This window comes from Amycolatopsis sp. PSD-21 (assembly GCF_055561455.1).
Genome location: NZ_CM145712.1, coordinates 8,255,910 through 8,311,408, shown reverse-complemented (window position 1 = coordinate 8,311,408; position 55,499 = coordinate 8,255,910). Strand labels below are relative to the sequence as shown.

General features: G+C 68.8%; 54 protein-coding genes and 1 pseudogene (2 of these 55 cut by a window edge). 23 read left to right on the top strand and 32 right to left on the bottom strand.

Translation table 11 applies throughout. From position 1 onward, the window contains the following. Both ACZ1DY_RS39005 and ACZ1DY_RS39000 read right to left on the bottom strand, forming a co-directional pair. Window positions 1-52 carry the start of a hypothetical protein gene (locus ACZ1DY_RS39005; RefSeq protein WP_465482639.1) on the bottom strand. It extends 194 nt beyond the left edge of the window, so the window shows 52 of its 246 coding nt (coding positions 1-52); its start codon is at window positions 50-52; its stop codon lies beyond the left edge, outside the window. A 325-nt stretch (window positions 53-377) separates the two neighbouring features. Beyond that, entirely contained in the window at window positions 378-569 is a 192-nt protein-coding gene (locus tag ACZ1DY_RS39000; protein ID WP_465482638.1) for a helix-turn-helix domain-containing protein, read from the bottom strand. Window positions 570-2,028: 1,459 nt separating this feature from the next. Between ACZ1DY_RS39000 and ACZ1DY_RS38995 the strand changes: the two genes are divergently transcribed. Continuing rightward, entirely contained in the window at window positions 2,029-2,250 is a 222-nt protein-coding gene (locus ACZ1DY_RS38995; protein WP_465482637.1) for a hypothetical protein, read from the top strand. Window positions 2,251-2,834: 584 nt separating this feature from the next. On the opposite strand, the gene ACZ1DY_RS38990 is transcribed toward ACZ1DY_RS38995, so the two are convergent. Beyond that, window positions 2,835-3,311 carry a hypothetical protein gene (locus ACZ1DY_RS38990; RefSeq protein WP_465485838.1) on the bottom strand — a complete coding sequence of 159 codons (477 nt, stop codon included), beginning with the start codon at window positions 3,309-3,311 and terminating at the stop codon, window positions 2,835-2,837. A 31-nt stretch (window positions 3,312-3,342) separates the two neighbouring features. On the opposite strand from ACZ1DY_RS38990, the pseudogene ACZ1DY_RS38985 reads away from it, so the two are divergent. Then, window positions 3,343-4,344, top strand: a pseudogene (locus ACZ1DY_RS38985) (amidohydrolase); the annotation flags it as partial. Window positions 4,345-4,411: 67 nt separating this feature from the next. Further along, on the top strand, window positions 4,412-4,984 hold the full coding sequence (locus ACZ1DY_RS38980; protein WP_257484103.1) for a hypothetical protein: 573 nt from the start codon (window positions 4,412-4,414) through the stop codon (window positions 4,982-4,984). A 422-nt stretch (window positions 4,985-5,406) separates the two neighbouring features. Here ACZ1DY_RS38980 and ACZ1DY_RS38975 read toward each other — a convergent pair whose 3' ends face one another. Continuing rightward, a complete protein-coding gene (locus ACZ1DY_RS38975) occupies window positions 5,407-6,552 on the bottom strand; it encodes an acyl-CoA dehydrogenase family protein (RefSeq protein ID WP_457959660.1) in 1,146 nt (381 codons plus the stop codon). A gap of 98 nt (window positions 6,553-6,650) precedes the next feature. Between ACZ1DY_RS38975 and ACZ1DY_RS38970 the strand changes: the two genes are divergently transcribed. From ACZ1DY_RS38970 to ACZ1DY_RS38955, 4 genes are all read left to right on the top strand, one after another. After that, window positions 6,651-7,241, top strand: coding sequence for a TetR/AcrR family transcriptional regulator (locus ACZ1DY_RS38970; protein ID WP_126730536.1), 591 nt, complete (start codon window positions 6,651-6,653; stop codon window positions 7,239-7,241). A 43-nt stretch (window positions 7,242-7,284) separates the two neighbouring features. Then, entirely contained in the window at window positions 7,285-8,226 is a 942-nt protein-coding gene (locus ACZ1DY_RS38965; protein ID WP_465482636.1) for a carbohydrate kinase family protein, read from the top strand. Window positions 8,227-8,418: 192 nt separating this feature from the next. Beyond that, a complete protein-coding gene (locus tag ACZ1DY_RS38960) occupies window positions 8,419-9,735 on the top strand; it encodes a citrate synthase (protein WP_465482635.1) in 1,317 nt (438 codons plus the stop codon). Window positions 9,736-9,837: 102 nt separating this feature from the next. Continuing rightward, window positions 9,838-11,187: a cryptochrome/photolyase family protein gene (locus ACZ1DY_RS38955; RefSeq protein WP_465482634.1), complete on the top strand. Its 1,350-nt coding sequence runs from the start codon at window positions 9,838-9,840 to the stop codon at window positions 11,185-11,187. 64 nt (window positions 11,188-11,251) lie between these two features. Here ACZ1DY_RS38955 and ACZ1DY_RS38950 read toward each other — a convergent pair whose 3' ends face one another. The 7 genes from ACZ1DY_RS38950 to ACZ1DY_RS38920 form a co-directional block, all read right to left on the bottom strand. Beyond that, on the bottom strand, window positions 11,252-12,442 hold the full coding sequence (locus ACZ1DY_RS38950) for an ABC transporter permease (RefSeq protein ID WP_126730541.1): 1,191 nt from the start codon (window positions 12,440-12,442) through the stop codon (window positions 11,252-11,254). Continuing rightward, window positions 12,439-13,365 (bottom strand): ABC transporter ATP-binding protein, encoded by a 927-nt coding sequence (locus tag ACZ1DY_RS38945; RefSeq protein WP_126730542.1) that lies wholly within the window; start codon window positions 13,363-13,365, stop codon window positions 12,439-12,441. The genes ACZ1DY_RS38950 and ACZ1DY_RS38945 overlap by 4 nt, the downstream gene beginning before the upstream one ends. Beyond that, window positions 13,362-13,592 (bottom strand): hypothetical protein, encoded by a 231-nt coding sequence (locus ACZ1DY_RS38940; protein WP_126730544.1) that lies wholly within the window; start codon window positions 13,590-13,592, stop codon window positions 13,362-13,364. The genes ACZ1DY_RS38945 and ACZ1DY_RS38940 overlap by 4 nt, the downstream gene beginning before the upstream one ends. Then, complete coding sequence (locus tag ACZ1DY_RS38935; protein WP_257484109.1) at window positions 13,589-14,134, bottom strand: hypothetical protein; 546 nt, start codon at window positions 14,132-14,134, stop codon at window positions 13,589-13,591. The genes ACZ1DY_RS38940 and ACZ1DY_RS38935 overlap by 4 nt, the downstream gene beginning before the upstream one ends. Then, window positions 14,131-14,400, bottom strand: a complete 270-nt coding sequence (locus ACZ1DY_RS38930; protein ID WP_126730549.1) for a helix-turn-helix transcriptional regulator — start codon at window positions 14,398-14,400, stop codon at window positions 14,131-14,133. The genes ACZ1DY_RS38935 and ACZ1DY_RS38930 overlap by 4 nt, the downstream gene beginning before the upstream one ends. Window positions 14,401-14,481: 81 nt before the next feature. Beyond that, window positions 14,482-16,020 (bottom strand): glycerol-3-phosphate dehydrogenase/oxidase, encoded by a 1,539-nt coding sequence (locus ACZ1DY_RS38925; protein ID WP_465482633.1) that lies wholly within the window; start codon window positions 16,018-16,020, stop codon window positions 14,482-14,484. After that, a complete protein-coding gene (locus ACZ1DY_RS38920) occupies window positions 16,017-16,580 on the bottom strand; it encodes a TetR/AcrR family transcriptional regulator (RefSeq protein WP_126730682.1) in 564 nt (187 codons plus the stop codon). The genes ACZ1DY_RS38925 and ACZ1DY_RS38920 overlap by 4 nt, the downstream gene beginning before the upstream one ends. Window positions 16,581-16,677: 97 nt before the next feature. On the opposite strand from ACZ1DY_RS38920, the gene ACZ1DY_RS38915 reads away from it, so the two are divergent. Then, on the top strand, window positions 16,678-18,297 hold the full coding sequence (locus ACZ1DY_RS38915; RefSeq protein ID WP_465482632.1) for an FAD-binding oxidoreductase: 1,620 nt from the start codon (window positions 16,678-16,680) through the stop codon (window positions 18,295-18,297). Here the strand turns inward: ACZ1DY_RS38915 and ACZ1DY_RS38910 are convergent. From ACZ1DY_RS38910 to ACZ1DY_RS38895, 4 genes are all read right to left on the bottom strand, one after another. Further along, complete coding sequence (locus ACZ1DY_RS38910; protein WP_126730553.1) at window positions 18,275-18,922, bottom strand: gamma-glutamylcyclotransferase family protein; 648 nt, start codon at window positions 18,920-18,922, stop codon at window positions 18,275-18,277. The genes ACZ1DY_RS38915 and ACZ1DY_RS38910 overlap by 23 nt on opposite strands. Then, window positions 18,916-20,010 (bottom strand): S-(hydroxymethyl)mycothiol dehydrogenase, encoded by a 1,095-nt coding sequence (locus ACZ1DY_RS38905; RefSeq protein ID WP_465482631.1) that lies wholly within the window; start codon window positions 20,008-20,010, stop codon window positions 18,916-18,918. The genes ACZ1DY_RS38910 and ACZ1DY_RS38905 overlap by 7 nt, the downstream gene beginning before the upstream one ends. 80 nt (window positions 20,011-20,090) lie before the next feature. After that, window positions 20,091-21,356: a peptidase C39 family protein gene (locus ACZ1DY_RS38900; RefSeq protein WP_465482630.1), complete on the bottom strand. Its 1,266-nt coding sequence runs from the start codon at window positions 21,354-21,356 to the stop codon at window positions 20,091-20,093. Between the two features lie 230 nt (window positions 21,357-21,586). Next, window positions 21,587-23,308: a TIGR03767 family metallophosphoesterase gene (locus ACZ1DY_RS38895; RefSeq protein ID WP_465482629.1), complete on the bottom strand. Its 1,722-nt coding sequence runs from the start codon at window positions 23,306-23,308 to the stop codon at window positions 21,587-21,589. A 176-nt stretch (window positions 23,309-23,484) separates the two neighbouring features. Between ACZ1DY_RS38895 and ACZ1DY_RS38890 the strand changes: the two genes are divergently transcribed. Continuing rightward, on the top strand, window positions 23,485-23,919 hold the full coding sequence (locus ACZ1DY_RS38890) for a hypothetical protein (RefSeq protein WP_465482628.1): 435 nt from the start codon (window positions 23,485-23,487) through the stop codon (window positions 23,917-23,919). Between the two features lie 49 nt (window positions 23,920-23,968). Here the strand turns inward: ACZ1DY_RS38890 and ACZ1DY_RS38885 are convergent, their stop codons facing one another. Continuing rightward, window positions 23,969-25,231 (bottom strand): ABC transporter substrate-binding protein, encoded by a 1,263-nt coding sequence (locus ACZ1DY_RS38885; RefSeq protein ID WP_465482627.1) that lies wholly within the window; start codon window positions 25,229-25,231, stop codon window positions 23,969-23,971. 100 nt (window positions 25,232-25,331) lie between these two features. After that, window positions 25,332-26,969, bottom strand: coding sequence for a long-chain fatty acid--CoA ligase (locus ACZ1DY_RS38880; protein WP_465482626.1), 1,638 nt, complete (start codon window positions 26,967-26,969; stop codon window positions 25,332-25,334). 451 nt (window positions 26,970-27,420) lie between these two features. On the opposite strand from ACZ1DY_RS38880, the gene mihF reads away from it, so the two are divergent. Together mihF and ACZ1DY_RS38870 are read left to right on the top strand one after the other, a co-directional pair. Further along, the gene (gene mihF, locus ACZ1DY_RS38875) at window positions 27,421-27,732 is read left to right on the top strand and encodes an integration host factor, actinobacterial type (protein WP_005155963.1); all 312 of its coding nucleotides are present in this window, start codon (window positions 27,421-27,423) and stop codon (window positions 27,730-27,732) included. A 107-nt stretch (window positions 27,733-27,839) separates the two neighbouring features. Further along, a complete protein-coding gene (locus tag ACZ1DY_RS38870) occupies window positions 27,840-28,988 on the top strand; it encodes an isochorismate synthase (RefSeq protein ID WP_465482625.1) in 1,149 nt (382 codons plus the stop codon). Here the strand turns inward: ACZ1DY_RS38870 and ACZ1DY_RS38865 are convergent. Together ACZ1DY_RS38865 and ACZ1DY_RS38860 are read right to left on the bottom strand one after the other, a co-directional pair. Further along, window positions 28,985-29,674 (bottom strand): 4'-phosphopantetheinyl transferase family protein, encoded by a 690-nt coding sequence (locus ACZ1DY_RS38865; RefSeq protein ID WP_465482624.1) that lies wholly within the window; start codon window positions 29,672-29,674, stop codon window positions 28,985-28,987. The genes ACZ1DY_RS38870 and ACZ1DY_RS38865 overlap by 4 nt on opposite strands. After that, on the bottom strand, window positions 29,671-31,011 hold the full coding sequence (locus ACZ1DY_RS38860) for a cation:dicarboxylate symporter family transporter (RefSeq protein WP_465482623.1): 1,341 nt from the start codon (window positions 31,009-31,011) through the stop codon (window positions 29,671-29,673). Before ACZ1DY_RS38860 ends, ACZ1DY_RS38865 begins: the two co-directional genes overlap by 4 nt. Before the next feature lie 137 nt (window positions 31,012-31,148). Here ACZ1DY_RS38860 and ACZ1DY_RS38855 point away from each other — a divergent pair, with 137 nt between their 5' ends. Then, a complete protein-coding gene (locus ACZ1DY_RS38855; protein ID WP_126730569.1) occupies window positions 31,149-32,318 on the top strand; it encodes an acyl-CoA dehydrogenase family protein in 1,170 nt (389 codons plus the stop codon). A gap of 71 nt (window positions 32,319-32,389) precedes the next feature. On the opposite strand, the gene ACZ1DY_RS38850 is transcribed toward ACZ1DY_RS38855, so the two are convergent. From ACZ1DY_RS38850 to ACZ1DY_RS38835, 4 genes are read right to left on the bottom strand one after another with little or no spacing between them, the layout of a single operon-like run. After that, window positions 32,390-32,719: a hypothetical protein gene (locus tag ACZ1DY_RS38850; protein WP_126730571.1), complete on the bottom strand. Its 330-nt coding sequence runs from the start codon at window positions 32,717-32,719 to the stop codon at window positions 32,390-32,392. Between the two features lie 58 nt (window positions 32,720-32,777). Continuing rightward, a complete protein-coding gene (locus ACZ1DY_RS38845) occupies window positions 32,778-33,413 on the bottom strand; it encodes a TetR/AcrR family transcriptional regulator (RefSeq protein ID WP_465482622.1) in 636 nt (211 codons plus the stop codon). Between the two features lie 35 nt (window positions 33,414-33,448). Further along, entirely contained in the window at window positions 33,449-34,999 is a 1,551-nt protein-coding gene (locus ACZ1DY_RS38840) for an ATP-dependent acyl-CoA ligase (protein WP_465482621.1), read from the bottom strand. Next, a complete protein-coding gene (locus tag ACZ1DY_RS38835) occupies window positions 34,996-35,739 on the bottom strand; it encodes an enoyl-CoA hydratase/isomerase family protein (RefSeq protein ID WP_257484121.1) in 744 nt (247 codons plus the stop codon). The genes ACZ1DY_RS38840 and ACZ1DY_RS38835 overlap by 4 nt, the downstream gene beginning before the upstream one ends. Window positions 35,740-35,786: 47 nt before the next feature. Between ACZ1DY_RS38835 and ACZ1DY_RS38830 the strand changes: the two genes are divergently transcribed. From ACZ1DY_RS38830 to ACZ1DY_RS38795, 8 genes are all read left to right on the top strand, one after another. Beyond that, window positions 35,787-37,376 carry an amidohydrolase gene (locus tag ACZ1DY_RS38830; protein WP_126730577.1) on the top strand — a complete coding sequence of 530 codons (1,590 nt, stop codon included), beginning with the start codon at window positions 35,787-35,789 and terminating at the stop codon, window positions 37,374-37,376. A gap of 5 nt (window positions 37,377-37,381) precedes the next feature. After that, complete coding sequence (locus ACZ1DY_RS38825) at window positions 37,382-37,831, top strand: GNAT family N-acetyltransferase (RefSeq protein ID WP_192743703.1); 450 nt, start codon at window positions 37,382-37,384, stop codon at window positions 37,829-37,831. A 35-nt stretch (window positions 37,832-37,866) separates the two neighbouring features. After that, window positions 37,867-38,550: a metal-dependent transcriptional regulator gene (locus ACZ1DY_RS38820; protein WP_034308648.1), complete on the top strand. Its 684-nt coding sequence runs from the start codon at window positions 37,867-37,869 to the stop codon at window positions 38,548-38,550. A 187-nt stretch (window positions 38,551-38,737) separates the two neighbouring features. Continuing rightward, entirely contained in the window at window positions 38,738-39,118 is a 381-nt protein-coding gene (locus tag ACZ1DY_RS38815; RefSeq protein WP_126730687.1) for a transcriptional regulator, read from the top strand. A 9-nt stretch (window positions 39,119-39,127) separates the two neighbouring features. After that, a complete protein-coding gene (locus tag ACZ1DY_RS38810; protein WP_465482620.1) occupies window positions 39,128-40,186 on the top strand; it encodes an alcohol dehydrogenase catalytic domain-containing protein in 1,059 nt (352 codons plus the stop codon). Window positions 40,187-40,281: 95 nt separating this feature from the next. Beyond that, window positions 40,282-40,410, top strand: coding sequence for a hypothetical protein (locus ACZ1DY_RS38805; protein WP_257484124.1), 129 nt, complete (start codon window positions 40,282-40,284; stop codon window positions 40,408-40,410). Continuing rightward, complete coding sequence (locus ACZ1DY_RS38800; protein WP_126730582.1) at window positions 40,398-41,018, top strand: alpha-ketoglutarate-dependent dioxygenase AlkB family protein; 621 nt, start codon at window positions 40,398-40,400, stop codon at window positions 41,016-41,018. The genes ACZ1DY_RS38805 and ACZ1DY_RS38800 overlap by 13 nt, the downstream gene beginning before the upstream one ends. Before the next feature lie 137 nt (window positions 41,019-41,155). Continuing rightward, a complete protein-coding gene (locus ACZ1DY_RS38795; RefSeq protein WP_465482619.1) occupies window positions 41,156-42,412 on the top strand; it encodes an HNH endonuclease signature motif containing protein in 1,257 nt (418 codons plus the stop codon). Window positions 42,413-42,635: 223 nt separating this feature from the next. Here ACZ1DY_RS38795 and ACZ1DY_RS38790 read toward each other — a convergent pair whose 3' ends face one another. The 5 genes from ACZ1DY_RS38790 to ACZ1DY_RS38770 are packed head-to-tail and all read right to left on the bottom strand — an operon-like array spanning window position 42,636 to window position 46,918. Continuing rightward, window positions 42,636-43,493, bottom strand: coding sequence for a 5-oxoprolinase subunit C family protein (locus tag ACZ1DY_RS38790; RefSeq protein WP_465482618.1), 858 nt, complete (start codon window positions 43,491-43,493; stop codon window positions 42,636-42,638). Then, window positions 43,490-44,095: a 5-oxoprolinase subunit B family protein gene (locus tag ACZ1DY_RS38785; protein WP_465485769.1), complete on the bottom strand. Its 606-nt coding sequence runs from the start codon at window positions 44,093-44,095 to the stop codon at window positions 43,490-43,492. Before ACZ1DY_RS38785 ends, ACZ1DY_RS38790 begins: the two co-directional genes overlap by 4 nt. Continuing rightward, window positions 44,095-44,853: a LamB/YcsF family protein gene (locus tag ACZ1DY_RS38780; protein ID WP_465482617.1), complete on the bottom strand. Its 759-nt coding sequence runs from the start codon at window positions 44,851-44,853 to the stop codon at window positions 44,095-44,097. Before ACZ1DY_RS38780 ends, ACZ1DY_RS38785 begins: the two co-directional genes overlap by 1 nt. Beyond that, window positions 44,853-45,647, bottom strand: coding sequence for a putative hydro-lyase (locus ACZ1DY_RS38775; protein ID WP_034305879.1), 795 nt, complete (start codon window positions 45,645-45,647; stop codon window positions 44,853-44,855). Before ACZ1DY_RS38775 ends, ACZ1DY_RS38780 begins: the two co-directional genes overlap by 1 nt. 26 nt (window positions 45,648-45,673) lie before the next feature. Continuing rightward, window positions 45,674-46,918: an MFS transporter gene (locus ACZ1DY_RS38770; protein WP_126730590.1), complete on the bottom strand. Its 1,245-nt coding sequence runs from the start codon at window positions 46,916-46,918 to the stop codon at window positions 45,674-45,676. Window positions 46,919-47,100: 182 nt separating this feature from the next. On the opposite strand from ACZ1DY_RS38770, the gene ACZ1DY_RS38765 reads away from it, so the two are divergent. Then, window positions 47,101-47,748, top strand: a complete 648-nt coding sequence (locus ACZ1DY_RS38765) for a GntR family transcriptional regulator (RefSeq protein ID WP_257489878.1) — start codon at window positions 47,101-47,103, stop codon at window positions 47,746-47,748. A 156-nt stretch (window positions 47,749-47,904) separates the two neighbouring features. Here the strand turns inward: ACZ1DY_RS38765 and ACZ1DY_RS38760 are convergent, their stop codons facing one another. Continuing rightward, a complete protein-coding gene (locus ACZ1DY_RS38760) occupies window positions 47,905-49,131 on the bottom strand; it encodes a family 16 glycosylhydrolase (RefSeq protein ID WP_465482616.1) in 1,227 nt (408 codons plus the stop codon). A 109-nt stretch (window positions 49,132-49,240) separates the two neighbouring features. Continuing rightward, window positions 49,241-50,485, bottom strand: a complete 1,245-nt coding sequence (locus ACZ1DY_RS38755; RefSeq protein ID WP_465485768.1) for an ROK family protein — start codon at window positions 50,483-50,485, stop codon at window positions 49,241-49,243. 86 nt (window positions 50,486-50,571) lie between these two features. Between ACZ1DY_RS38755 and ACZ1DY_RS38750 the strand changes: the two genes are divergently transcribed. Continuing rightward, on the top strand, window positions 50,572-51,960 hold the full coding sequence (locus ACZ1DY_RS38750) for a GH1 family beta-glucosidase (RefSeq protein WP_465482615.1): 1,389 nt from the start codon (window positions 50,572-50,574) through the stop codon (window positions 51,958-51,960). A gap of 112 nt (window positions 51,961-52,072) precedes the next feature. After that, on the top strand, window positions 52,073-52,786 hold the full coding sequence (locus ACZ1DY_RS38745) for a DUF2306 domain-containing protein (RefSeq protein ID WP_465482614.1): 714 nt from the start codon (window positions 52,073-52,075) through the stop codon (window positions 52,784-52,786). Here the strand turns inward: ACZ1DY_RS38745 and ACZ1DY_RS38740 are convergent. Both ACZ1DY_RS38740 and ACZ1DY_RS38735 read right to left on the bottom strand, forming a co-directional pair. Further along, window positions 52,758-53,900 carry an acyl-CoA dehydrogenase family protein gene (locus tag ACZ1DY_RS38740; protein WP_465482613.1) on the bottom strand — a complete coding sequence of 381 codons (1,143 nt, stop codon included), beginning with the start codon at window positions 53,898-53,900 and terminating at the stop codon, window positions 52,758-52,760. The genes ACZ1DY_RS38745 and ACZ1DY_RS38740 overlap by 29 nt on opposite strands. Beyond that, window positions 53,897-55,499, bottom strand: the 3' portion of a protein-coding gene (locus ACZ1DY_RS38735; RefSeq protein ID WP_465482612.1) for a bifunctional salicylyl-CoA 5-hydroxylase/oxidoreductase. It continues 749 nt past the right edge of the window; only the last 1,603 of its 2,352 coding nucleotides appear in the window; its start codon lies beyond the right edge, outside the window — the gene reads right to left on this strand; the stop codon is at window positions 53,897-53,899. The genes ACZ1DY_RS38740 and ACZ1DY_RS38735 overlap by 4 nt, the downstream gene beginning before the upstream one ends.

Sequence of the window (55,499 nt, the reverse complement as noted above, 5' to 3'; positions counted from 1 at the left end):
CGAGGTACTGAGCCGCCTTGCTGGCAAGCTTCGCGGTCTCGAACGTGTTCATTCCTTGTGTCCCTTCAGCTTCACGCCCTCAGGGAGGGCCTTACGTGTCACAGCGAAGACCTGGTGTCGGCTCCGGTCACACGCGCCGCAGCAAACCCAGTTGAGGACCTTTTCGGCCTCCTGCTTGGAATCCACCAGGACGGCCGACGCGTAGCGGCACCAGTGGACAACCATCAGACGGCCCTTCCGGCCGTCTACGCGGCACACAGACGGGATAGCGCAGCCAACCCAGGCGGCTGGGCTCCGGTGCTTCTTCGGGCAGCGACAGGGCAACTGAGCCACCGTGTCCGGTGCGCTCACCCACTTGTGCGGGTCGTACTCGTTCATCAGTAGCCCACCAGTTCCGAGATCTCGACGTTCAGGACGCGGGCTACGCGGGGGATCTTGTCCAGCGTCGGCACGTTGCGTCCGGCCCGCCAGTTGGACAGGGTCCGGATCGATACGCCCAGCCGGGCCGCGTACTGCTCCAGAGTTTCGGCACCCTGACCGTTGCGGATAGCCGTAGCGAACTTGGACATGGTTCATCTCCACTTCTTGGCAATTGCTTGCCGGTAGTTGGGCAAAAGAAAGAACCGCCCGGAAGGCGGCTCAAACAGAGAGGCAAGGAGTTGCCCTCACCTATAGCACTGAATCGTGAATTTTCCCTGGTCGGCGGTCTTCCCGCCGCTAGAGCCCAGAATAGGTGTGGGTGTCGGACCCTGCACGGGACCTAGGCTCAGGAGGTGGCAACCCATTGCCCCTCGTATAAAGCACCGAACCCTGAATTTTCCCAGGTCAGCCGATTGTGTATCAGGGTCTGTATCAGGCTGGACGGGTTCGGCAACTACTTGCCTCTACCTATAGCACCGGATCATGTCATTTCTCAGGAACGGGGCTTTTCTCTCAGCTTTCTTAACTGAGTGCAGCCGAATCGTTCCGGAGAGAATCAAGGCGGTGGTGAGCCTGCCGGAGCCGGAGAGGCAGCGTCGGCGAATACGCGGGCAGCAACCGCCGGGCCTCTGCCACGGCTGAACCGGCGGCTGTATCGCCCAAGGCGCTCAGGGCGAACGCGCGGTGAGCCACGTAGTACCCGGGGGTACGCCAGGAACCCGGAGGCACCGTGGCCGCCAAGGTGTCAGCCGTCCGGAGAGCGCCTAGCGCGTCTGAGCGTTGTCCGTCCTGGGCAAGGAATTCAGCGCGTTGGTAGTGCAGATACGCGCGTAGGCCAACGGAAACCCGGGTGTCCCGTGCCGCTGCTGCTGTCTGATCAGCCGCCGTCGCCAGGTCTCCGCGCCGCTGGGATCGGTACGCCTGAAAGGAAAGCGCTGTAGCGAGCCGCTGAGGGTGGTCCCCTTCGAGCGCGAACACGCAAGCCTGGTCAAGGTGTGCACGTGCCTGGGCTCCGTTGCCGACGTTGAGCGTCAGCCAGCCTAGGTAGGTCTCCACATTGGCCATGAGGTCCAGTCCGGCCCTCCGGGTCTCACCGCGTGCCGCACTCGTCAGCCGGGCCGCAAGGGCACGCTGAGCCTGGACTGTCGGGAGCACGTCAGCCGGTCCGGCGGAGGCTTCGAGCCGACGCACGGAGGTCAGCACACCCGCTATCGCTTTGAGGGAGCCATAATCGGGCCTCAGAGGCTCTGAGACGGCCGTAGAAGCCTTGGCGGGCAAGAACCCTAGCTCTTCCTCCGTGCGTCCGAGTATGGCGCTGAGAGCGGCACGGATGGCCTGTCCCGGTTTGCGGACTGCTCCGCGTTCGATCCGGCCCAGGTGTCGAGCGTCGAACGCTGAGAGCCGGTGTTCCCGTTTGGAGATGAGATCCCGGACCAGACGGGCAAGCTCCTCACGGCTCATCGCGGTACCGGGGTGGGTACGCGATGGCGTGGCTTCACGGGCCTGCCGGAGTCGGTCATTGGGCACAGGCACATGGTACGACTCTTCCCCGGACTTCCCCCGCCGATGGACTGCCTTCCCCGGGGTGCTCCTGCCGACGCTCAGAGCATGGCGCAGAGGATCAAGACCCGACCGAACTTCCCGGAGGACCGGGACGGGGCCCTTGCCGGGCAGAGGGTGACGCTGGTCCGCGACGGCCGTCAGGAAGACGGCACGGTGATGACGTACCAACACTATGTGCCGTCGTACACGGTGCCTGTTCGGCTCGATAGCGGGGTGTGGACGGCCGCCACCGCCGAAGAGGTGGAGCCGCACGCACAGACGGCCTGAGACACGACGAAGGCCCCCGCCCGGTTGGACAGGGGCCTTCAGTGCGCCTAGGGCTACTCGGTGGCCGGTGCGGTCGACTGGGCCGTGGACGTTGCCGACGCCGGGGGAACCGTCGTGGACGTCGTTGGCTCATCCGTTCGGGTGATTGTCACCGGAGGCAGGGTCACAACCCGGGTGACTTCGATCCGCTGAGCGGGGAGCACCTGGGCCGGAGCCCCCGCCGTCCGAACCACGGTCACCGGGACGGACAGGGTGGAGACGGCCGTAGTGGTCGTCTGGGGCAGACGAGAGATGGCGGTACCGGTGTCGTCCGTCAGGACAGCCGCCGGAGAAGCCGGAGCCGGGGCGGTGTGGTTCCCGGAAAGGAAGATCAGGCCACCGGCGAAAGCGACGGAAGCACCGGCCAGGATGAACGCGTTACGGTTCCGCATTTCAGTTCTCCACTCCGGCCCGAAGGCCATTCGCTATCAACATCGCGTCGTACGCCAATTCGCCGTCAAGGCTCAAGAACACGGGCTCTCCGGTCTCTACCTCTTCAACCACGTAAAGGGCAGAAGCCCAGGAGGTGAGTCGGTACGCGCCGATCACTTGGCCCACCCCCGGAGCTGTCTGGCCTGCTGAAGCTCTGCCGGGGTGCAGCCGTAGCCACGCTTCGTGAGGTACGGGGAGTAGTCCTCCCAGCCAGTCAGAACGGCTCCGCAATCGGCAATGATTTCGTCTTCCGGGGTGTATTCGTCGTCACCCGCGCGGAATTGCCAGACGTGCGTCAGTTCGTGAGCAACCGTGGACTTCACGTAGCGGCATTCCATGAGGGTGGAAAACGCCACGGTCTCCGGTTCCGCCACGCCATAGTTGGACGCGTCGCCGGATAGCTCCTCCATTTCGGACGGGCCCACCAGGCGGAGCCACGCACGGTGTTCACCCAGCTCCTGAGCGGCTTGGGCCACCAGGGCGGCACGGTCACAGTCGGCCGACGCTGTACCGGTCACAGCCTTGGCCTGGGGGATGGTGCAAGAGATGATCAACAGGGCCCCGACCAGGGCACCTATCCATCGGGTCATCGCTCCTCCGTTTGGTTACGGAAGGCCACCCGGTGAGGGCTGGTCCGGGAACGACACCAACGAGATGACCGACCCCAACGGCGCGCGGTTCCGCGCGATCGACGGGATCGACCCGTACGAGCCCGGCTTCGACGACGCGCTCGCGGGCGGCGTCACCAGCGTCGTCATCAAACCCGGCTCCGGGAACCCCATCGGCGGGCAGACGATCGGCGTCAAGACCTGGGGCCGGACCGTGCTCGACATGATCTTCGCCGAGGGCGTCAGCGTGAAGAGCGCGCTCGGCGAAAACCCGAAGCGGGTCTATGGCGAGAAGAAGCAAACTCCGTCGACCAGGCTCGGCGTCGCGTCGACCATCCGCGACGCGTTCACCGCCGCGCGCAACTACGCCGCCCAGCGCGAGCACGCCGCCGGTGAGGGCAAGCCGTTCGACGTCGACCTGACCAAGGAGACGCTAGCCAAGGTCCTCGACGGCGAGCTGTACTGGGACCAGCACGTCCACCGCGCCGACGACATGGTGACCGCGATCCGGCTGGCCGACGAGTTCGGCTACAAGCTGGTGATCAACCACGGCACCGAAGGGCACCTGATCGCGGACCTGCTCGCCGAGCGGGACGTGCCGGTGATCCTCGGCCCGCTGTTCACCACCAAGTCCAAAGTGGAGCTGCGCAACCGCACCCTGCGCGCGCCCGGCATCCTCGCCAGGGCGGGCGTGCGGATCGCGATCACCACGGACCACCCCGTCGTGCCGATCAACTTCCTGGTGTACCAGGCCGCGCTGTCGGTGAAGGACGGTCTCGACCCGGAGACGGCGCTGAAGGCGCTGACCGTCAACCCCGCCGCGATGCTGGACCTCGACGACCAGGTCGGCTCGCTGAAGCCCGGCCTCGACGCCGACGTGGTCATCTGGTCGGGTGACCCGCTGGACGTGATGAACCGCGCCATGCGCGTGTTCGTGCGCGGGCGCGAGGTCTACCACTTCGACGAGGCGACCGGCGTCGGCGTCACCGAGGAGCGGCGCTACCGCGAAGGCTGACCCCGGCCTTGTCAGGGTGAGCGGCCTGTGCTCTCATGTGTTACACACTGGGGAGGATGTGTAACACATGAAGCGCTGGGTCTTCGTTCTCGTCGTCGGTCTCGGTTTCCTGGTCGTCACCTTGCTGTTCGCCCGCGAGGATCCGGACGTCATCAAATGCGGTGGCCGGATCATGGGCCCCGGTGACGTCTGCGAAAGCACCAAGGGTGGCCGCACCGTCGACGAGGACACCTACGACGAGATGAAGGCCGCCGCCGAGTCCAGGGCCGAGACGTTCCGCGACCACGGGCTCTGGATGGCAGGGGTCGGGGTGGCCCTGACCGGCTTGGGGGCGACGATGCTGATCCGCGGGAAACGGCGCAAGGCCCGGCAGGGCGGGCAGTGGGCGGCGCGGCCGGGCTTGCCGCAGCAGCAGGGTTTTCCGCAGCAGCAGGGTTTTCCGCAATCGCAGGGGTTCCCGCAATCGCCGGGATTTCCGCGGCAGGGCCATCCGCAGACTCACGGCGCTCAGTTCCCGCAGCCCCAGTGGCAGCCCGTGCCGGGGCAGCAGCCTCATCCGCCGCAGGGCGGATGGCCGCAGCAGGCGCCGCCCGGTCCGCCGCCACAGCAGTTCGGCCCGCCGGGGCACGGAGGCTCGTGAGGTACCTACTGGCTCCGGGGCGCTGTTGATCCCGGGGCCGGTCGGGAAGACCGGGGAGTGTCGCGAAAGCCACTTTCGAGACGTCTGATGTCCCGAAAGTGGCTTTCGCGACATGCTCGCCAGGACGGTGCCGCGCCCGGCCACGACCGACGTTGCGAAAGCCACTTTCGCAACGTTGAAGGTTGCGAAAGTGGCTTTCGCAACCCCTGCCAAGCCCGGCACCCAGCAGCACAGGCGAGCTCCGGAAACGCAACCCGTCCCCGCGGTAGGTGCACAAGACACCCTTCGCCCTAACCGTCCTTGCCACTCACGAGAGCAGCCTGCCGAGATCCAGCTTCACCGGAAACGGCTCGTCGGCACGGAATTCACCGGTCATGGCAGCGTCCCACGATCACTACTGGTGATCGTGTTAGCGCGGAGTGTCAGCCTTTCCGCAGTTCCCGCGCGATCACCATGCGCTGGATCTGGTTCGTGCCCTCGAAGATCTGCGGCACCTTCGCCTCCCGCATGTACCGCTCCACCGGGAAGTCCTTCGTGTACCCGGCGCCGCCGAGCACCTGCACGGCGTCGGTGGTCACCTTCATCGCGCCGTCGGTCGCGACGAGCTTCGCGATCGACGCCTGCCGCTGGAACGGCAGCCCGCGGTCGCGGCGGCGGGCGGCGTCGAGGTACATCGCGCGCGAGGTCTCGACCGTCGCGGCCATGTCGGCCAGCAGGAATTCCAGGCCCTGGAACTCGATGATCGGCCGCCCGAACTGCGTGCGGCCCTTCGCGTACTCGAGTGCCTCGTCCAGCGCGGCCTGCGCGAGCCCGACGGCGCAGGCGGCGATGCCCAGCCGTCCGGAGCTGAGCGACGACAGCGCGATCTTCAGCCCCTGGCCCTCTTCGCCGATCCGCCGGTCGGCGTCGACGGCGGCGTCCTCGAACATCAGCTGTGCCGTGGTCGACCCGGTGAGGCCCATCTTCCGCTCGGGCGGCGCGGCCGACAGGCCCGGCGTCGCCGCGTCGACGAGCAGGCAGGAGATGCCCTGTCCGCCGTCGTCGCTGGTGCGCACCATGGTCGTGTAGAAGTCGGCCTCACCCGCGTGGGTGATCCACGCCTTCGTACCGTTCACGACGTACTGGTCGCCGTCGAGCCGCGCGCGAGTGGACAACGCGGCCGCGTCGGAGCCGGCGTGGGTCTCCGAGAGCGCGTACGCGCCCAGCAGGCCGCCTTCCAGCATCGCGGGCAGCCAGCGGTCACGCTGCTCGTCGGTGCCGTGGTGTGCCAGCGCGAAGCAGGACATCGTGTGCACGGAGAGCCCGACGCCGACCGACATCCACGCGGCCGCGATCTCCTCCAGGACCTGCAGGTAGACCTCGTACGGCAGCTCGCCGCCGCCCCAGCGTTCCGAGTACGGCAGGCCGAGCAGGCCTGCCTGCCCGAGCAGCCGGAACTGCTCGCGCGGGAAGTGCGCGGTCTCCTCGTACTTGCTGGCGATCGGGGCGAGTTCCTCGCGCGCGATCTCCTTGGCCAGGTCGATCAGATCCTGGGCCTCGGTGCTGGGCAGCAGACGGTCCGCCGGCATGGCTCCTCCGAGCTGTACTAAAAACAGTACTGTGGGCTGATTGAGCGTACAGTAGACGGCGCTGGGGGTACATCGTTCGCGTAGGGGATAGTGATCCGATGACCTCGCGCCGCCAGCCCACCGCGCGTCAGAGAGCACTGCTCTCGGAGCTTGAAGCACTCTTTCTCGCCGAAGGGTTTTCCCAGTTCACGCTGGACGACCTGGCCGCCAGGCTCCGCTGCTCGAAGTCGACCCTCTACGCGCTCGCGCCCAGCAAGGAGCAGCTCGCGGTCAAGGTCGTGACCCACTTTTTCAAGGGCGCCGCCGAGTTGCTGGAGGAGCGGATCGCCGGGATCGACGACGCCCGCAAGATCCTCGGGGAGTACCTCGCCGGGATCTCCGAGTACCTGAATCGCGCTTCGGCCGCGTTCATGACCGACATCGCCGAATTCGCGCCGGCGCGGGACGCGTATCAGCTCAACAGCCGTGCCGCGGCCGGGCGGATCCGGTCGTTCATCGATCGCGGCGTCACCGACGGTGTTTTCCGCGAGGTGCACGCGCGGCTGATCGCGGAAATGGCGGGACTGATCATCGAGGGAATCCAGACCGGCGTGATCGGTCAGCGCACCGGCGTGACCGACGCCGAAGCGTTCACCGCGCTTTCGGAACTCCTCCTTGGGGGGATAGCGACAAAAAATGTCCTGAACTGACAATTCTGGTGATCCGGCCACCGCCTCGGCTAGCATCGCGCCCGTGATCGTCGTAGGTGGAGAGGCGCTGGTCGACCTCGTTCCCGGTGCACCATTGGATTCCACTGTGGACGGTGGGTTGCGCGCGCTCCTGCCCCGGATGGGTGGTGGTCCCTACAACGTCGCGCTCGCCGCCGGGCGGCTCGGCGTCCCGACGGGCTTCCTCTCACGCGTCTCCGAAGACCGCTTCGGCGTCGCGCTGGTGGACCGGCTGCACGCCTCCGGCGTCGACACCGCCTTGCTGCAGCGGGGAAACGAGCCGACGACACTCGCCGTCGTCGCGCTCGACGAGAAGGGTTCCGCGCGGTACACGTTCTACACCGAGGGCACCGCGGACAGGCTGGTCTCCGACCCCGGCCCGCTGCCGGAGGATGTGACGGCGCTCTCGCTCGGCACCCTCGGCATGGTCCTGGAGCCGGGCGCGAGCACGTACGAAACCGTGTTGCGCCGCGAATCCGCCCGCGGCGTCCTGACCGTGCTCGATCCGAACATCCGTGCGGCGCTGATCGCCGATCCGGCGGCGTACCGCGCGCGGTTCCAGTCCTGGCTGCCGCATGTCCGCCTGCTCAAGATCTCCGACGACGACACGGAATGGCTCGCCGAGGGCGCCGACCCGGTCGACGCGGCAAAGGTCTGGACCTCTTGCGGAGTCGATGCCGTCGTGCTCACCCGGGGCGCCCGGGGACTGTCCGTCATCACACGAGCGGGCGAAATCGCCCAGGTCCCGTCACGCCGGGTCGACGTCGTCGACACCATCGGCGCCGGCGACACCGTGCAGGGCGCCCTGCTGGCGTGGCTGTACTCGAACGGCGTGCGTGACTTGTCCACTCTCGACGCCGGCGGCTGGCGGACGGCGCTCGAATTCGCGGCGAAAGCGGCGTCGATCACCGTCTCGCGGAGCGGGGCGGAACCGCCGACGGCGGACGATATGGCATCCGCCGTGTGAACCTGGTCCCAAAGGGGCTGTTGTGAGCAACTCACCCGCTGCGCGTTGACCCCATTCTCGACTAGCGTAGAGGGGAATTCATACCCCAGCGGGGCGGTGTGCAGCGAGGCCGTGGGTCACGCGCGTGAAAGAGGGCGTACCTGTGGAACCTACAGGCGCCGCCGGCCCGTGCTGAACGTGAGAGGGACTTACATGTCCGACGCGACGACGGCTGCGGGGCAGTCCGGCGAGACCGCGACGCTGCGCCTGCCCAACGGCGAGCACGAGTTCAAGGTGATCCACCCGGTCGAGGGCGCGCCTGGGATCGAGCTGGGGAAGCTGCTGGCGACGACCGGGTACATCACCCACGACCCGGGGTTCGTGAACACCGGTGCCGCGTCGTCGGCCATCACCTACATCGACGGTGACGCCGGCATCCTGCGCTACCGCGGGTACCCGATCGAGCAGCTGGCCGAGAAGTCGACCTTCATCGAGGTCTCGTACCTGCTCATCTACGGCGAGCTGCCGACCCAGGCGCAGCTGGAGGAGTTCACCGGGAAGATCCAGCGGCACACCCTGCTGCACGAGGACCTCAAGGCCTTCTTCAGCGGCTTCCCGCGCGACGCGCACCCGATGCCGGTGCTCTCCAGCGCCGTATCCGCGCTGTCGACCTTCTACCAGGACTCGCTCAACCCGTTCGACGAAGCGAACGTGGAGCTGTCCACCATCCGCCTGCTGGCCAAGGTCCCGACCCTGGCCGCGTACGCGTACAAGAAGTCCGTCGGCCAGCCGCTGCTGTACCCGGACAACTCGCTCGGCCTGGTCGAGAACTTCCTGCGGATGACCTTCGGCTTCCCGGCCGAGCCCTACGAGGTCGACCCGGACGTCGCCAAGGCGCTCGACCTGCTGTTCATCCTGCACGCCGACCACGAGCAGAACTGCTCGACCTCGACCGTGCGTCTCGTCGGCTCCTCCGAGGCGAACCTGTTCGCCTCGATCTCGGCCGGGATCAACGCCCTGTTCGGCCCGCTGCACGGTGGCGCCAACAGCGCGGTCCTGGACATGCTCGAGGGCATCCAGGCCGAGGGCGGCGACGTCGCGAACTTCGTCACCCGCGTGAAGAACAAGGAAAAGGGTGTCCGCCTGATGGGCTTCGGACACCGGGTCTACAAGAACTATGACCCGCGCGCGAAGATCATCAAGAACACCGCGGACGAGATCCTCTCCAAGCTCAAGGGCGGCGACCAGCTGCTCGACATCGCGAAGAAGCTGGAAGAGACCGCGCTCTCGGACGACTACTTCATCGAGCGGAAGCTGTACCCGAACGTCGACTTCTACACCGGTCTGATCTACCGGGCGCTCGGCTTCCCGACGAAGTACTTCACCGTGCTGTTCGCGCTCGGCCGCCTGCCGGGCTGGATCGCGCACTGGCGCGAGATGATCCAGGACCCGGCCACCAAGATCGGCCGCCCGCGGCAGGTCTACACCGGCTACGCGTCGCGGGACTACGCGCCCATCTCGGAGCGCTGATCCCCCTCCCGCAAACGCCATAAAAGGTCCTTTCCTCGCGAAATCCGCGAGGAAAGGACCTTTGGCGTGCGGGGCCGGGGAAGCGCGCTTAGGGTTTCCCGAGTGACCAGAGAAGCCCCGGTAGTGCTGTGGTTCCGCCGCGACCTCCGCCTCGGCGACCACGCCGCCCTGCTGGAGGCTTCGAAGCACAGCAAGCACGTCCTCGCGCTGTACGTCCTCGACGACGCGCTCCTCAAGCCTTCCGGTGCCCCGCGCGTCGCGTTCCTGCACGGCTGCCTGAAGGCGCTGGATGATCAGCTCGGCGGACGGCTGATGCTCGTCAAGGGTGACCCGGCCACGGAGGTCGTCAAGGCCGCTCGCGAGGTCGGCGCCGCGACCGTGCACGTCAGCGCCGACACCGGCCCGTACGGCCGCCGCCGCGACGACGAGGTCAAGAAGGCGTTGGCGGAGCACGACATCGCCTGGGTCGAGACAGGCTCCTCGTACGCGATCACCCCCGGCCGCATCACCAAGCCGGACGGCGACCCCTATCGCGTCTTCACCCCGTTCTACCGTGCGTGGGTGCGCCACGGCTGGCCGCGCCCCGCCGACACCGGGAAGTCCATTGTGGACTGGGTGGAGCCACCGCGATCGGTCAAGCTCCCGAAATCCCCTTCGCTCAAAGGGATGGAGCTGCCCGAGCCCGGCGAGAAGGCGGCGTTGGAGCGCTGGCACGAGTTCCTGGACGACGGCCTGGAAACCTACGACGAGGATCGTGACCGGCCGGATCGTCCCGGCACGACAAGGCTTTCGCCGTATCTGCGCTGGGGTTGCGTCCACCCGCGCACCCTGCTGGCCGACCTCGCCGGCAACGAGGGATCCGGCGCCAAGGCGCTGCGCGGCGAGTTCGCCTGGCGCGAGTTCCACGCCGACGTCCTATGGCACCGGCCCGAAACCGCGCGGAAGAACTACGATTCCCGGTTCGACGCCATGGAATACGAGAGCGACGACGACGCTTTCCGGCGGTGGTGCGAGGGACGTACCGGGTTCCCGATCGTCGACGCCGGCATGCGGCAGCTGCTCGCCGAGGGCTGGATGCACAACCGCGTCCGGATGATCGTGGCGAGTTTCCTGGTCAAGGATCTGCATCTGCCGTGGTGGCTCGGCGCACGGCATTTCATGAGACATCTGGTCGACGGCGATCTCGCGTCGAACCAGCTGAACTGGCAGTGGGTCGCGGGCAGCGGCACCGACGCCGCGCCGTACTTCCGGATCTTCAACCCGACCACGCAGGGGGAGAAGTTCGATCCTTCCGGCGACTACGTCCGCCGTTACGTCCCCGAACTCCGCTCCGTGCGAGGCAAAGCCGTGCACAAGCCCGTCGACGTGCCCGGCTACCCCGCGCCCATGGTCGACCACGCCCACGAACGTCAGGTCGCCCTCGAGCGCTACGGCGCGATCAAAGGAACCTGAACGCGCGTGAAGGCCCCCTTCCCTCGGCTCAGCCGAGGGAAGGGGGCCTTCACGCGCGAACGGGTCAGCCCTTCAGGGCTTCCGAAAGCTTGATCCTGCTGCCGACCCGCAGCACGCTGTTCTGGTAGATCCGCGCGCCCAGCCAGGTGAACAGGGCGATGGCGCCCACGCTCAGGCCCAGCGACAGCACGATCTCCCACGTCTCGACGGTCCCGGCGGCGATCCGCGCGGGCATCAGCACCGGGGAAAGCAGCGGCACCAGGGAGAGCACCTTCGTGCCCGTGCCCTCCGGTGACTGGGCCAGCAGGTTGAACCCGACGACGAAGCCGAGGATCAGCACGATGTTGACCGGGCCGATCACGGACTGGGTGTCCTCCTGCCGGGAGACCAGTGAACCCATCGCGCCGTAGACGGTGGCGTACAACAGGAATCCGAGCAGGTACCACACGACACCCCACAGCAGGGCGCCCGTCGCGACCCCGGACAGCGTCAGCACGTTGGTCGCCGAAGCGACTATCAACCCGGCGCCGCCGATGATCACCAGCTGCGTCAGCCCGACCAGGCCGAGCCCGATCACCTTGCCCAGCAACAGATGCCACGGCCGGACCGTGGACAGCAGGATCTCCACCACCCGGCTGGACTTCTCTTCGACCACGCCCTGCGCGACCAGCGTCCCGTAGGTCACGATGCTCATGTACAGCAGCACCGCCACGATCAGCCCGATCACCGTCCGCTGTGCCTTCTCGGGGTCCGGCGGTTTGATCGAGTCGACCTCGACCTGGGTCTGGTGAACCGTGCGCATCACCTCGTCCGGCGACTTCTGGGCCTCGGACAGGATGCCGTTCAGCACTTCCTGCTGGGACACGCCGTTCAACAGGGAACGCAGCTTCGTGTCCAATTCGGACTTGACGAGCACCTTCAGCTCGGTGGCGTTGCCGGACAGCAGCGCGTCCAGGTCGCCGTTCTCGACCTGCGCCCGGCCCTGCGCCGGATCGGCGACCGTGACGGTCTCGATCTTTTCGCCGATGGCCTCGCCCGCGGTCTTCAGCTGCTGCGCGATCCCGGCGGTCTGGCCGGTGAGCCCGACCTTGCTCTTGTCCTCGTTGCTGATCAGCGTGGACTGCAGCAGGACGTACCCCATCAGCATGACCAGCAGCACGGCGGTGCCGATCACGAAGGACCTGGTGCGCAGCCGGGTGTTCAGCTCGCGTTTGGCGATCAGCCAGACCGCGCGCCACGAAGATACGGTGTTCATGCGGAAACTCCCTGTGCCGCCGGCTTCTCGGCGACCGCGTCGCGGAAGAGCTCGGTCAGCGAACGCCTGCGTTTGGTGAACTCCGTGACCGGGCCGGTGGCCAGCGCCGCGGCGAGCACGGCCTGGTCGTCGGCTCCGGCCTCGAGTTCGAGGATCGTCGTCGGTCCGTTCTGCTCGACCGCCCGGACACCGGGAACGGACGAAGCCCAGCCGGGCGAGGCGGCGGGCGCGGTGACGACGAGACCGTTGCCCGCGCCGGCGGTCAGCTCCGCGACGGTACCGGAGGCGACCATCCGTCCACTTCGGATGATGCCGACGCGGTCGCACAGCCGCTCGACCAGATCCAGCTGGTGACTGGAGAACACCACCGGCACCCCGGTCGCGGCCTTCTCGCGCAGCACTCCGCTCATCACGTCCACGGCCAGCGGGTCGAGGCCGGAGAACGGCTCGTCGAGCACCAGCACCTTGGGGTCGTGCACCAGCGCCGCGGCGAGCTGCACACGCTGCTGGTTGCCGAGGCTCAGCTTCTGGACCTCGTCCTTGCGCCGTTCGGTCAGCCCGAGGCGGGCGATCCAGTTCTCGGCGCTGCGGTGGGCGTCGTTGGCCGACATCCCGTGCAGTTCGGCGAGGTAGACCAGCTGCTCCAGCACCTTCATCTTCGGGTACAGCCCGCGTTCCTCCGGCATGTACCCGATGTGCGTGCGGGTCTCGTGGGTGATCGGGGCGCCGTCGTAGCGCACCTGGCCGGAGTCGGCCGCGAGCACTCCGAGCACGATCCGCATCGTGGTGGTCTTGCCCGCGCCGTTGCTGCCGACGAACCCGAACAGCTCACCGGGCTGGACCTCGAAGCTCACCTCGTCCAGCGCGACCTTCGCGCCGTACCGCTTGGAGATCCGATCGATCTCCAGCTTCCCCTCGCTCATTTCCACTTCCCCTCTTCGAAATACCGCACCAGCGCCGTGAATCCCCGATGGACGCCGGAAACCGTGCGGTTGCGCTGGATCAGCCCGTCCAGCTTGACGTTGCTCACCACCGAAGTGGCCCGGTACACCAGGGCCGCCCGGCCCGCGCCGGCGAGGACCCCACCCGCCACCAGCACGACGGCGACCACGCCGATGGACAACCTGTACCGTTTCTTGTCCCCGGTCATACCGGAGGCACCCCCTCGAAGTCGGTGTAGTCCTCGGGGTCGTCGTCCGGCAACGACCAGCCGAGCATGACGACGGGCACCGTGGTGCCGGCGACCAGCAGCGCACAGGCCATCATCGCGCCACCGCCCTTGGGGCCGGGGACCAGGAGGCCGTACACCACCGCGAACAGCATCATCGCCACCAGGATCTGGTAGCTGACGTAGGTGACGCGGTGACGCATCTCCCGCTCGCGCTCGTCGAGCCGCATCGAGAAACCGCCGCTCATCTTGCCGGTGAGGATGCGAAGCAGGTACTGCGCGCCGCCCGCCACGACGCCTCCGCCGAGCCAGCCTACGAGGAAGGCTCCCGTCTGACCTGTCTGGTAGAAGACGGCGCCGCCGATCAGCATCAGATCGCCCGCCAGCACCAGCACGGTCAACGTCCGCCGCCGCTTCCTCGTGCGCCAGGCCGGAAGCCTCAGCGCTCGCTTGCGTTCCAGTTCGTCCAGCCGTTCCTGCTGGCGCTCCCAGTACGCCACGAGCCGGCCTCGCCCTTCACTCATGCTCCCCCCTCCCGGTAGACCTGAGTGGACAGTGGCGTGAACGGTTCGCGGCTGAACACGGCCTCGACCGGGAGGTCGAACACCGCGCAGATGCGGAACGCCAGGTCCAGGCTCGGATAGTGGTCCCCCCGTTCGAGCGCGCCGATGGTCTGCGGGTTGACCTCGACGGCCGCCGCGAGGGCGGCCCTGCTCAGTCCGCGCTCGGCCCGGAGCACGGGAAGCCGGTTGTAGATCGGCAGCTCTTTGCCGCGCCTTACCGGGCTCATAGAACATACTGTTGCAAAAACCCAACGACGCGTCAAGCTGAGGGCATGACTCACCGCATTCAGCGGACTAAATGCGGAAGGTCAGGCGAGGCCGGCGAGCGATTTGTCGACAAGTTCCTGGACGCGGCCGCGGGCGGCCTCGGCGTCCGCGGCGACCAGGCCGAGCCGGGTGCGGCGCTCCAAGACGTCCTCGACGTCGAGGGCGCCCTCGTGCCGCACGGCCCAGACGACTTCCGCCGCGCTGATCTCGGCGCCGTCGAACAGGGGCAGGCCCAGTTCCGGATCGACCTCGCCGAGGGCGGCGACTCGCGGCGCTTCGGTGCCGTACTTCGAGACCAGCCGCGGCGACGCGTCCACAGTGGACAAACGGTGGCGTGGTGTCGCGCCGAGCAGCGGGAGCCGGGACGTGGTCGACGGCCCGGCGAGGAGCCCGGACCGTTTCAGCGCCGCGTCGACGGCGTCCTCGGCCATCTTGCGGTACGTCGTCAGCTTGCCGCCCACGACGGTGAGCACACCGTCGGCGCCGGTCACCACCGCGTGTTTGCGCGAGAGATCCGCGCTGCGTCCGCCGCCCTCGACCAGCGGCCGCAGCCCGGCGAACGATCCCGCGACGTCGTCCCGCGTCAGCGGGCGGGTGAACGCCGTCGACGCCACTTCGAGCAGGAAGTCCACATCGGACTCCGGTACGGACGGCACGCGCGGGACCGGGCCGTCGGTCGGCTCGTCGGTGACGCCGACGAACACCCGGCCGTCCGGTTGCGGCAGCAGGAAGACGAAGCGGTTGTTCTCGCCGGGCACGGGCACGTTGACCGACGTCGCGCCGATCGGCGCCGCCCCGGCGGCCAGAATGAGATGCGAACCGCGGGAAGGCCGCAGCCGCACCGATTCCGCCAGTTCGCCCGCCCAGACGCCGGTCGCGTTGATCACCTGGCGGGCGTGGATCTCGACCTCCTGCCCGGTGAGCCTGTCCCTGGCCAGCACCGATTCCGCGTCGAGCCGGAGCGCTTCGACCTTCGTCAGGATCTTCGCGCCGCGCGCCGCCGCCGTGCGTGCCAGGTTCACGACCAGGCGCGCGTCGTCGGTCAGTGCGCCGTCGTAGGCCAGCAGCGCTCCGCGCAGGCCTTGCGGGGACAGGCCGGGTGCGAGCGCCAGCGCCTCCGCGGCCGGGATCGACCTCGGCCGCGGCAGCACCGACGCCGGTGTGCCCGCCGCGCGGCGGAGGCCGTCGCCGGCGAGGAGGCCGGTCATGATGAACGCCTGCTGGCCACGGGAGGTCTCGCGGTACAAGGGGAACAGCTGCGGGAGCGCCCTGGTGAGATGCGGGGCCGTGCGGGTCATCAGGATGCCGCGTTCGACGGCGCTTTCGTGCGCCAGTGCCAGATCGCCCTTGGCCAGGTACCGGAGGCCGCCGTGGACGAGCTTGCTGGACCAGCGTGACGTCCCGTACGCCAGGTCGTACGCCTCGATCAGGGCCACCGAGAGCCCGCGCGCGGCCGCGTCCAGCGCGATCCCGGCGCCGGTGACACCGCCGCCGACCACCACCAGATCGACCCGCTCACCGCCGGCCAGCGCCGTGAGTTCCCGGTCGCGCCGCAGGGCGTTGAGCGAGCCCGGCGTCACGGCCGCAACGCCGCGTCGAGTACGTGGGCGAATTCCGCCATCAGCTCCTTCTCGTTCACGTCCGCGGTGGCGGGGCGGTAGGAGAACGCGAAGGACTGGATGAGCAGCAGCAGGGTGCGCGCCTGCGAAGGCAGGTCGCCCTCGCGGATCGAGCCGTCTTCGTGGCCGGACTTCAGCAGGTGCAGGATCACGCCTTCGGCGAACCGCTGTGTCTTTCCGAACCGCTCGACGATGTAGGGCAGGACGAGTTCGGAGTCGAGGTCCAGCAGGGTGCGGAACAACGGGTCGCCCGAAAGCGCGGCGACGGCGGCGGACGAACTCTGGACGAGCTTCTCGCGGAAGTTGGCGGGCTCGACCTCCGGCTCGGCGGCGCTCTGCAGCAGGCCGCCGAATTCACGGGTCATGAGGGTCGCGAGCACGCTGCGCACATCCGGGAACCGGCGGTAGACGGTCATCCGGCTGACCTTCGCGGTGCGGGCGATCTCGGCGAGGGTGGTCCGCCTCACGCCGACCGCGAGCACGCACTTCTTCGCGGCGTCGAGCAGAACGTCGTCGGACACGCGCGTCGAGGCCTGGCGGGATCGGGTGTCCGCCAGCGCCGAAACGCCTGTTTCCGCAGGTGAGTGACGTTTTACGTCCATGTGTAACACTGTAGTCGTGACGGAGCTTATTGACCACCGGTTAAGACGATCCTGGACGCCCGAAGGCGGTGACGCGGCCCACCTTCCGGCGAAGGCCTTGAGGTGGCTCGTCCAGCGTATCGGTCCGCTGGGCTCCGCGGCGCCCCTCGCGCCCGATTCGGCCCTGTCCGTTCCCGATTCGGCGCTGAGCGAACAGCCGAAACGAGACCTCGAAGAACTCGTCGGCGCCGAGCATGTCCTGCTGTCGCCGGGGGAGCGGCTCGCCAGGGCGGGCGGTCTGTCCTATCTGGACCTGGTACGGCGGCGCGGGTTCGGTGATTTTCCGGTACCGGACGCCGTCGTCCTGCCGGAGAATCCCGCCGAAGTCCAGTCGTTGTTGGAGATCTGTGCCCGGCACGACGTCGGTGTCGTCCCGTTCGGCGGCGGGACGTCGGTGGTCGGCGGGGTCGCGGCGCTGCGCGGGGACAAGAGCGCGGTGATCGCGCTCGACCTCACCCGGCTCGGTGACCTCGTCTCCGTCGACCCGGTGTCCCGGATCGCGGTCCTGCAGGCGGGCCTCACCGGGCCGGAGGCGGACCGGCTGCTCGCCGGGCACGGCTTCACCCTCGGTCACGTGCCCCAGTCCTACGAACGGGCCACCATCGGCGGTTTCGCCGCGACCCGGTCCGCCGGTCAGGCGTCGTCGGGCTACGGACGCTTCGAGGACATGGTCAAGGGTGTCCGGCTAGCGACCCCGCACGGGGAATGGAAACTCGGCGTCGCGCCGGCGTCCGCCGCGGGACCCGACCTGAGGCAGCTGGCCATCGGCAGCGAAGGCGCGCTCGGGGTGATCACCGAGGTCGCCCTCCGTGTCCGCCCGGTGCCGGAAGTGCGCCGTTACGAGGGTTATGTCCTGGATGGCTGGGAGAAGGGCACCGACGCGGTCCGCGAACTCGCCCAGCGGCACGTGCTCGCGGACGTCACGCGACTGTCCGATGTGGACGAAAGCGAGGTTTCGCTCGCGCTCAACGACAGTTTGAAGACGAAGGCGTTGCGCCGGTATCTCAAGGCGCGCGGTGTCCACGCGCCGTGCCTGCTGATCGTCGGCTGGGAAGGCGCGTCGAAGCGCGAGGTCGACCGGCGCCGCCGAGAGACCACCGGCGTATTGAAGGAGTTCGGTGCCGTCCGCATCGGGGCCGCGCTCGGCGAATCCTGGCGCCGCGGCCGGTTCTCCGGCCCTCGGCAGCGGGATGCCCTGATGGACAACGGTGTCTGCGTCGAAACCCTGGAAACCGCCACGTACTGGGCGGAACTGAGCGACCTGCGCGACGCGGTCCGTGCCGCGCTCACCGCGACGCTCGGCAACGCCATCATCATGTGTCACGTCTCGCACGCGTACGAAACGGGCGCGTCGCTGTACTTCACCGTGCTCACCGCGCGCGACGAGGCCGACCCGGTCGGCCAATGGCAGCGGGCGAAGGCGGCGGCCTCGGAGGCGATCACCGGGATCGGCACGATCTCGCATCACCACGCCGTCGGCGTCGACCACGCGCGCTATCTGGCGGCGGAGATCGGCGAGATCGGCGTCGAGGTGTTGCGAGCGGCGAAGAAGGCCATCGACCCTGCCGGGATCCTCAATCCCGGGAAGCTTCTCTGACCAGGGTGCCGGCTTCGACCAGCGTGCAGTCCAGACCGTGCGTTTCGGCGGGGATCCCTTCCAGTGCCGCGGCCCGGCGCTGTTCGAGGTCGGCGACGCGGATATGCCTGCCGTCCACCAGGATCGGCAGGCGGATGTCCGCGGCGCCGACGTACGCCACGACGTCGTCTAGCACGGTGCCGTCGTCGAGGGTGATGGCCGGGGCGGTCAGCCGCACCAGGTTGTAACGCTGTCCTTTGCCTTCGCAGCGATCGAGGACGGCGAGCTGCTCCGGCGTCGCGAACCAGACGGAGTGCTCTTCGACGACACCGGGCGCGGCGGCGAGCGTGGCGGGCCGTTGCCCGTCCCGGAACCGCAGACCGGACGCCCAGACCGCGGCCAGGTCGGCGCAGCGCGCGTGACAGACGACGACCGGGCCGGTCAGCCCCATGTGCTCCCGCAGCCAGGTGATCTTGGACGGGCACGCGTTCGAGCCGTAGGCCAGCACGGCCTGGCGTTCGCGCCAGCCCTCCGGCGCGGTGTCGAGGCTGTGCCCGGCGCCGTCGAAGTGGACGAACGAATGCCCCGGCCGCGCTCCCGGATACGGATCGGCGGGGAAATCGGCGTCGGTGAAGAGTTTCACCAGGTCACCACGCTGCGGAGCACGTCGCCGTGGTGCATGCGCTCGAAGGCCTGCTCGACGCCGTCGAGGGCGATCCGCTCGGTGACGAACTTGTCGAGCGGGAGCCTGCCCTGGAGATAGAGGTCGATCAGCATCGGGAAATCGCGCGAGGGCAGGCAATCGCCGTACCACGACGACTTGAGCGAGCCGCCGCGCGAGAAGAAGTCGATCAGCGGCAGATCAAGCCGCATGTCCGGGGTCGGGACGCCGACCAGCACGACCGTGCCCGCCAGATCCCGGCCGTAGAACGCCTGCCGCCACGTCTCGGGCCTGCCCACCGCGTCGATCACGACGTCCGCGCCGAACGAATCGGTGAACTCCCGGATCGCCTCGACGACCTGGTCTTCGCTCAAACCCTTGCTGTTCAGCGTGTGCGTGGCGCCGAAGTCCCTGGCCCAGGTGAGCTTCCGGTCGTCGGTGTCGACGGCGACGATGGTCTTCGCGCCGGCCAGGTTCGCCCCGGCGATCGCGGCGTCGCCGACACCACCGCAGCCGATGACCGCCACGGAATCGCCGCGGCTCACGGCGCCGGTGTTCAGCGCCGCGCCGAGGCCGGCCATCACCCCGCAGCCGAGCAGCCCGGCGACGGCCGGTTCGGCGGCGGGGTCGACCTTCGTGCATTGTCCACTGTGGACGAGCGTCTTCTCGAGGAACGCCCCGACGCCCAGCGCCGGTGACAGGGCGGTGCCGTCGGCCAGCGTCATCGGCCGCGCGGCGTTGAACGTCGAGAAGCAGTACCAGGGCTTGCCCCGGCGGCAGGTCCGGCAGGTGCCGCAGACCGCGCGCCAGTTCAGGATCACGTAGTCGCCCGGTTCGAGGCCGGTGACGCCGTCGCCGACGGCCTCCACGAACCCCGCGGCCTCGTGGCCGAGCAGGAACGGGAATTCGTCGTTGATCCCGCCCTCGCGGTAGTGCAGGTCGGTATGGCAGACGCCGCACGCCTTGACCGAGACGACGGCCTCGCCGGGCCCGGGGTCGGGCACCGTCACGGGCTCCAGCGAGACCGGTTCACCCTTGGCGCGGGAAACGACGCCCTGGACCTCGTACGGCATGCGCACCTCCGAGTCGACGAACTCCGAGCTTGCCACGGGGGCGGCCCGGATCGCGACATCCGCTCGGGTGCGGTACCGATTCAGTGCCCAGGCGTGATGATGTACGCGATTCCGCCGGGACCACTGGAAACGCCGCCATTCGTGTTGTACCGCTTGGTGCGCTGCCAGATCGTTTCGAACTGGTGTCGTTTGTAGACGTTCCGGACCCGGTCGTTGCTGTTGGCGGCCGGGTCGTTGGCGATCACGTCACCGTCCTTCGTGAAGCCGACGACGACCATGATGTGCCCGGCGGTGCCGTAGCCCGCGCCGTCGAGTTCCTCGGCCTTGAACGACTGCGACGTGATCACCGGGATACCGCGCGCGATGTAGTTCTCGAGTTCGTTCAAGGAGTGCAAACGGGTGATGTGCCCACGCAGTCCGAGTGAAGCGGCGTACGCGGTGTTGAACGGCCAGTTGCCTGTCCCGTCGTAGGCGTAGTCGAACGTGTGGCGGGCGGCGTACGCGACGGTCGGGTCGACGTAACCCTCCGGGATCCACTTCATGTCCTCGGCCTTGGGCCGTTTGCCCCAGTACTCGACGACCATTTCGGTGGAGGTGGGGCTGCACCAGTTCTCGCCGCCCCCGCCGTACTCCGGGAACTGTCCTTTGTGGAGGTTCTGCGCGTAGGCGGGCACCTTGAGCTCGATGCCGGTGGCGCGGCCCGGTTTCGTCGCCTTGACCTCGAAGCGGTCCGGGACCAGCGACGTCATCGCGCCGACCGACGTCACCGACGGCGTGGCGCCGGAGCCGGCCTCGCGGTACAGGCTGACGCGCAGCCGGTACGAGCGCAGCGCGACTCCGGCCTTCATGACCAGCGTGTCGACGTCGACCGCGGCGTTGGCGTCGCTCTGGCCGTCGACGCTGGTGCGCTTGATGTCGGCGTCCCCGCTCGCCCACCGGCCCATGACGTACCAGGACGTCTCCGTGCCCGTGGCGGTGCGGCCCTTCGCCTCGACCTTGATCCACGTCTTGGCCGGCGTCTTGGCGTTCCACGAGGCGACCAGCTGGGAGGCGTCGAAGCCCTGCGTGTGGCTCCCGGACGTCCACTGGCCGTATTCGTAGGTCTTCGTGGTGCCGAGTGCGGGTTCGGTGTGCTCGACCGTGCCGATCGGGCGGTCGATGCGCAGCGCGCCGTGGTCGAGGCCGAGCCCTTCGAGCCTGCCGTCACGGAAACCGTGGTGACCGGACCAGTCGTGGAAGTCGATCGACTCGTCGTCCGGGCGGCCGGGACCGGCCTCCGCCGTCTGTGCCGTCACCGCGGTCATCGTCGCGATCGTCAGCAGCGTGACCAGCCCTCGTATCCGCATCCGGCGCTCCATCCCTCGAGTCCACCCAGTAGGGAAGGGATTTTCGCCGGTCGCGCGAGGTATGTAAACAGTTCGCCGTTCAATCACGCGAGTTACGCGCCCAATCACGCGAGTTACGCCCCCCGATCACGCGAGTTACGCCTCTGGTCCCTGAGCCGACGGCCGGCTCGTGTGATCAGACGGCGAACTCGCGTGTGTGAAGGCGTAACTCGCGTGTTTGAAGGCGTAACTCAGGCGAGCGGGTTCGGCAGCAGGAGTTCCGTGTTCTGGTCCTGGGCGGTGCCGACGGCGGAGAGCGAGGCGTGGATGTCGTTGTAGGAGAACTCCCGGTAAAGCGACGCAAGCGCTTGCGTGGACGTGTCCGTGTACGACGCCTCGTACGGGGCTTCCGCCTCGATCAGGGTCGTGAACAGCGACAACGTGCCGTCGGCGTTGTCGGCGACCTCGATGATCCGCGCGTGCTGCGGGAAGTCGATATGCGAGGCGGTGTTGATCTCCCAGAAGCTCTGCTTCGCGGTCTTGCCGGCGTGCGGGGTGATCTTGTTGTGGTGCGTGTGCCCGTTCACCCACGCCAGCACGTTCGGGAACCGGTGCAGCAGCGAGACGAAAGTGTCGCCGTTGAGCCGGATCTCCAGCGGGTGGCGCGCGTCCGGCAGCACGTTGCCCATGGTGTCGCTGGTGTGGTGGCTGAACAGGATGAACAGCTCGTCCGTCACGTTCTGCGTGACCTTGCGCCCGAAGAAGTCGTAGTACGTCGAGCTGTTGCGCTTGAGCGTATTCTCCACCCAGGTGAACTGCCCGAGCCCGATCGATCCGTCGGCCAGCCCGGCCATCGTCGTGGTGTCGAGGCTGATGCCGGTGATCCCCGGCGCGATGCGGAAGGTGTAGTACACGTTCCGTCCGTCGGCGTTGTTCTCGCTGAACCCGTGGCCGACCGGGCCGGGCCCGGTGTTGGCGGAGTCGAGGTGGTGGCGCACGAATTCCGCGGTGCTGAACGGCCGTCGTCGCTCGTCCGGGGTGATCTCGCGGATCGTGCCCGAACCGCCGAACAGCTCCGTGACCGGGACGCCGGCGCCGGACCCGATCGCCTTGGCGAGCTTCCGCGACGTCGTCTCGTCCTTGCCGATCACCTTGAACCTGCCGGTGTACCAGCCGTCCATCCCCGGGAAGTCCGGCACGGTGCCGACGATGCTGTCGTCGTGGTTGCCGAAGGTGCAGAACCACGGGACGTCGAGGCCGGGCGAGGTGAAGGTGTTCGAGGCCGCGTCGAGCAGGCCGGGCAGCTGCGGGAAGCCCTTCTTCGTGTACGCGTCGTCCAGCGTCTTGCCGGGGTTCCAGTAGTGCGAGGACCCGGACGTCTGGACGCCTTCGTGCACGTCCGGGTCGCCCGAAGTCGGATTCACCGTGCCGCCGTTGAGCACCTTGAGGAACCATTCGAGCTCGATGAGCTCGTGGTTGTCGGTGTTGTCGCCGGTGGTGACCATGAAGTCGATCGGCCGTCCGGTGAACGGGCCTGCCTTCAGGCTGTTCACCCGCTCCACCAGTGCCGTCGTCGCGACGGGGCCGAGGGTTTCCTGCGGCCGGTGCGCCGAACCGACGAACGGGTGCAGGTACTCGAACCGCGCCGGGCTTTCGGCGTCGGTGAAGTGCAGGTCGGTGAACTGCGCGAAGGAGGCCATCGCGCGGCGCCGGTCGTCGCGGCCGGACTTCGGCGCGGCCAGATCGCCGCGGACCACGAGCGGCCAGCCGGGCCCCGCGGTCAGCCGCGTGTAGCCGGGGCCGCTGGTCCGCGGGGCAGCCGCGGCTTCGAGCGTGGTCCCCGCGGTGCGCACCGCCCGGGTCGTGGTGCGCGCCAGTGCCCGGTCGAGCGCGTTGGCAGTCGGCGTGCACAGCAGCAGGCCGACGCCGGCGGCGCCTGCCGCGGTGAAGGTGCGCCTCGAGATGACGGACATGGCGGTGCCCCCAGTCGTCGCGGATGGATGTCGCGGAAGGACGATGCCGCAAGACGTTAGCCGTGAGGTGAACGCCAGAAAAGGGTAATGCGAAAATTTGTCACGTTTGGCGGAATACCAAAGAAGCCAAGCGCGCTGGTTACGCTGGCCGCTTGGCGAGCGTGGGAGGTGGCCAGGTGGGTGCTTCGGCTTGGTCGGTCCGCGGCCGGTTCGACGGCGATCCGGAAGCGGCGCTGGACGCGATGAAGGCGCGTGTCTTCGAGGAGGGCGACTACCTCTGGGAGGAGGACGAACTCGGCCGCCCGGACTCGATCGACGATCTGTACGAGGTGGAGAGCGTCCAGGAGTCCGGGACGCATTCCGTGCTCGACGTCCACGAGTTCATCAGCGCCACGGGCGAGGACGACTTCGGCACGATCCGGCCCCTGACCGACGCCGAGCTCGTGGCCGCCTTCGGCACCGAGGAGCCGTCCGTCGCCGACTTCGACGAACTCGACAAGGCGGGGCGGCTGCCGTACGAGCGCCGCCCGCGCTGGAGCGCGAACTGTGCGCTGCTGTACGAGAACGACGTCGCCGTCGAGCTGGCGATCTGGGGTGTCTCGGGGGACTAGGCCGCCGGGTCACCCGGCGTGCTTGCGAGCGCTGTCGTGACCGGCCGGGTCACGCGGAAAGGCGCCCCAGTTCGGCCTTGACGGCCTCGACGGCGGCCTTGGTCTCGGCGGCCGGATCGGCCCCGTCGCGGGCGATCCGGCCCAGTGCGTCGACGAGCGCCGTGTTCGCCGTCGACGTCCACAGTGGACCGGCGGCGCGGCCGTTCTCCTTGACCAGCTTCGCGGCGTCGGCCGCCGCGGCGACCTTGCCGAGCACGCTCAGCCGCGCGGGCAGGTGGAACCCGAACCTGGTGGCGAACTCCTGCTGGAAGTCGACGCGCTCCAGCCACAGCCATTTGACGAAGTCCTTGGCGGCGTTGGGGTTCAGGCTCTTGGCGTGCACCATCGCGCTCAGCCCGCTGACCGGGACGGACGGTGTGCCCGCCGCGTCGAGCCGGGGGAACGGCAGGATGCCGAAGTCGTCCTTCACCGTGTCCTGGATCTTCGGCAGGTTCCACAGCCAGGTCCACTGCATGGCGGTGAGCCCGTCGATGAACGGGAGCGGATCCGCCAAGTCCGTCGAAGCGCCGAGCAGCAGCGAACCGTTGAGCTCGTGGAGTTTCGCGAACGCCGTGGCGGCACGCGGATCGTCGAAGCCCGCGGATTTGCCGTCCTTGACGTAGTCGAGGCCGGCCGACCACAGCAGCGGCCCGGCGAGCGCCGCCGCGCCCGCGTCGTCGCCGGCGAACAGTCCTTTGACGCCGTCCTTGGACAGTTTCTTCGCCGCGTCGACGAGTTCGTCCAGCGTCTGCGGCGGCTGGACACCGGCCTCCTGGAGAAAACTCTTGCGGTAGAAGAGGACCTGGGTGTCGAGTGCCTGCGGGATCCCGTAGATCTTGCCGTCGACCGTCTGCGCCGCCAGTACCGAGGGGTTGAAATCCCCGCGTACGGGCCCGACGACGTCGTCCAGCGGGACGAGAAGGTTCTGCCGGACGCGGTCGACGGTGACCTGGCCTTCGAAGACGTCCGGGACCGGGCCCGCCTGCAGTGCGGCGTTCAGTTTCGTCTCGTAGTCGTCCGGATTCCACTGCACCGCGACCTTGGACTTCTGGTACGCCGCCGCATAGCGCGTGACGGCTTCTTGGACGCCCGCTTCGGGATAGGGGTGGTACCACTGCGCGAGGTCGACCGGTTTCGGTTTCGGCCTGGTCACCCCGGCGGAGTAGGCCGTCGACGGGGGCGGGTTTCCCGTTTGGACGGTGTTGGACCCGCAGGCGGAGAGCAGGGTCGTCCCCGCCAGCGCCAGGAACGTCCGCCTGTTTGTCTTACGCACCAACAAAACCCTTCGCCGAACGCAGTGAAGGCCATCTTCAGGGACCAGCGTCCCTCAAGATGGCCTTCACGGAAGGGCAGGCGCGCGGGAGATTAACCCGTTAGAGCTGACTGATGTCGAGTTTGCCTTCGGAGTGGAACGCGCGCAGCCGCTTCTTGTCGAACTTGCCGACACTGGTCTTCGGGACTTCGTCCACAAAGGTCCAATTCTCCGGCAGCTGCCACTTCGCGACCTTGTCCGACAAGAACTCGCGCAGTTCCTCGGCCGTGGCGCTCTGGCCCTCCTTGAGCACGACGGCGACCAGTGGGCGCTCGTCCCACTTCTCGTCGGGGATGCCGACCACGGCCGCCTCGGCCACCGCGGGATGCGCCATCACCTGGTTCTCCAGATCCACCGACGAGATCCACTCGCCGCCGGACTTGATGACGTCCTTCGCGCGGTCGGTCAGCGTGAGATAGCCGTCCGGGCTGATCTTCCCGACGTCGCCGGTGCGCAGCCAGCCGTCGTGGAACTTCTCCGGGTCGGGCTCCTCACCGGTCGTGCCGCTGTAGTACGACGCCGCGATCCACGGGCCCTGCACCTCGAGCTCGCCGACGCTTTCGTTGTCCCACGGCAGTTCCTCGCCGTTGTCGCCGATCAGCCTGGCGCTGACGGACGCCGGGAACCGGCCCTGGGTGTAGCGGTACTCCCACGCCTTCTCGCCGGTCGCGGCGGCGGGCGGACGCGCGACACTGCCCAGCGGCGAGGTCTCGGTCATGCCCCAGGCGTGCAGGATCGGCACGTCGTAGCGGTCCTCGAAGGCGTGCATCAGCGAAGGCGGCGCCGCCGATCCGCCGACGACGACCTCGCGCAGATGCGAGATGTCCTGCGGGTTCGCGTCGAGGTGGGAGAGCAGGCCCTGCCAGATCGTCGGGACGGCGCCGGCGAAGGTCGGCTTCTCGGCCGCGAGCATCTGGGCGATGGGCGCGGGCTGGAGGAAGCGGTCCGGCATGAGCAGCGAAGCGCCGACCATCATCGCCGCGTACGGCATGCCCCACGCCATCGCGTGGAACATCGGGACGATCGCGAGGGCCTTGTCGTGCTGGGCCAGCCGCATGCTGTCGGACATCGTGACCTGCATGGAGTGCAGCCAGATCGACCGGTGGGAGTACGCGACGCCCTTCGGATCACCCGTGGTGCCCGAGGTGTAACACATCGCGGCCGCCGAGCGCTCGTCCACCTCTGGCCAGTCGAAGGTGTCCGGCTGGCCGGACAGCAGCTCGGCGTAGGAGTGCACCTGGACGCCGTCCGGGGCGGGAAGGGAGGAGGCGTCGCCGTTGGCCACGATGACGTGCCGCACGGTCTTCAGCTCGGGCAGCTGCTTGGCCAGCAGCGGGACCAGCGTGCCGTCGACGATGACGACCTGGTCCTCGGCGTGGTTGGCGACGAAGACCAGCTGCTCCGGGAACAGCCGGATGTTCAGCGTGTGCAGTACCGCGCCCATGGCCGGGATGGCCAGGTACGCGGCCATGTGCTCGGCGTTGTTCCACATGAAGGTGCCGACGCGCTGATCGCCGGTGATACCGAGGCTCCGGAGGGCGTTGGCCAGGCGAGCGGCGTGCTTGCCGAGTTCGCCGAAGGTCTCGCGGCGGGCTTCTGAACCGGTCCAGGTGATGACTTCGCTCTCGGAGTGCACCTTGGTGCCGTGGCGGAGGAGCCTGCCCAGTGACAGCTGCCCGTCCTGCATCGTGCTCAACATCGCGTACTCCCGTGGTGCTCGTTCTCCGGTGAACTGGGGTTGCGCCGACTCTAATCCGGGAGGGGTGAACCGGTCAGTAACATCGCAGGCAACCGTTCGGTCACAGTGTCGCGCTAACGGGTGGCCGCCGGTTCGCGGCAAGATCATCAATAATTCGTATTTTCCGCGCCATGAAACGAAAAATGGCTGACTGTGCGAAGTGATGACATCGCTCATAAGGGTGATGAACTTCGGCAAAACGCGCCCCGGACGAGGTGTTTCCGCAGGCTGGGGCGGGTTGCCCGCGGCGTGGTCGAGGGGTAATAAGTGCGTGTCGGTTTCACGGCCGAGGAACGGGTGGCGTTTACTGGAGCCGTGGTACAGAGACGGCTGGCCAGCGCTTGCTCTTGCAAGCATGGTTTAAAGGCCGTCGGCCGCGAAAGCGGAGACCTGAGATGAAAGGACTACTACGTTGGCTCTGCCCACGTTGACTCCGGAGCAGCGCGCCGATGCCCTCGCCAAGGCGGCTGAGGCTCGCAAAGCGCGCTCCGAGCTGCTTGCGTCGATCAAGTCCGGCAAGGAGAGCATCGACAAGGTGCTCAAGCAGGCCAAGGAGAACAAGACCATCGGCAAGACGAAGGTCACGCAGCTGCTGAAGGCCGTCCCCGGCCTGGGCGCGGTCAAGGTCGCCGCCCTGCTGGAGCAGGCCGGGATCGACCCGGACCGGCGTGCCGCCGGCCTGGGCGAGCGGCAGCGCGAGGCCCTTCTCGAGGCGCTGAAGTAACGCTTCCGCCCAGGTCACGGGCTGTCCGGGGGAAGGTGTTGCCTGAGAGGCTGTTGCCCGGGCAACACTTTCCCCTGGTCTCAGCCGGAGCCTGGGACGCTGGTGGGGTGACGACCAGTACCGCACCGGCGACCCCGGCAGACCTGGCCGCCCGCTACGAGCGGGGCGACTTCCTCCTGGCCACGGCACGGCACGCGCTCCTCGCGAGCGGCGTCGTGGCCACCGCGACCGACACCGAGCCGTCGCGGCTGTCCGGGATGCTCCCCGGGCTGTTCACCGACTCGGGTGCTTCGATCGCGGTCGGTGTGCTGCCCTTCGACACCAGCGGCACCACGTCGACCCCCGGGCACCTGGTGCTCCCGCGCGCGGTCCACCGCGCGTCGTCCGACCACGCGGCCGTCCCGCCGCGCACCGCGCTCCCGCAGCCGGTCAAGGTCACCCCCGTGCCCGAACCCGAGGCGCATCTGGCCGCCGTCCGCGCTGCCGTCTCCGCGCTGAGCGACCGTGACCTGCGCAAGGTCGTCCTGGCCCGCGCGCTCGATCTCGACTTCGGCGAGGCCGTCCCGGCCGCCGCGGTGGTCCGGAACCTGGCGAACGGCAACCCCCGGCACACCACGTACGCCGCGCAGCTGCCCGGCGGGCGCACGCTCGTCGGCGCCACTCCCGAACTCCTGCTCTCCCGCACCGGCGGCGCCGTCGTGTCCCGGCCGCATGCCGGGTCGATGCCCCGGTCGGCGGACCCGGCGATCGACAAGGCGAACGGTGAGGCGCTGCTGGCGTCCGAAAAGGACCACGTCGAGCACGCCGTCGTGGTCGAGTCTGTCGTCGAGATCCTGCGGCCGTTCTGCCGCACGCTCGACGTCCGCGGCCCGGAACTCGTCTCGACGCCGGCGATCTGGCATCTCTCGACCACCGTCACGGGTGAGCTGATCGACGAGGACGTCACCGCGCTGGACCTCGCCGCCGCCCTGCATCCCACGCCGGCGATCTGCGGTACGCCGACCGACGCCGCGCGGTCGCTGGTCCAGGAGCTGGAGCCGTTCGATCGCGAGTACTACGCGGGCGCCGTCGGCTGGGTCGACGCGGCCGGGGACGGCGAATGGGCCGTCGGGATCCGGTGCGCGGAGATCGCCGACACCTCCATGCGGCTGTACGCCGGCGGCGGCATCGTGCCCGCCTCCGACCCCCGGACCGAACTCGACGAGACCTCGGCGAAGTTCCGCACCCTGCTGGCCGCCATGGGCCTGGAGATCTAGAGGCTCGCGAAGGTTTCGGTGACCGAGATGTCGTCCGAGGTGATCAGCGCGACGGCGGCCCGATAGCCCTCGGCCGCCTTCAAGTCCGCGAGGCGGGTCCGGGCCGGGTCGAGGGCGTCGTGGGTCGACCGCACCAGCCGCGCCTGCTCGTCGTAACCGGAGAACGTGATGCTCTGCAGCGGGATCTTGAGGCCCTTCCCGGTGGCCTTCATGACCGCTTCCTTGCGCGTCCAGTAGGTGAAGAACGCCGTCGTGCGCTCGTCGTCGGACAGCCCGGCTATCGCGGCCAGCTCGGCGGGGGTCAGCGCGTACTCCATGAGCGAGTCCTCGGCCCGCCTGGTGGCCGTCTCGACGTCGAGGCCGACCGGCGTCCCCGCGGTGGCCGCGACACCGATGAGGTCGCCGGAATGCGAGATCGACAGCATCAGCGGCGCGCCGGGGACCCTTGGCCGCCCGTGCGGTTTGCCGCAGTCGTCACAGGTCGCGTCGAAGCCCACGTCCTCGACGGCCATGCCGAGCCGCTCGGCGGCGACCGTCTTCGCCAGGACGCGGCCGGTCAGGAACCGGCGTTTGTCGATGTCCTGGCGGTAGTTTCCGTACCGGCCCTGCTCCAGCTCATCGAGCAGGGCCAGGAACCGGGGTTCGGCGGGCAGGGGCTCAGACCAGCGGACCGCGCATTCGATCACGTCTCCTTTCTACCCGATCCCGCACTGGCATCACTCGCGTTTTCGTCGAGGAGCGTCGCCTCGTCGAACGGCGATCGGCCGTCCAGCGTCCGGTCCAGCTGCTCGCGGTCGATCTCGTTGGTCCAGGTGCCGATCAGCACGGTCGCGACGGCGTTGCCCGCGAAGTTCGTCAGCGCCCGGGCCTCGGACATGAACCGGTCGATGCCGACGATGAACCCGACGCCGTCCACCAGCTCCGGCCGGTGCGAGGACAGCCCGCCCGCCAGCGTCGCCAGCCCCGCGCCGGTGACCCCGGCCGCGCCCTTCGACGCGATGATCATGAACACCAGCAAGGAGATCTGCTCGCCGATGCTCAGCGGTTTGTCGAGCGCGTCGGCGATGAAGATGGACGCCATCGTCAGGTAGATCGCCGTGCCGTCGAGGTTGAACGAGTACCCCGTCGGCACGGTGATGCCGACGACCGGTTTCGAGACGCCCGCGTGCTCCATCTTCGCGATCAGCCGCGGCAGCGCCGACTCCGAGGACGACGTCGACAGGATCAGCAGGAACTCGCGGCCGAGGTAGCGCAGCAGCTTGAAGATGTTGACCCTGGCGAGCAGGCCGAGGATCAGCCCGAGCACCACGAACACGAACAACGCGCAGGTGATGTAGAAGCCGAGCATGATCACCGCGAGACTCTGCAGCGCCTTCCAGCCGGTCTCGCCGACGACGGCGGCGATCGCGCCGAACGCGCCGACCGGGGCCGCCCACATGATCATCGCCAGGATCCGGAACACGAGCCGCTGGATGTGCTCGATACCGCGGCGGATCGGCTCGCCCTTCGTGCCCAGTTTCTGCAGCGCGAACCCGGCGAGCAGCGCGACCAGCAGCGTCTGGAGCACCTCGCCTTCGGTGAACGCCGAGACCAGCGTCTCCGGGATGATCCCGAGGAGGAAGTCGACGGTGCCCTCGCTCTTGGCGATCTGGTCCTGTCCCTTTTCGGCGATCTCGGGCGTCAGGTGCAGCCCGGTGCCGGGCTGGAGGATGTTGCCGACGACCAGGCCGATGACCAGCGCGACCGTCGACATGATCAGGAAGTAGCCGAGCGCGAGCCCGCCGACGCGGCCGACCTTCGCCGCCTTCGCCACCGAGCCGACGCCGAGCGCGATCGTGCAGAAGATGATCGGCGAGATCATCATCTTGATCAGGTTCACGAATCCGGTCCCGAGCGGCTTCAGTTCCTTGCCGAGGGCGGGGAACAGGATGCCGACCGCGATGCCGAGCGCCACCGCCACGATGACGGCGATGTACAGGTAATGGGTGCGATCCCGCTTCGTCGCGGGTGCTTCCGTGCTCATGGGTGCCCTTCGACGGGATGGGGACAGGTTGCGAAAACTTATGACAACTCCTCGGCGAACGACAACCGAAGCGGTACCCTGGACTAAGCGAGCGCTTAGTCAGCGCTAGGTCACTGTCGAACAGGAGCGGGCTGACCATGGATTTCTCTCTGAGCGTCGAGGAACGCGAGGTGCGCGACTGGGTCCGCACGTTCGTCCAGCGCGACCTCATGCCGCGTGAGCAGGAGGTGCTGCGCCGCGAACGCGCCGGTCAGCCCGGCCTGACCGCCGACGAGCTGCGCGAACTGCAGCTGAAGGCCAAGGAATCCGGCTTCTGGGGGGTGCAGACGCCCGAGGAGTACGGCGGCATGGGCCTGTCCGCGGTGATGACCGCGCTGCTGGAGGCCGAGCTCGGCCGCACGTTCGTGCCGTTCCGCTTCGGCGGCAGCGCGGACAACATCCTGTACTACGCCAACGACGAGCAGAAGGAGCGCTACCTGCTCCCGACGATCTCCGGCGAACGCAAGTCGTGCTTCGCGATCACCGAACCCGGCGCGGGTTCGGACGCGAAGGCCATCCGGACCTCCGCCCGCAAGGACGGCACCGACTGGGTCATCAACGGCGAGAAGACCTTCATCACCGGCGGCAACGAAGCCGACTTCGTGATGGTCTTCGCGATCACCGACCCGGAGAAGGGCGCGAACGGCGGCGTCACCTGTTTCCTCGTCGACCGCGACGCCGGCTGGAAGTCCGAATACATCGACACCATGGGCGAATGGGGCCCGGCGTCGCTGGTCTTCGAGGACGTCCGCGTGCCGGAGACGCAGATCCTCGGCGAGCTCGGCCACGGTTTCGACCTGGCCATGCAGTGGATCGGCGCCGGCCGCTACCTGCTGCCCGCCCGCGCGATCGGCTCCTGCGAGCGGCTGATCTCCATGGCCATCGAGCACGCGAACACGCGGGAGACGTTCGGGCAGAAGATCGCCGAGCGCCAGGCCATCCAGTGGATGATCGCGGATTCCGGCACCGAGCTGGAGGCCCTGCGCTGGCTGGTGCTGCACGCCGCCTGGCAGGTCGACCAGAAGCTGGACTCACGGCACGCGCAGTCGATGGCGAAGCTGTACGGCGGCGTGAAGGCGAACGAGATCGTCGACCGGGTCCTGCAGATCCACGGCGGGATGGGCTACACGCGGGAACTGCCGGTCGAGCGGTGGTACCGCGAACTGCGGCTGCTGCGGATCTACGAGGGCACCGACGAGATCCAGCGCCGGACCATCGCGCGCAACCTGCTCAAGGGGCACGTCAAGGTCGGCGGCACCTTGGGCTGAGCTTGCCGGACATGCCGTGAAGGCCTCCTTCCCTACGCTCAAGGCAGGGAAGGAGGCCTTCACGGACTTCTCTAGTCTTCCTTCTGGTTCCGCATCGCGATCGGGACCCCGGCCAGGTCCTCCTCGTTGCAGAGAAGTTTCACGTCGTAGTACGGCGAACCCTTGCGGTCGTCGTAGTCGAGATGGACGGCCAGCACGTCGACCGGTTCCCCGAGCCACTCCTGAGCCTGGCGTAGCCATGTCGCGCACCGTTCGAGGGCCGTCGGCAGGTCGTCGTCCCGGAATCCCACCGGGCGGTAGGGGACGTCCTGCACCTGATCACGGGGGTTCGAAGGTACCGGCAACGCCGGCGAGAGACCCGAGTCGTCCAGTTCGAGTTGGATCGTTTGCTCCTCAGTCACCCTTTGAGCGTCCCCCAGAGAAGCCGTCTGAGCAAGGCGTACCGGGTATGAGTCGCCGCTAAACGGGCACTCGCCACACTCCCGAGACCACTTCACGGCAGTTTTGCAGCGCGGCGACGTCCAGTCTGCCTTCACAGGCGAGCGCCCGCAGCGCCAGTTCCGCGTAATGCGCGGCCAGCTGGTCCAGGGTGAGCGGCCCCGCGGGCGAATACCAGCGCGCGACGCCGCTGCACATCTCCACCAGTGCCAGCCGGGTGACCGAAGGCTGATCGGTGTGGAAGACGCCCGCCTTGACACCGTCCCCGATGGCGTCCGCCCACAGCCTTTCGTAGGCGTCGCGCAGCCCCACCACCTCGGCCCGGGCGCCGGGGGTGAGCGCGTGGACCTCGTTGTCCACCACGCGGGTGTCATCCGGTTGGATGGCGTGCGCGAGTACGTGCAGCGCCACCAGGGAGCCGAGCCGTGACACGGGATCGGCGAGCCCGGCGGTCGCCCGCTCGGCCGCGTCGAGCAGGCGCCGCAGCGACTCGTTCATGATGGCGACCAGCAGATCCTCTTTGGTGCCCATGTAGTGGTACAGGCTGGCGGACGACAGTTCCGCCTCCTGCGCCAGATCCCGGATGCCGGTGCCGTGGAACCCCTTGGCGGCGAACAGTTTCACCGCCGCCTGGCGGACCCGCTCGCGGGTGTTCACGACCCGAGGTTCTTTTTCCCGCCGAGGGTCCATGTTCAGAGCCATTCCTCGGTGGTCCTGTCCCAGGAACCGGCGCGGAGGTCGCCCGCCTTCTTGAGCTCACCCTTCGCGACCCGTTCCGACGGTGTCATCGGCAGTTCCGTCACGATGGCCCAGAACCGGGGAACCTTGAAGTAGGCCAGTTTCGTCGAGCAGAACTCCGCCAGTTCGGCGGGCTCGCACCGGTGTCCCTCGTTCTCGTCGAGGACGATGTACGCCTTGACCTCCTCGCCGCGGATGTCGTCCGGCACCGCGATGACAGCGGCGAGCTTCACCGCCGGATGCAGTTGCAGCGCCCGTTCGACCTCGTCCGCGGAGATGTTCTCGCCGCTGCGGCGGATCATGTCCTTCGTGCGGCCCACGTAGTACACGCGGCCTTCGCCGTCCATTGTGGCCAGGTCGCCGGTGTGGAACCAGCCGCCGTCGAACGCGCGCCTGGTCGCTTCGGGATCGTCGTGGTAGCCGTGCATCAGGCCGACGCCGCGGATCAGCAGCTCACCGGTTTCCCCGCGCGGCAGGGGTTTCCCGTCCTCGCCGGCGATCATCACCTCGCGGACGGGCGTCGGCCTGCCGAGGCAGCCGGTGCCGACGGTCTCCTCGTGATCCGCCGGGTGCATCCGGATGTCGCCGCCGGTCTCGGTCATGCCGAAGGCCTCGTACCACGGCGTGCCCCAGCGTGCTTCGAGCGCGGCGTGCAGGTCGCGCGGGATGGCCGAAGCGCAGATCGCGCGGACCTGATGTGCCTTGTCCAGCTCGCTTTCCGGCTGGCGCAGCAGGAGGGTGGGCATCAGGCCGAGGCAGTAGAACCAGGTGACGCCGTGTTCGCGGATCTTCTCCCAGAACGTCGACGGGTGGAAGCGGTCGAGTACCACCAGGGTCGCGCCGCCGGCGAGCCCCAGCGCCACGTTCCACTGTGGATCGATGTAGTGGAACGGTTGCGCGGTCAGGATGACGTCGTCCGCGCCGACCGAGGGGTAGTCCGTGGCGAGGCTGATCGCGAGGGTCGTCCAATACCGGTTCGGCAGTACGCAACCCTTGGGCGCGCCCGTCGTTCCCGAGGTGTACTGGATGTTGACCGGGCGCTCGGCTTCGGACCAGAAGGTCATCCAGGCGCCGTCCTTGGGCGCCACGAGTTCGCCGGGCGTGAGCACGTGTTCCAGCGAGGTCTCCGGCGCGATCTTGTTCAGCAGCTCCAGGAATTCCTCGGCGGCCACGGCGAACCTGGCACCGGAATGCCGCAGCACATGGGCGCCGTCGAATTCGCGGTACCCGGTGTTGACCGGGACGAGGACCCCGCCGATCTTGGCCAAGGCCAGCCACAGCAACGGGAACTCGGGCTGGTTGCGCAGCATCACCGCGACCCGGTCACCCGGTTCCACGCCGAGTTCCAGCAGCGCGCGGGCGAACTCGGTGCTGCGCGCGTCGACGTCGGCGAACGTGAAGCTCTCCCCGGTGGAGTCGAAGATCCACGCCGTCCTGTCCGGCCAGAGCGCGGCGGCCCTGGCGGTCAGGCCGAGGAGGGTGTCGATTCCGGCGAGCGAGGTCATGACCGGCTCCGGAAGGCCTCGGCCGAGGCGGCGACCTCGGCGGAGTGCTCGGTGATCAGCGCGTGGCTGACTTCGAGTTCGAGCGCGGCGTCGAGGGAGCTGTCGATACCGGAATCGAGGGCGCGTTTGGCCATCGTGGCCGCGGCCGCCGGATGCGCGGCGATCTTGGCCGCCCAGTCGAGGGCGGTGTCCATCAGGTCGTCGACGGGCAGGGCGGCGTTGACCAGGCCGAGCCGGGCCGCCTCGGTGCCACTCACGCGTTCGCCCAGCAGCAGGAGCTCCTTGGCCTTCAGCGGGCCGACCAGCAGCGGCAGCAACCGCGACGCCGCGCCCGTGACGCTCAGGCCGAGGGAGACCTCGGGGAAGGCGAACACCGCGTCTTCGGCGGCGAGGATCAGGTCGCAGCCCATCGCGAACTCGGCGCCCGCGCCGATCGCGTAGCCGTGGACCGCGGCGATGACGGGCTGGCGCAGCCCGCGAAGACGGCGCGTCACGTCCTGTAGCCGGTCGAGCCGCGGGCGTGAATCCCCCGGCGGGGTGGGTTCCTTGAGGTCGTGACCGGCACAGAACGCCCGCCCCCGGCCGGCCAGCACGACGGCGCGCGCGTCCGACTTGGCGGCCGCGTCGAGCGCCTCCAGCAGGTCGTCCACCAGTTCGGCGACCACCGCGTTGAGCCGTTCGGGGCGGTTCAGCCAGATGACCGCGATTCCGTCGTCGAGTGCGTAGTCCACGGTGCTCATGACGCCGAGCCTAGACGACCGATCGATCGATCGATAGGGTCGGATCCATGCGGGTCGACACGGTCTACGAGAACGCCCGGTTCCTCACTGGAACGGAGGAATCCGTAGCTATAGCGACACTCAACGGTCGAATTGTCGCTTTGGGCGACGACGCGGCCGGACTTTCCGCAAAACGGCGAGTGGATCTCGGCGGGTCCGTGGTGGTGCCCGGATTCCACGACGCGCACAACCACATGGCCTGGTTCGGCATGGCGCTCGACGACGTCGCCCTGTCCGATTGCCGCAGCGTCGACGAGGTGTACGACGCCGTCGCGCGGCGCGCGGCCGAAACACCTCCGGGCGGTTGGATCATCGGCAGCGGCTACGACCAGAACAAGCTGGACGGCGGCCATCCGACGCGGCAGGGGCTCGATCGCGCCGCTCCGGGGCACCTCGTGCGGCTCAAGCACACTTCCGGCCATATGACCGTGGTCAACTCCGCGGTCCTGGAGCGGCTGGATCTGGCGAACGTGCCGGTCGGCGGCGACGTCGTCCGCGACGAGGACGGTTCGCCGACCGGGCTGCTGCGCGAACAGGCCCAGCTCCTGCTGCGGCCGCTGACCTACCCGACGCCGGTGGAGCGGGTCGTCCGCGGGCTGGACAGGGCGAGCGAGCGGTACCTGGCCGAGGGCATCACGAGTGTCCAGGAGGCCGGGATCGGCGGGGGCCTCGTGGGGGAGACCCCCGCCGAACTCGCCGCGTACCAGCTGGCGCGCGAACGCGGGGTGCTGCGCGTGCGGAGCACGGTGATGGTCGCGGCGAGCGTGCTGCACGAGCTGGACGCGGGCGCCGGCTTCGGGCTCGACCTGGGGATGCGCACCGGGTTCGGCGACGAATGGCTGCGGATCGGCGCGATGAAGCTGTTCGCCGACGGCTCGCTGATCGGCCGGACCTGCGCGATGCACGAGCCGTTCGCGGGCGAACCGGACAACGTCGGCTACTTCCAGGTGCCCGAGGACGAGATCGCGCGGACCATCGCCGCCGCGCACAAGGCCGGATGGCAGATCGCGACGCACGCCATCGGCGACCGCGCGATCACCGTCGTCCTCGACGCCTACGAGGCCGCGCTCAAGGCCGACCCGAGGCCCGACCACCGGCACCGCATCGAGCACTGCGCGGTGCTGCGGCCCGAGGAGCTGCGACGGCTGGCGTCGCTGGGGCTCATCGCCTCGCCGCAGGGCCGGTTCGTCAACGAGATCGGCGACGGCATGCGGGCCGCGCTGGGCCCCGAGCGCGAGCCGTGGTGCTACCGGCTCAAGAGCCTGCTCGACGCGGGATGCGTGCTGCCGGCCAGCTCGGACCGCCCGGTCGTCGAGGGCGCGCCGCTGCTCGCGCTGGCCGACATGGTGCGGCGGAAGACCGCGTCCGGAGTCGTGCTGGGTCCCGACGAGCGGCTCACGCCCGCCGAAGCGCTGCGCGCGTACACGTACGGATCCGCGTACGCCGCTTTCGCCGAGAAGGACCTGGGCACGCTGGAGATCGGCAAGCTCGCCGACTTCGCCGTCCTCTCGGCCGACCCGGCCGACGAGTCCACTTTGGATTCGATCCACGTCGTCGCCACCGCCGTCGGCGGCGACATCGTCTACGAACGGAGCTGAGACCCATGCCGGTGCGGGACGCGGTCGCGGACGACATCGAGGAGATCTGCGCGCTCATCGAGGAGCACGCGGTCTACGAGGACAAACACGATCTGAAGCTCGACAGGCAGGAGATGGCCGGGTTCCTCTTCGGACCCGACCCGAAGGCCTGGGTGCTGCTGGCCACCCCTCCGGGTGAACCGGGCAAGGTCGCGGGGTTCGCCTTCTGCAGCTGGAACTTCTCCACCTGGGAGGCCCGGCCGGGGATCTGGCTCGACGACCTCTTCGTGCGCCCGGAGCACCGCCGCTTCGGCCTCGGGCGGGAGCTGCTCGACGAACTGGCCGCGCGGTCGCCCGGCCGGGTCGAATGGGACATGCAGGAGGGCAACGAGAAGGGCGAGGCGTTCTACGCCCAGCTCGGCGCCGACCCCGTCCCAGGCTGGATCCGGTACCGCTGGCGACCCCACGCTGGGTGAGTCGCGGCCGGGCGGCAAGCCGTAAACTCGCACGCATGGGTGAAGGGGCAAGCCGCAGGTCGTCGTCCGTGGAGGACTACGTCCGGGTGATCTACGGGCTGGTGGAACGCGGTGAGGCCGTCACCAACACGTCGCTGGCCGGACGGCTGGAGGTCAGCCCGTCGTCGGCGTCCGGCATGGTCACCAAGCTGTCCCAGCTCGGGCTGGTCGCGCACGTCCCGTACCGGGGGATCGAGCTGACCACCGACGGCAGGCTGCTCGCCCGCTCCGTGCTCCGCCGCCACCGGCTGATCGAGACCTACCTGGTGTCCGAGCTCGGCTACACCTGGGACGAGGTCCACTCCGAGGCCGACGCGCTCGAACACGCCGTGTCGGACAGGCTCGTCGAACGGATCGCCGCGAAGCTCGGCAATCCGGTCCGCGACCCGCACGGCGACCCCATCCCCGCGCCCGACGGCAGCGTCGAGGAGATGCCGATGCGCATCCTCGACGACCTCCCGCCCGGCGCGGTCGGCGAGATCGTCCGCGTCTGGGACACCGATCCGGAGCTCCTGCGCTATCTCACCGAGCACTCCATCGGCCTCGGCGAGCGGATCGAGGTGGTCGAGCGCCAGCCGTTCGGCGGCCCGATGGTGGTCAAGGTCGGCTCGCCGCCGGACGCGGCGACCCACGCGATCGGCAAGGAGATCGCGCAGGCGCTGTCGGTCGCGCTGCGCTGAGCCCGTGTCGCCTGTGTCCACTGTGTCCACTGTGGACGAGTATCGGCCGGGGTGGGAATTTTCCCTACGTCTCTGCATAATTACGTCACCCGCCTGCCACGCCGATAGGTGATCGAAGACCCTTCCGATCATGTGATCGCGCGCCTAGGCTGCGCTATTCCGGGTGGCTAGCGAGCGTGCGAAGGCGATGAAGATGACCGGTCAGCGGACACACACCATCGACCGGGGGGTGGCGGAAGGACGTGAACTCAGGCGGCTGCTGGAGACGGGGCCGTTCGCGGACGCCCTCAGGGCGGCGATCAGGGCGCGGGGCCTCGGTCTCGATCGGATCCGGTACCGGCTCAGGGGGCGGGGGTGCTCGGTCAGTCTCGCGACGCTGAGCCACTGGCAGTCCGGCCGGTGCCGTCCGGAACGGCCGGAATCCCTGCTGGTGCTGAAGAATCTCGAGGAGGTGCTCGGGGTTCCGCCGGAGTCCCTGTCACGGCTTCTGGGACCGCCGCGAGGGCGGGCGGCCCGGTGTACGGTGCCCGGCGAGGGCATCGTGATGCCGAGAGGCCGGGACACGTAGGGAGCAAGAGTGCGGGCGGTCGTCTTCGAGGAGTTCGGGGTGCTGCCCGAGGTACGCGAGGTGCCGGACCCGGTCGCGCCGCCGGGCGGGGTGGTGATCGCCGTCGAGGCGACCGGGGTGTGCCGCAGCGACTGGCACTCCTGGCAGGGGCACGACACGTCGGTGAAGCTGCCGCACGTCGCTGGGCACGAACTCGCCGGCCGGATCGCGTCGCTCGGCGAGGGCGTGCGCGGCTGGTCGGCGGGCGACCGGGTGACGGTCCCGTTCGTCTGCGCCTGCGGCACCTGTGCCCAGTGCGCGGCCGGCGACCAGCAGATCTGCGACCGCGAGTTCCAGCCGGGCGCGACCCACTGGGGCTCGTTCGCCGAGTACGTCGCGATCGAGAACGCCGAGGTCAACCTCGTGGCACTGCCGGACTCGCTGTCGGCTGCCGAAGCGGCGGCTCTGGGCTGCCGGTTCGGGACGGCGTTCCGGGCCGTGCTGCGCCAGGGCGGGGTCCGGCCGGGGCAGCAGGTCGCGGTGTACGGCTGTGGTGGTGTCGGTGTCTCGGCGATCCTGCTGGCCGTCGCGGCCGGCGCGTCGGTCGTCGCCGTCGACCCGTCCCCGCAGGCCAGGGCGCTGGCCGTGCGGATGGGGGCTTCGTCGGCCATCGACCCGTCCGCGTTCGAAGGCCATGAAGCCGTCGCGGCGCACGTCCGCGAGCAGACCGGCGGCGGCGCGCACGTGTCGCTCGACTGCCTCGGCTCGCCGACCACCTGCGCCGCCTCGATCGGCAGCCTCCGGAAGCGGGGACGGCACGTCCAAGCCGGGCTGATGCCGCCCGCGCAGGGCGTCGCGCCGATCCCGATGCACCGGGTGATCGGCGGGGAGCTGGAGATCGTCGGCATCCACGGGCTGCAAGCGCACGAGTACCCCGAGATGCTGCGGGTGGTGGAGACGGCCGGGATCGACCTCGAAGGCATGATCGGCGACCGCGTCGGCCTCGACGACGTCCCCGCCGTCCTCGCGGCGATGAACGACCCGGTGCCCGCGAGGGCCGGGGTGACGGTGGTCGAATTCGCACGGTGACCGGGTGAACGCACTGCGGTCAACCGGCCGATCGGAGTAGTCCGAAAGGTGGCTTCTTCCGGCGGTTTGTGGCAGCTTGCTTGACCGTGACAGTCATGGATGCTCCGTCCCTGCCCCGGTTCGGCCGGTCCGTGCTGCTCTGGTTCGCCGCGGCGGGTGTCCTGGTACGGGGTCACCGGATCATCGGCGCGCGTCCTGGCACACTCGACGCGTGGACGCGCTGATCCCTCGCCCGCGGACCGAAATCGCGCCCGGTGCGGTGCATGTTCCCGACTGGCTCGACCTCGACGAACAACGCCGTCTGGTCGAAGCGTGCCGAGGTTGGCGTGGCTACCGGCAGACGCGGTTGCCCAACGGTGGCGTCATGTCGGTGCGGACGGTCTGCCTCGGCTGGCACTGGCATCCGTACCGGTACTCGAAGGTGACCGCGGACGGCTCCCCGGTCCTGCCGTTCCCTTCGTGGCTGGGCGATCTCGGGCGCCGTGCCGTCGCCGCCGCCTACGGTCCGTCGACGTACGAGCCGGACATCGCGCTGGTGAACTTCTACGACTCCGCCGCGAAAATGGGGCTGCATCAGGACAAGGACGAGGCCTCGCTGGAGCCTGTCGTGTCGCTGAGCCTGGGGGACGCTTGCGTCTTCCGGTTCGGGAACACGGTCGATCGTGGGCGGCCGTATACGGATGTGGATCTTCGGTCGGGGGATCTGTTCGTGTTCGGCGGGGAGTCGCGGCTGGCCTTCCATGGGGTGCCTCGGATCTTGCCCGGGACGGCCGATCCGGAGCTGGGGCTGGCGGGGCGGTTGAACATCACTCTGCGGGTTTCGGGACTTTAGAGTGATTAAGCGGTCTTCGCGCGCTTAAGGGCGCTTCGCTGCTTTAAGACTCCTTCGCGGTTGCCATTTTTCGGCAATTCTCTCCGTTGGGCCGTTTGGGCTAGCGCAGGTGTTCGATTCGGGGTAGCTTTGGGGTCGTGGCCAGCAACGATGCACCCCAGGGGACGTCCACCGAGTGGTGGCGCGTCGACACCGCGACGCTGCATGCCCGCAAACAAGAACTGGAAGTCCTGAAGCGCCAAGCGGATGCCGAACAGAACGCGATCCTGGCGGAAATCAATTCCCGTGGGGTGCGTGGGTGTAGCGGGCATTCGACGTTGGCCGCGTTGATTTTCGAGGACTTCCTGGTGACCGACAAGGAAGCCAGCGCCCGCGCCGACCGCGTCCTGGCCCTGCATCCCGGCCCGTCCATCGGCGGTGAGCCTGAGCCTCCCCTGGCACCCTTGACCGCCCAGGCCGCCGCGGAGGGCGCGATCGGCGGCAGCCAGATCGACGCGATCATCCGCACCCTGGCCCGCATCCCCTCCACCGTGCCCGAGGACGACGTGCGGGCCGGGGAGGCGATCCTGGTCGAACTGGCGCGCCGGGCGGGGCCACGGCAGATCGCCCGCGCCGGACGCCGCCTGCTCGACGAACTCGACCCCGACGGCAAAGAACCCCGTAACGAGGACCCGAAGGACACCCGGCCGGAGCTACGGTTCGTCAAGCACCGCGACGGCACCCTCGGCCTCAAGGCTCGGCTCGATCTCGAAACCTACGCCCGGTTGAAATCCGACCTGGACCCGATGGCCAAACCCCACAAGGCCATCGACGGGGTGCGGGACTCCCGCACCCAGGACGAACGCTACGGCGACGCCTTCACCGACTATGTGCGGCTGAAAACCACCAGCCGCAACCTTCCGGGCCAAGCGGGCGAGGCGACCCACATTTTGGTCACCATGTCCTACGACGACTTGATCCGGGACATCGGCGAGGCGCATTTGGATTTGGTCGGCCCGATCAGCGCCACCGACGCGAGGATCCTCGCTTGCGACGCCCGTGTCCGACCCGGCGTCCTCGGCACCGCCGGAGAACCCCTCGACATCGGCCGCTCCAAACGCACCGTCTCCCTTGCCCAGAAATACGCCTTGACGATCCGCGACGGCGGCTGCGCCTTCCCCGGCTGCGACATGCCCGTACCCCGCTGCACCGCACACCACATCGTCTTCTGGCGCCACCACGGCGAAACCAAAATCGACAACCTCGTCCTGCTCTGCACCAAACACCACCGGCTCATCCACCACAGCGAATGGAAAGTCCAGATCGCCCAAGACGGACTCCCCGAATTCACCCCACCCACCTACCTCGACCCCACCGGCACACCAAGGCGCAACACCATGCACCTCAGGACGTAGGCCGACCACGTGGACACGTATTCAGCTGGCTAAATGCGAGACGGGCGGCCGGTCTCTCAGGCGAGCCGGAACCGCACCCGCTGCCCCGGCCGCACCTGCGCGGCCAGGCCCAGTTCGCCCCACCCGCCGGGACGCCGAGGCGGAACGCCATGCATCTCAGGGCATAAGCCGGCCCCGTGGACACGCATTTAGCTGACTAATTGCGAGCCAGGCGGCCGGTCCCTTAAGCGAGCCGGAACCGCACCCGCTGCCCCGGCCGCACCTGCGCGGCTAGATCCAGATCCGCCTCCTCCATCACCGCGATCACCGGATAGCCCCCGGTCACCGGGTGGTCGGCCAGGAACAGGATCGGCTGCCCCGAAGGAGGAACCTGCAACGCGCCCGGCACGGCGGCCTCGGGAGGAAGCTCGCCACCCCGCGCCCGAGACAGCACGGGGCCCTCGAGCCGCACACCCACCCGATCGACATCGGCCGTGGCGACGTAACCGGAAGAGACCAAAGTGGACAGTGCGCCGGGAACGAACCACGAAACCCGAGGCCCTGGAGTGACCCGCAGAACCGGTTCCTCGGGCAAAGAAGCAAGAGGAGCGAGATCCACGCCGGGGTGGTCCAGTGCCTCCTGCCCCACCGGCAAGGTCATCCCCGCCGAAAGCGCGGGCGGGCCGAGTTTGCCCAGGGTGTCGGTCGCCCGCGCGCCCAGCACCGGAGGGACGTCGACGCCGCCACGCACGGCGACATAGCAACGCAAACCGCGAGAAGCCATCCCGAGGGCGAGTTCTTCGCCCGCCCGCACGAAAATCGGCGAGCCGGGGCCGAAAGCCCGTCCGCCGGCGGTGATCGAGCAGGGCGCGCCGGTGACGGCGACGGTCGCCGGAGCGGAGAACCGCAGGGCGAGTCCGCCGAGAACGCATTCCAGGGCCGCGTGGCTCTCGGGGTTCCCGACCAGCCGGTTCGCCAGCCGCAGCGAACCGCGGTCGGCGGCGCCGGACCGGCCGACGCCGATCGCGGCCAGCCCCGGCCGGCCGAGATCCTGCACGGTGGCGAAGACCCCGGGCCGGACCACTTCGATCTTCGCGGTCATGAAGTGAACCGGATCCGGGTACCGGGCGCCAGCAGGTTCGGCGGCTCCCGCTCGACGTCCCACACCGGCAGCGAGGTCCGCCCGATGAGCTGCCAGCCGCCGGGGGAGGCGTTCGGGTACACCGCCGTGTACTCGCCCGCGATCGCGACCGACCCGGCGGGCACCCGCGTGCGCGGGCTCGTCCGGCGCGGCAGGTGCAGCGCCGGGTCGAGTCCGGTCAGGTAGGCGAAACCGGGAGCGAAACCGCAGAACGCCGAGACGTAGGTGCCGTCCTCGTGCCGCCGGACGACGGCTTCCGCCGACATGCCGGCGGCGGCCGCGACGTCGGCGAGGTCCGGGCCGTCGTAGTGCACCGGCACGACGATCTCGGCGGTCTCGCGCGGTTCGATGTCCACTCCTGCCCGATGGAGCACGTCTTCGGCGAGCCGGTCGTGGTGGGTCCGGTCGGGGTCGAACCGGATGAGCAGGGTCCGCGCGGCGGGGACCAGTTCGACGACGCCGTCCGGCGGGTCCTGCTCCAGTGACGCGTGCAGCCCGAGCACCTCCGACGGATCGTCGAAGTCGACCATGGCCGCACGCGCCCCATAGGGCAGCACTCGCATCATGCGGCCTCGATGAAGGGTCCGATGTGGACACCGGAGGCGTCGAGTCCCGCGCGGATCCGTCGCGCCAGCTCGACGGCGCCGGGCGTGTCGCCGTGCACGCACAGCGAATGCGGCTGGAGGGCCAGCTCGGTCCCGTCGGCGGCGACGACCTTGCCGGTGGTCGCCATCGTCACCGCCCGCGCGGCCACCTCGTCGGCGTTGTGGAGCACGGCGCCGGGCAGTCTTCGCGAGACCAGAAGGCCTTCGGACGTGTACGCGCGGTCCGCGAACGCCTCGGCGTACGCGGGGAGCCCGGCCTTTTCGGCCTGCTGGGCCATTTCCGAACCCGGCGGGCAGAGCAGCGCGAGCCCTGGGTGGAACCGCCGGATCCCTTCGACCACCGCGGCCGCCTGATCCGGATCCACCGCGGCCGTGTTGTACAACGCCCCGTGCGGTTTGACATACCGCACCCGTGAGCCCGCCGCGCGGGCGAACGCCTCCAGCGCGCCGATCTGGTAGAGCACGTCGTCGGTGAGGTCGGCGGGGGCGACGTCCATCGCCCGCCGCCCGAATCCGGCGAGATCGCGGTAGGCGACGTGTGCGCCGATGACGACACCTCGCTCCGCCGCGCGCTCGCAGACGCGCCGCATCACCGACGGGTCGCCGGCGTGGAAGCCGCAGGCGACGTTCGCGCTGGTGACGATGTCGAGCATGGCGTCGTCGTCGCCCATCTTCCAGGCGCCGAAACCCTCGCCCAAATCGCTGTTGAGATCCATCAGGCCACCCTGAACTCACTGTCGAGCTTGTCGGTCACGAACATGTAGCCCGGCGCGTGCGTGATCGCGAACGGCGGCCGCGAGGCCATCAGCGCCGCCTGCGGGGTCACGCCGCACGCCCAGAACACCGGCACGTCACCGGGTTCCGCGTCGACCGGGTCGCCGAAATCAGGCTTGCCGAGATCGGTGATGCCGAGCGCGGCCGGATCGCCGATGTGCACCGGCGCACCGTGCACGGCGGGCATCCCCCGGGTGATGCGCACGGCGTCGTCCACGCGGTCTTCGGGGATCTGCCGCATCGAGACCACCATCGGCCCGTGCAGCCGCCCGGCCGGGACGCACTCGCGGTTCGTCACGTACATCGCCACGTTGCGGCCCTGGTCGACGTGCCGCAGCGGGATTCCCTCCGCGGCCAGCGCCGATTCGAAGGTGAAACTGCACCCGATCGAGAACGCGACCATGTCGCTGCGCCACAGCCCGCTCGCGTCCGTGAGCTCGCCGGAGAGCGCGCCGTTCTGCCAGACGCGGTACCGCGGCAGGTCGGTGCGCAGATCCGCGCCGGGTGCCAGCCGGGTCGACGGGTCGCCGGGGTCGCTGACGTCGAGTACCGGGCAGGGCTGCGGGTTCCGCTGGCAGAACAGCAGGACGTCGTAGGCCCAGTCCTCGGGGACGGCGATCAGGTTGGTCTGGGTGAACCCGTTCGCCCAGCCGGTGGTCGGGCGGGCCGTGCCCGCGCGGAACAGGGCGCGGGCCTCGCCGGGGGACAACGTCGCCGGTTCGTCGAAGGTGGTCATCGCGGTGCCTCCTCTTCCGATTGTGGTCACAGAAGTTCGCGGCCGCGAGTCTCGGGCAGGCCGAGCAGCGCCAGCACGGCGATGCCGTAGCCGACCGCGCCGAACACCATCGCGCCGCCGGCGCCGAGGAAACCGACCACGGCGGGGAACGTGGCGCCGATGGCCCGGCCGAGGTTGTAGGTGAAACCCTGCCCGGTCCCGCGCAGCGCCGACGGGTACAGCTCGGCGAGGAAGGCGCCGAACCCGCTGAAGATCGCGGACATCGAGAACCCGAGCGGGAACCCGAGGAACAGCACGAGCGTGTTCGCACCCGCCGGGATCTGCGTGTACGCGACGATGAGACCCGCCGACAGCACCGAGAACAGCAGGAACGTCTTCTTGCGGCCCAGGAGGTCCGTCAGATAGCCGCCGGTGACGTAGCCGATGAAGGCGCCGGAGATCAGGAACGCGAGATAGCCGCCGGTCCCGATGACGGTGAGGCCGCGGGTGGTCTTCAGGTAGCTGGGCAGCCAGGTCGCGAGCGTGTAGTAGCCGCCCTGGACACCGGTGGCCAGCAGCGCGGCGAAGAACGTCGTGCGCAGCAGGTCCGGTTTGAAGATGCCCGCCAGCGAACCGCGTTCCTTCTTCGTGGCGCGGGCCGCTTCGGCGACCGGCGCGTCCTGGACGTTGCGGCGGACCCACAGCACCAGCAGCGCAGGGATGACGCCGGTCCAGAACATGACCCGCCAGGCGATGTCCGGGCTCCAGATACTGAAGACGACGGTGTAGACGACGACCGAGAGTGCCCAGCCGACAGCCCACGCGCTCTGCACGAAGGCGACCGTGCGGCCGCGATACTTCGCCTGCGAGTACTCGGCCACCAGTGCGGCGCCGGCGGCCCATTCGCCACCGAAGCCCAGGCCCTGCAGGGCGCGGAAGACCAGGAGCGTCTCGAAGTTCGGCGCGAATCCGCAGAGCACGGTGAAGATCGTGTACATCGCGATGGTGAGCTGGAGGGTGCGGACCCGGCCGATGCGGTCGGCCAGGATGCCGGCGCCGATCCCGCCGATCGCCGAAACCACCAGCGTGGTGGTGCCGAGCAGGCCCGCCTCGCCGCCGGAGAGGCCGTAGTAGGCGGTGATCGCGGCCAGGCCCAGCGGCAGGGTCTGGTAGTCGAACGAATCGAGCCCGTATCCGCCGAACGCGCCGACGAAGGCCCGGCGGCCTCGCGAACCGAGCGTGCGGAACCAGGCGAAGGGGCGTGTGTCTTCGGTAGTGGCTGTCGCGTTCATCGGCACCTCCAGAGGGTGAATCTCAGGGTGGCACGGGTCACATGGATAGCCACTGTAGGTATTGTTCAACAATTCCACAAGAGGATCCTTGGCTGAGCCTCTTGTGCCTAGGTAGGATCGGTCACGTGACGATCGCGGAGGGTGGTCCTGCCTCGGTAGAAGGACTCGAGGCGGATCGCGGCATGATCAGCCGGACCAGCACGGCCGAAAGAGTCGCGGGCGTCCTCCGCACGCGTATCGCGGAAGGTTTCTTCCTGCCCGGCGTCCGGCTGTCGGAGCAGGACATCGGCTCGGCGCTCGGCGTCTCCCGCAACACGCTGCGCGAGGCGTTCCGCCTGCTCACGCACGAACGCCTGCTGACCCACGAGCTCAACCGCGGTGTGTTCGTGCGGGTGCTGCCGGTCGAGGACGTCGTCGACCTCTACAAGGTGCGCAAGGTCGTCGAGTGCTCCGCGGTGCGGGCGGTGACGGAAAAACCCCCGACGTTCGGGAAGCTCGCGCGACTGGTCGAGGACGGCAGGATCGCCGAGCGGGGTGAGCGCTGGCAGGACCTCGGCACCGCGAACATCCGGTTCCATTCGGCGATCGCAGAGCTGAGCGGCAGCGAGCGGATCGACGAGCTGATGCGCGGCATCCTCGCCGAGCTGCGGCTGGTGTTCCACATGATGGCCGACCCACGGCGCTTCCACGAGCCGTACCTCAAGCGCAACGCGGAGATCCTCGAACGTATCGAGGCCGGCGACGGTCTCGGCGCCGAAAAGCTCCTCGCGCAGTACCTCACCGACGCCGAAAACCAGCTGGTCGAGGCCTACGCCGAGCGAACCCCCTGACGAAATGCGGGGGGTGGGCGAACGCCGCGTGGGTCGTGAGTGGCGATTCGGGTTCTAACCCGAATCGCCACTCACGACCCACGCGCGAAACGCCTGAAACGAGCGCGGTTGCCCGAGGAGTGTCCCTTGTGGACAGTGCTTCGGGCGTGGGGCTCGTCAGGGAGTGGTCCACTTTTGGTTCGCGCCACCGCCACAGGTCCAGATCTGGAGTCTCGTTCCATTCGCGGAGCTGTTCCCCGTGGCGTCCAGGCATTTGTTCGCCTGCGGGTTCACGATGTCGCGCGCGCCGCTGATCGCCCATTTCTGCGCGCCGGATCCGTTGCAGTCCCACAGTTGCACGGCCGTGCCGTCCGCGGTCCCGCCGCCGGAGACGTCCATGCACTTGCCGAGCGCGCGGATCGTCCCGTCGCCGCCGATGGTCCAGTTCTGCGCGGCGTTTCCGTTGCAGTCGGTGATCTGGATCGGGGTGCCGTTGGCGGTGTTCGCCCCGGCGACGTCGACGCATTTCCCGCCGATACCGGTGATCCGCCCGGTGCGCCCGGCGGTGTCACTGGAATTGACACGCACGTAGTCGACGACGAGACGCTGCGGGAAGACCGTGCTGGAGTTCGGGTCACCGGGCCAGTAGCCGCCGACGGCGAGGTTCAGGATCAGGTAGAAGGGGTGGTCGAAGACCCAGCGGTTGCCGTTGAGGTCGGCGGGCGTGCGGGTCTGGTAGAGGTTCCCGTCCACGTACCACTTGATCTGGTTCGGCGCCCAGTCGACGGCGTAGGTGTGGAAGTCGTCGGAGAAGTTGGGGCCGTTGTAGGCCGCGCCGATGCCGCCCGCGCCCGAGTAACCGGGGCCGTGGAGGGTGCCGTGCACCGTGTTCGGCTCGAAGCCGACGTTCTCCATGATGTCGATCTCGCCGCTGTTGGGCCAGCCGACGTTGCCGATGTCGGCGCCGAGCATCCAGAACGCGGGCCACATCCCCTGCCCGCGCGGGAGTTTCATCCGCGCTTCGAACCGGCCGTAGGTCTGGGTGAACTGGCCCTGCGTGGACAGCCGCGCCGAGGTGTACTCGCAGCGCCCGTACCAGCAGTTGTAGTTGCCGGGGTTCTCCTTCTTCGCGGTGATGACCAGATTGCCCTGGCCGTCGAGCGCCGCGTTGTTCGTCCCGGAGGTGTACCACTGCCGCTCGTGGTTGTTGACGTTGTCGCCGGTCTCGAAATGCCACTTCGAGGTGTCGATACCCGCCCCGGCGGGGCCGTTGAAGTCGTCGGTGAAGGTCGCGGCCGTGACCGCGGCCTCGGAAGCCGGAGCCTGGGCGGTGGCGGGGAGTGAGCCGAGCAGGACGCCGGCGGCGAGGAGCGCCGCCCAGCGAAAACGGGAGGAGATGGACATCGTTGTCGCCTCTCTTCGCAGGCAGAGAACTACTTTGTTGTGCCTGACAACAAAGTATGCATGGTCTCTACCACTGCGACAAGACGTATTTTTCGACCTCGAATTAAGGTCAGGCGGCCGTGCCCCGCTTCGATCCGGCCGTGCGCGGGTCCGCGCCCTGTTCCAGCAGCGCGGCGACCGGGAGGGTGGCGGCTCCTATGGCGACGGCGTCCGGGCCGAGCTGTCCGAGCTCGATCTCGGTTTGGTCGAACACGTGCGCCAGGGCGTGCTCGCCTGCCACGCGCCGGATCTCGGGCAGGTACTTCTCGCCGAGCGCCAGCCCTGCCCAGCCGCCCAGCACGATCCGCTCCGGGTCGAACAGGTTGATCAGATTCCCGATGCCCGCGCCGAGATAGCCCGCGGTCTCTTCCAGCACCTTGGCCGCGGCCTTGGACTTGCCCGCCGACTCCAGCAGGGCGGCGAACTGGGTCTGCTCGTCCTCGTCCGAGGTCTTTCCGCCGCGCGCCTTGCGATAGCGGGCGAGGACGCCTTCCGCGCCGACGTAGGACTCCAGGCAGCCGCGCGATCCGCAGCGGCATTCCTGCCCGCCGTAGACGATCGTCGTGTGGCCCCATTCGCCCGCGCTGCTGGTCGAGCCCCGGTAGGTGGTGCCGTCGGCGACCACGGCCGCGCCGACGCCGGATCCGATCAGCGCGATCACCGCGTGCCGGGCGCCGCGGCCGGCCCCGAACCACATTTCGCCCTGCCCCTGGGTTTTCGCGCCGTTGTCGACGAACAGGGGCAGCTCGACGCTTTCCGCGCGCAGGAGGTCCGTGAGCGGGACCTCCTTCCAGCCGATGGTGGGCGCGTGCACGCGCAGCGCTTCACCCTGCTGGACGGTGCCGGGGACGCCGACGCCGACCCCGAGCACGGTCGCCTCGTCGATACCCGATTCCGTGATCACCTTCCGGAGCCCGGAGGCCACCTGGGTGACCGCCGCGGCCGCGTCCGGCCGGGGCGAGGCGAGGGGATGCTCGACGGTGGCGAGCCGGTTCATGGTGAGGTCGAACAGCTCGACCTTCACCCCGGTCTCGCCGATGTCGACGCCCGCGACATGCCCGTACGCCGGGTCGACGCGGAGCAGGACGCGCGGCCTGCCGCCGTCGGACTCGACCAGCCCGGCCTCGGTGATGAGGCGTTCTTCGCCGAGTTCGGCGGTCACGTTGCTGACGGTCGCGGCGCTCAACCCGGTCAGACCGCTCAATTCGTGGCGGCTGAGCGGGCCGTCGAAGTAGAGTTTCGACAACAGGAGGGAACGGTTGTGCCGCCGCAGGTCACGGACGGTGGTGCGCTTGGCAGGCATGCGGATACCCATCTTGTGGCGGCGGACCCTTCCAGGATGCCCCACGACCTTATCCTCCGCCATGTATCAACTGGTGAAATAAGGCGGGAAGAGGGGCCATGACGGGGGACGACGAGCTCATCGGCACCTTGCCGCCGGACTTCCGGTGGGGTGTCGGCAGTTCGGCGTACCAGGTCGAAGGCGCGGTCGCCGAAGACGGAAGAACACCGTCCATTTGGGACACCTGGGCCCGGTCCCCGTGGTCGGTCGACAACGGGGACACCGGTGAGATCGCCTGCGATCATTACCACCGCATGCCCGCCGACGTCGCGCTGCTCAAGGAACTCGGCGTCGACACCTACCGCTTCTCCGTTTCCTGGCCGCGCGTGCAGCCGCGTGGGCGCGGCGGCGTCAACCCGGCGGGCATCGCATTCTACGACCGGCTGGTCGACGAACTGCTCAACAACGGCATCGATCCCTGGCTGACGCTGTACCACTGGGATCTGCCGCAGCATCTCGAAGACGCCGGCGGCTGGCCCGCGCGCGACACCGCCGTCCGGTTCGCCGACTACGCGATGCTCGTGTTCGAGCGCCTGAGCGACCGTGTCCGCCACTGGACCACGCTGAGCGAACCGTGGTGCACGGCCATGCACGGGTACGTCCACGGGGTGATGGCGCCCGGCCGCCGGGACGCGAAGGCGGGCATGGCCGCGGCGCATCACCTGCTGCTCGGCCACGGTCTCGCCGTGCGGCGGATGCGGGAGCTCGCGCCGCCGGGGACCGAGTTCGGCATCACGCTCAACCTGAGCACCGCCGACCCGGCCACCCCGAGCGAGGCCGACCGGGCCGCCGCGCGTTTCGAGGACGGGCTCGGGACGAGGTTCTACCTCGACGCGCTCGTCCACGGCCGATACCCGGAGGACGTGCTGGAGACCCTCGCCCGGCAGGGCATCCGCCTGCCGTCGGAGCCGTGGGATCCGTCGATCATCGCGGCCCCGCTCGATTTCCTCGGCGTCGACTACTACTTCGGGACGCGGTATTCCGGGGTGGAGGAGAACGGGGACGCCGTGGAGCATTTCGGGATGCCCGCGTTCCGCAAGGTCCCGTTCGGGGCACCGTCGACGGAGCTGGGCTGGGAGATCCTGCCGCACAAGCTCACCGAACTGCTCGTCCGGATCAGCCGCGACTATCCGGGGGTGCCGCTTTACGTCACCGAGAACGGCGCCGCGTTCGCCGACGTCCCCGACGAGACCGGTTTCGTCCGCGACGACGACCGTGCCGGATACCTGTCCGCGCATATCGCCGCCACGGCCGCCGCGCGGCGGGCGGGCGCGGACGTCCGCGGCTATTTCGCCTGGTCCTTTTTGGACAGTTTCGAATGGGCGTACGGCTACGCGAAGCGGCTCGGCCTGGTGCGGGTCGACCGCGAGACGCAGGCGCGGACGATCAAACAGAGCGGGCTGGTGTACCGCGACATCGTCGAGCGGGTGCGCGGCGGACGGCGGTAGGGCCTGCTCCACCATCGAACCGGCGGTTCGCTCCATTCTTCCCGGTGGTCCCGCGTCCTAGGTTCGGCAGCGGAAAGTCGTTTGCCGCTACCGGAATACGTGGGGGACAGTGATGACCGTCAGGCTTGAACAACGCGACCAGCGGGAGGCGCCACGGACAGCGTGGTGGCGAAGGCCGTGGGTGGGGCCGTTGGCCGTCGTCGTCGTGGTCTTCCTGGCCTTCTCGATGCCGCCGTATCTGTCGTTGGACCCGGCGCAGTCGCGGGTTCCGCAGCCGCCGGGGTTCACCTCGCACTACTGGTTCCTCGCGGCGCACGTGCTGTTCGGCTCGATCGCGATGGTCGGCGCGCTGCTTCAGATCTGGCCGTGGTTCCGGGCGAAGTACCCGGCGGTGCACCGGAAAATCGGCCGGGTGTACGTCTTCGCCGGGGTGCTCCCGGCAGGCCTGCTTGCGCTGACCGTCGGCGCGACGAGCCCGTTCGGTCCCGCGACGCGGGTGGCCAACGTCGTGGCCGGGGTGCTGTGGCTGGCGTGCACGTTCGCCGGCTGGCGCGCGGCGAGGCAACGCCGGTTCGGCGACCACCGGCGCTGGATGATCCGCAGTTTCGCGCTGACCATGTCGATCATCGTCAGCCGGGTGGTCGGGCCGATCACGGTGATCACGCTGCGGCCGCAGCTGGAGACCACGTTCGGCGGCAGCGAACTCGCCTTGACCCAGTCGGTCGCCGCGATCACGGCCTGGCTGAGCCCGACGCTGGTCGTCATCGCCACGCAGTGGTACCTGGATCGCCGTCCGGCTAGGAAGAAGTCAGCGATCGCGCGATGATCGTCCGCTGCACTTCGGAGGCGCCTTCGTAGATCCGCGGCGCGCGGACCTCGCGGTAGAGGTGTTCGAGCAGATGACCTCGCCGCAGTGCCCGCGCGCCGTGGATCTGCACGGCGGAGTCGACGACGTACTGCGCGGTCTCGGTGGCGAACAGTTTCGCCATAGCGGCGCGGCCCGCGAGGTTCCGTTCGCCCGCGTCGTACGCGGCCGCGGCGGCGTAGACGAGCAGGCGCGAAGCTTCGGTGCGGGTCGCCATTTCGGCGAGGGTGTGCGCCACGGTCTGCTGCTTCAGGAGCGGGCCGCCGAACGCCACACGGGTCCGGGCGTGGGCGACGGCGGCGTCGAGCGCGGCCTGCGCCATCCCGACGGCGAACGCGCCGACACTCGGCCGGAACAGGTCCAGGGTCCGCATCGCGACACCGAAACCGCGGTCCTGTTCGCCGAGGAGTTCGTCCCGTTCCACGCGGACGCCGTCGAAGACCAGGGTGCCGATGGGATGCGGGCTGACGAGGTCGAGATGCTCACCCGACAGCCCGGCGCGGTCGGCGGGGACGACGAACGCGGAGACCCCGCGTGAACCCGCTTCCGGGGTGGTGCGGGCGAAAACGCTGTAGAAATCGGCCTCGGGGGCGTTGGAGATCCACATCTTCTCGCCGGTGAGCCGCCAGCCGTCGCCGTCGGGTTCGGCGGCGAGTTCCAGCGCGGCCGCGTCCGAGCCCGCGTTCGGTTCGGTGAGCGCGAACGCGGCGACGGCGTCGCCCGCGGCCACGGCGGGGACCCATTTCGCGACCTGTGAGTCCTGCCCGGACTGCAATACCGGATACGTGCCCAGACCTTGGAGCGCCAGCGCCGTCTCGGCTTCGGTGCTCTGGCTGGCCAGGGATTCCCGCAGGATGCAGAGATCCGTCGCGGCGGCCTCGCGGCTCGGGCTGCCGCCCTCGACGCCGGGGAACAGCCGGGAGAGCAGGCCGAGCGCACCCATTTCCTTGAGCAGGGGCCGGTTCACCGCCCCTTCGGTACCGGATTCGGCCAGCGGGCGGAGCTTTTCGGCGCCCAGCCGCCGGACCTCGTCGGCGAAGGCCTGCTGTTCGGGGCTCAATGCGAAGGCGGTCATCGGTCGCTCCCAGGTCGCCAGCGGGCATGCGCGGTGCCGGGTTCTCCCGAGCGAAGGAGTTCCAGCCGTGGTTTCGGCCCGTCGGTGCGGCCGCCCTGCGGTTTCCGGCTGCCCGCCGCGAACTGTTTCGGCCACGGCATCGGATAGCCCTGTTCGGCGGCGGCGTGCAGTGTCCACTGTGGATCGTAAAGGTGGGTCCTGCCGAGCGCGCACAGATCCGCGCGACCCGCCAGGATCAGCGAGTTGACGTCGTCGTAGGAGGAGATCGCGCCGACGGCGATCACCGCGATCCCGTACTCGCGCCCGATCTCGTTGCGGATCCGGTCCGCGTACGGCGTCTGGTAGCTGCGGCCGTACTCGGGTTTCTCCTCGCTGACGACCTGACCGGTCGACACGTCGATACCGTCGGCCCCGTGCTCGGCGAACGCGCGGGCGATCTCGACGGCGTCGTCGACGTCGATCCCGCCGTCGTACCAGTCGGTCGCGGAGATGCGGACCGTCATCGGCCGCTCGGCGGGCCAGGCCGCGCGGACGGCGTCGAAGACTTCGAGCGGGAAACGCAGCCTGTTCTCCAGCGAACCGCCGTACTCGTCCGTCCGCCGGTTGGTCAGCGGCGACAGGAACGAAGACAGGAGATAGCCGTGCGCGCAGTGGAGTTCGAGGAGGTCGAACCCGGCCCGCGCGGCGGCTCGGGCGGACGTCGCGAACTGGTCTCGGATCTCTTGTAGCTCAGTGACCGTGAGCTCGCGCGGGGTCTGGTTCGCTTCGCTGTACGGGATCGCCGACGGCGCGCAGATCTCCCAGTTGCCTTCGGGGAGCGGCTGGTCGATGCCGTCCCACATCAGTTTCGTGGAACCCTTGCGTCCCGAATGTCCCAGTTGGACACCGATGCGCGCGGGGGTGTGGCCGTGGACGAAGTCGGTGACCCGCCTCCACGCCTGTTCTTGTTCCTCGGTGTACAGGCCGCCACAGCCCGGGGTGATGCGGCCGGTTTCGGAGACGCAGACCATTTCCGTCATGACCAGCCCGGCGCCGCCGAGTGCCTTGCTTCCTAGGTGTACCAGGTGGAAATCGGTCGGGACGCCGTCTTCGGAGGAGTACATGTCCATCGGCGAGACGACGACACGGTTCGGCAGGTCGAGGCTCCCGATGCGGAACGGCTGGAACATCGGGGGCCGGACGTCGGAGTCCAAAGTGGACGCGAACCAGGTGTCCAGTTCGGCGGCGAACTCGGGATCGCGCAGCCGGAGGTTGTCGTAGGTGACGCGGCGGCTGCGGGTGAGGATGTTGAACGCGAACTGCGCCGGCTCCTGGTGGGTGTACTGGCCCAGGTTCTCGAACCACTCCAGGCTCGCCTGCGCGGCACGCTGGGTGGAGTTGACGACCGGGCGGCGCTCGGTTTCGTAGGCTTCCAGTGCACTGTCCATATCGGACTGTTCGTGTAGACAGGCGGCGAGCGCGAGTGCGTCCTCCATGGCGAGTTTCGTGCCGGAGCCGATGGAGAAATGCGCCGTGTGCGCGGCATCGCCGAGCAGGACGACGTTCTCGTGCCGCCAGCTCGCGCAGCGTACGGTGGCGAACGCGGTCCACTTCGAGTTG

Bases quoted from the DNA above. Each gene is read 5' to 3' on its own strand.
- ACZ1DY_RS38935 (WP_257484109.1), bottom strand. From the start codon at position 14,134: ATGAGTGAAGGGCGAGGCCGGCTCGTGGCGTACTGGGAGCGCCAGCAG.
- ACZ1DY_RS38855 (WP_126730569.1), top strand. From the start codon at position 31,149: ATGGATTTCTCTCTGAGCGTCGAGGAACGCGAGGTGCGCGACTGGGTC.
- ACZ1DY_RS38880 (WP_465482626.1), bottom strand. From the start codon at position 26,969: ATGTTGAGCACGATGCAGGACGGGCAGCTGTCACTGGGCAGGCTCCTC.
- ACZ1DY_RS38755 (WP_465485768.1), bottom strand. From the start codon at position 50,485: ATGGGTATCCGCATGCCTGCCAAGCGCACCACCGTCCGTGACCTGCGG.
- ACZ1DY_RS38975 (WP_457959660.1), bottom strand. From the start codon at position 6,552: ATGCCGGCGGACCGTCTGCTGCCCAGCACCGAGGCCCAGGATCTGATC.
- ACZ1DY_RS38860 (WP_465482623.1), bottom strand. From the start codon at position 31,011: ATGAGCACGGAAGCACCCGCGACGAAGCGGGATCGCACCCATTACCTG.
- ACZ1DY_RS38825 (WP_192743703.1), top strand. From the start codon at position 37,382: ATGCCGGTGCGGGACGCGGTCGCGGACGACATCGAGGAGATCTGCGCG.
- ACZ1DY_RS38840 (WP_465482621.1), bottom strand. From the start codon at position 34,999: ATGACCTCGCTCGCCGGAATCGACACCCTCCTCGGCCTGACCGCCAGG.
- ACZ1DY_RS38760 (WP_465482616.1), bottom strand. From the start codon at position 49,131: ATGTCCATCTCCTCCCGTTTTCGCTGGGCGGCGCTCCTCGCCGCCGGC.
- ACZ1DY_RS38815 (WP_126730687.1), top strand. From the start codon at position 38,738: ATGAAGATGACCGGTCAGCGGACACACACCATCGACCGGGGGGTGGCG.
- ACZ1DY_RS38895 (WP_465482629.1), bottom strand. From the start codon at position 23,308: ATGTCCGTCATCTCGAGGCGCACCTTCACCGCGGCAGGCGCCGCCGGC.
- ACZ1DY_RS38930 (WP_126730549.1), bottom strand. From the start codon at position 14,400: ATGAGCCCGGTAAGGCGCGGCAAAGAGCTGCCGATCTACAACCGGCTT.
- ACZ1DY_RS38785 (WP_465485769.1), bottom strand. From the start codon at position 44,095: ATGCGAGTGCTGCCCTATGGGGCGCGTGCGGCCATGGTCGACTTCGAC.
- ACZ1DY_RS38940 (WP_126730544.1), bottom strand. From the start codon at position 13,592: ATGACCGGGGACAAGAAACGGTACAGGTTGTCCATCGGCGTGGTCGCC.
- ACZ1DY_RS38775 (WP_034305879.1), bottom strand. From the start codon at position 45,647: ATGACCACCTTCGACGAACCGGCGACGTTGTCCCCCGGCGAGGCCCGC.
- ACZ1DY_RS38990 (WP_465485838.1), bottom strand. From the start codon at position 3,311: ATGACCCGATGGATAGGTGCCCTGGTCGGGGCCCTGTTGATCATCTCT.
- ACZ1DY_RS38820 (WP_034308648.1), top strand. From the start codon at position 37,867: ATGGGTGAAGGGGCAAGCCGCAGGTCGTCGTCCGTGGAGGACTACGTC.
- ACZ1DY_RS38805 (WP_257484124.1), top strand. From the start codon at position 40,282: ATGGATGCTCCGTCCCTGCCCCGGTTCGGCCGGTCCGTGCTGCTCTGG.
- ACZ1DY_RS38750 (WP_465482615.1), top strand. From the start codon at position 50,572: ATGACGGGGGACGACGAGCTCATCGGCACCTTGCCGCCGGACTTCCGG.
- ACZ1DY_RS38995 (WP_465482637.1), top strand. From the start codon at position 2,029: ATGGCGCAGAGGATCAAGACCCGACCGAACTTCCCGGAGGACCGGGAC.
- ACZ1DY_RS38770 (WP_126730590.1), bottom strand. From the start codon at position 46,918: ATGAACGCGACAGCCACTACCGAAGACACACGCCCCTTCGCCTGGTTC.
- ACZ1DY_RS38835 (WP_257484121.1), bottom strand. From the start codon at position 35,739: ATGAGCACCGTGGACTACGCACTCGACGACGGAATCGCGGTCATCTGG.
- ACZ1DY_RS38900 (WP_465482630.1), bottom strand. From the start codon at position 21,356: ATGCGGATACGAGGGCTGGTCACGCTGCTGACGATCGCGACGATGACC.
- ACZ1DY_RS38765 (WP_257489878.1), top strand. From the start codon at position 47,101: ATGATCAGCCGGACCAGCACGGCCGAAAGAGTCGCGGGCGTCCTCCGC.
- ACZ1DY_RS38980 (WP_257484103.1), top strand. From the start codon at position 4,412: ATGAAGCGCTGGGTCTTCGTTCTCGTCGTCGGTCTCGGTTTCCTGGTC.
- ACZ1DY_RS38960 (WP_465482635.1), top strand. From the start codon at position 8,419: ATGTCCGACGCGACGACGGCTGCGGGGCAGTCCGGCGAGACCGCGACG.
- ACZ1DY_RS38790 (WP_465482618.1), bottom strand. From the start codon at position 43,493: ATGACCGCGAAGATCGAAGTGGTCCGGCCCGGGGTCTTCGCCACCGTG.
- ACZ1DY_RS39000 (WP_465482638.1), bottom strand. From the start codon at position 569: ATGTCCAAGTTCGCTACGGCTATCCGCAACGGTCAGGGTGCCGAAACT.
- ACZ1DY_RS38780 (WP_465482617.1), bottom strand. From the start codon at position 44,853: ATGGATCTCAACAGCGATTTGGGCGAGGGTTTCGGCGCCTGGAAGATG.
- ACZ1DY_RS38950 (WP_126730541.1), bottom strand. From the start codon at position 12,442: ATGAACACCGTATCTTCGTGGCGCGCGGTCTGGCTGATCGCCAAACGC.
- ACZ1DY_RS38745 (WP_465482614.1), top strand. From the start codon at position 52,073: ATGACCGTCAGGCTTGAACAACGCGACCAGCGGGAGGCGCCACGGACA.
- ACZ1DY_RS38740 (WP_465482613.1), bottom strand. From the start codon at position 53,900: ATGACCGCCTTCGCATTGAGCCCCGAACAGCAGGCCTTCGCCGACGAG.
- ACZ1DY_RS38945 (WP_126730542.1), bottom strand. From the start codon at position 13,365: ATGAGCGAGGGGAAGCTGGAGATCGATCGGATCTCCAAGCGGTACGGC.
- ACZ1DY_RS38905 (WP_465482631.1), bottom strand. From the start codon at position 20,010: ATGCCGTACGAGGTCCAGGGCGTCGTTTCCCGCGCCAAGGGTGAACCG.
- ACZ1DY_RS38970 (WP_126730536.1), top strand. From the start codon at position 6,651: ATGACCTCGCGCCGCCAGCCCACCGCGCGTCAGAGAGCACTGCTCTCG.
- ACZ1DY_RS38830 (WP_126730577.1), top strand. From the start codon at position 35,787: ATGCGGGTCGACACGGTCTACGAGAACGCCCGGTTCCTCACTGGAACG.